Consider the following 57,671-nt stretch of genomic DNA (forward strand, 5'->3'; position numbering starts at 1 on the left):
CCAGAATCGAGCAAAAAATTGCCCAGCGGGCAAGATTTTGCCCGGTGTAGGCTCCCTCTGTTCAAGTTCCAGCGCTATGGCGTGTTAAAACGATGCAGCTTGTCCGGGGTGACGATAAAGGGCAGCGGGATATCCCAGGGGGCGAGGGGCAGGGAGTCCACCAGCTGCAGGGTATGGGCAAAGCCGACTGCCAGCAATGGCACAGTTCGGTCGCCTTGCTGCGCCGCGGCCAGTGTTCTGTCGTAGAAGCCGCCGCCCATGCCCATACGGTTGCCCTGGGCGTCGAAGGCCACTAATGGCGTGAGGATGAGATCCAGTTCAGCCAAAGGCACCAGACTGCGGATATCCAGCCTGGGCTCGGGGATACCAAAGCTGTTTGCGTGCAGTTGACTGGCGAGTTGATAGCGCAGAAACAGTAAACGCCCCGGGGCAAAGGGATGAATGATCGGCAGACAGGTGGTGATTCCCCGTTGCCATAGCGCTTCGATAAGGGGAGCGGTGTCCAGCTCGCCGTCACAGCTAAAGTAGAGGGCGACTGTCTTGATGGCTCTGCCCTGGGCGCTCAGTTCATCGAGCAAGGTTAGAAACTGCTCACAGCCCTTGAGGGCGGCAACATGCTGCTCGGCTTCGGGAATGGCCCTGCGGGCATGGCGAATAGCCTGCCTGAGCGTCTTGCAACACCCATCACGGTTTTGGCTGCTTGAGTCTGTGTGGGTCATAAAGAGGATGCTCCCCAGAATGTCGATGCCGGTGTAGCCCTTGAACCGTAGGTTCAAGGCGGGTAAATGATTACCTCCTAAGGCTTCTCGGTTCGCGCCGAGCATGCACAATGTCAGTAAAACATTCACCCTGAGATTAAAAATATCGGCACAGGGACATTACCAGCTGTCGCACACCCCAGGGAGCAAATTCTGGGTCGAACCTGAGGGTTCGTGCTATTTCAGTTTAATCCTCTCTTGCGCTTCGCTCAACCAATGCGTGCTCAAGAGTGGATTGCAGCAAACGGATTCTGTCATCCATTTGGCTCATATAATCTTGATTCTTCCGCTGCTCTTCATAGAGCTCATAGCCTATGTTGAGTGCGGCCATCAAAGCCATTTCCTCACGGCTGATGGCGTTGGTGCGGGCCTTTATCTTGCCCAGTTGCAGCTCCAATTTCTGCGCCACCGCTTGCAGTGCCTGTTCCTGACCCGGGGGACAGGCGATGGAGTAGGTGCGCCCCAACAGGGTGATATCTATGGCACTGTTACTCATCTTCCGCACGGGATCCTTTTCTTTGGCTCTGTGGCGGAATATATCTAGCTCAGCGTTAAAGTGCAAGACAAGCGCCACTTTGTTGCGTCGGCTGCTGGTTCTATGAGCTTCCCTGGCGCAAAATCCCGGCAGTAGCTAAACGGCGAAGCCTGGATGCATTGCAAATGCACGACCTGGCTCGCAGCTTGGGTAAGATTCGAGTCTTGGTCGCCACCCCTAACTCTGCTAGCATGACGGGGGTAAATTCAATACTTGGACAGCTTTATGGCAACCCCACCCTCATTACGTATCGAAAGCCTGCGCAGTGCGCTCGACAACGCCGACATAGGTCAGCATCCGGTTGAAGTGCATGGCGCTTTGGTGGGCCTGATTTGTGGCGGCGTGCCACAACAGGAGCAGGCCTGGTATCAGCCACTGCTCGAGCTGATGAACGACGGCCAGCGCCTGCCCGACGAACTGACACAACTGATAACCGAACTTTTTGGCGATACCGTCAATCGACTGCAGGATCCAGACTTTGGCTTCACCCTGCTGCTGCCGGAAGAGGAAGAACCTCTGACAGTGCGGGTCGAGGCGCTCTCGCTCTGGACCCAGAGCTTCCTCACCGGTATCGCCATTATTCAACCCGGTTTGAATCAGGCATCGGAAGATGTCCGTGAAGTGATCAAAGATCTGGCGGAAATTGCCCAGGTAGAGTTCGATGTTGCCGACGATGATGAATCCGAAAGTGCATATCTCGAGCTGCTGGAGTTTGTTCGCATGGCCGCCATTCTCTGCTATTCAGAGTTCGGCCCAGAGTTGCCGGATCTCGACGCCGAAACACAAGACAATAATACGCTGCATTGACAGGGCGCCCGTTCGCCCTGTCATTTTCTGTGACGGCACCCATTGAGCGTGCCTGAGTAGAGGAAAGATGAACCCGCAAGTTGACGCCCAAGCTGTGAGTCAGGAATGCACTGAGCTGGATATCGCCATTGTCGGCGGCGCCATGGCCGGTGCCACCTTGGCATTGGGGCTGGCCGACCTGGCCAGGAAACTCTCCCGTCCGCTGAAAATAGCCGTTATCGAGGCCTTCGATCCCGCCAGGCAACATCCTGGTTTCGATGCCCGCTCCATCGCCATAGCCAATGGCTCAGTGTTTGAACTCAAGCGCCTCGGTATCTGGCCTTTGCTTGCAGACCTGGGCACGGCGATAACCGATATTCATGTCTCGGATCGCGGCCATTTCGGCATGACAGAACTCAACTCCGAGCAGTTTGCGCTGGACTCCCTCGGCCAGGTGGTGGAACTCGAGCGGGTCGGCCAGCGGCTGTTTGGCGCCATCGGCAAGAGTGATATCCAGCTTTATTGCCCGGCGCGTCTCGAGAAGCTGCAAACCTCGGCTGCGGGCCATAGTTTGACCCTCAGTAACGGTCAGCGGCTTTCCTGCCGCTTATTGCTGGCGGCAGATGGGGTTAACTCCTCGGTGCGTGCCCAGCAGCAACAGGCGTTGCAGCAGTTTGAGTTTGGTCAGAGCGCGGTTATCGCCAATGTTGCTACCGACAAGCCCCATAATGGCATGGCCTGGGAGCGCTTCACCGAGCACGGCCCGCTGGCTTTGCTGCCTATGGGCGACAGCGACGGCCAGGCCCGGCTCTCTCTGGTGTGGGCCTTGCCCCATGAAGAGGCCGAGCGGGTGCAAGCTTTGCCGCAGGCCGAGTTTTTGCAGCAGCTGCAACAGGCCTTCGGTTATCGGGCCGGGCGTTTTGTGGCCGTGGGGGAGCGTCACCGTTACCCACTGAGTCTCTCTTACATGCCAAGACCCATCTATCACCGCACGCTTTATTTGGGCAATGCCGCCCAGACTCTGCACCCGATAGCCGGGCAGGGCTTTAATCTGGGGCTCAGGGATCTGGTCACTGTACTGGAAACGCTGGAGCCGGTATTGGCCAAAGGCACTGACCCAGGCGCAGCCCAGGTGCTGCATGCCTATCATGCCGCCCGTGAGCAGGACAGACGCCAGACCATCAACAATATTGAGTTTCTGGTGCGCGGTTTTTCCAACAACTACTGGCCGCTGGTGGCCGGACGTAATTTGGGACTCAGGATCCTCTCCTGGTGTCCACCTCTCAAGACCCCGGTGGCCCACAGAGCCATGGGGTGGCACAGGCAATCGGCTGCTTGTTTCTTTTCCAGGAGTCAGTGACGATGAATTTCCAAAGCTATGATGTGGCCGTGGTGGGCGGCGGTATGGTGGGACTGGCAACGGCCTGCGGTTTGGAGCAGGCCGGGCTCAAGGTGGTGGTGATAGATGCCGCCGGTGCCGCGCCGGTCGAGGGCGCGCCGCGCCTGAGGGTCAGTGCCATCAATAAGGCCAGCCAGGCGCTGCTCGAACACTTGGGGGCCTGGGCCTATCTGGATAAGTCCCGCCTCGGGCCATACAGCAAGATGGATGTCTGGGAAAAAGACGGCATGGGGCGCATTCAGTTTGATGCCCAGAGCCAGTGTGAGACTTCCCTTGGCACCATAATCGAAAACGATGCCATTCACTATGCCCTGGCCCAACGGGCCGCAGAGCTGGAACAGCTGACACTGCTGGAACACACCCGGCTCGAACGTATCGCCTTTGGTGAGCGTGAAGCCTGGCTGACGCTGGATAACGGCGATAACCTCAGTGCCGCCCTGGTGGTGGCTGCCGATGGCGCCAACTCCTGGGTTCGTCAGCAGTGCCAGATCCCACTGACTTTTTGGGATTACGGCCATCACGCCATAGTCGCCAGCATTCGCACTCAGTTGCCCCATGGTGACTGTGCCCGTCAGGTGTTCAGTGCCGATGGCCCGCTGGCGTTTCTGCCGCTTTATGAGAGCGACCTCTGTTCCATCGTCTGGTCGGTGCCGCCGCAAAAGGCCGAAGCCTTGCAGGCGCTGGATGATGAGGCCTTCTCCCGGGCGCTGACCGCCGCCTTCGATGGCCGCCTGGGCCTGTGTCAGCTGGAGAGTGAACGCCGGAGTGTTCCGCTGCGGATGCGTTATGCGCGCCATTTCGCCCGCCATCGTTTGTTGTTGGCCGGCGATGCGGCGCACACCATACATCCGTTGGCGGGGCAGGGGGTTAACCTGGGATTCCTCGATGCCGGCGCCATAGTGGAAACCGTGGCGGCATTGCACGGTGAAGGCAAGGATATCGGCGCTTATGACGAGCTGCGCGCCCTTGAGCGCTGGCGCAAGGCCGAGGCGATGGAGATGATAGCCGCCATGGAGGGGTTCAAGCGGTTGTTTGCCGGCAGTAATCCTTTGAAGAAGGCGATTCGCGATCTCGGTCTCAACCTGGTGGACAATGTCGCTGGGCTGAAAACTGTGTTCATGCAACAGGCCATGGGACACAAATTCAAGCTGCCGCGTCTGTGCCGTCCTGAATAATCTTCATCCCCGGTTAGCCGTATGTGAAGGAAAACGCCCAAAAACAGTCGCCTTTGGGCGTTTTTTATACATACGCTGTGATTTACTGTAAAAAAATTACAGGCAAACCATGAGAAAAATTAATCCATAATAGTTCGGATTAGAAAAATCACTTGTATACAAATTTGTGACGCAGGGTATAATTTCGCTGCATTTTAACTCAGTGTTGCCCCTGGGTGACACTGTAAAGCCCCGACTAGAAGGGATAACAATGGCTAATAAAACTGTACTCTTTAACAAGCACTTGGAAGCCAATGCCAAGATGGTTGATTTTCATGGTTGGGAGATGCCACTCAACTATGGTTCGCAGATAGAAGAACATCACGCAGTGCGTCAGGACGCCGGTATGTTCGACGTCTCCCATATGACGGTTGTTGATGTCAGCGGCAGCGACGCCAAAGCCTTCCTGCGTAAACTGCTGGCCAACGATATCGCCAAACTCAAGGTTTCCGGCAAGGCGCTGTACAGCGGCATGCTGAACCATGAAGCCGGGGTGATTGACGATCTGATCACTTATTATCTCGATGACACCCATTACCGGGTTGTCGTCAACTCAGCCACCCGCGACAAAGATCTCGCCTGGATTGCCGAGCAGTCCAAGCCCTATGATGTCACAGTGACAGAGCGTCCTGAGCTGGCGATGATTGCCGTGCAGGGCCCTAACGCCAAGGCCAAAGCCGCCACTGTGTTCACTGCCGAGCAAAACGCGGCCGTTGAAGGCATGAAGCCTTTCTTCGGTGTGCAGGCGGGCAACCTGTTTGTGGCTACCACAGGTTACACAGGTGAAGAAGGTTACGAAATTACCGTGCCAGCCGAAGAAGCCGAAGCTCTGTGGCAAGCGCTGTTCGATGCCGGTGTTAAGCCATGTGGTCTGGGCGCCCGCGATACGCTGCGCCTGGAAGCCGGGATGAACCTCTACGGTCAGGACATGGACGAAACCATTAACCCATTGGCCGCCAATATGGGCTGGACCATTGCCTGGGAGCCGAGCGATCGTGACTTTATCGGTCGTGAAGCCCTGACCGCCATCAAAGCGGCCGGAGCCGACAAGTTTATTGGCCTGGTGATGGAGCAAAAAGGCGTGCTGCGCCACGGCATGCCGGTATTCTTTACCGATGCCAACGGCCAAGAGCAGGAAGGCGTGATCACCAGCGGTACATTCTCACCGACATTGGGCTATTCTATTGCGATGGCCCGGGTACCGAACTCCATTGGGGATACGGCCGAAGTCGAAATGCGCAAGAAGCGCGTCGCTGTTAAAGTAGTGGCGCCAGGCTTTGTGCGTAACGGTAAACAAGCATTCTAAAACACGGGAAAGGAACAAGAATAATGAGCAATATTCCAAGCGAACTGAAGTACGCTTCTTCTCACGAATGGATCCGCAAGGAAGAAGACGGTAGCTACACAGTCGGTATCACTGAACATGCGCAGGAGCTGCTGGGTGATATGGTTTTCGTTGAATTGCCGGAAGTAGGCGACACTGTCAGCGCCTCTGAGGATTGCGCTGTGGCCGAGTCTGTTAAGGCCGCTTCAGATATCTATGCCCCTCTGTCCGGTGAAGTGATTGCCATCAACGAAGCGCTGGAAGACAGCCCTGAGCTGGTCAACAGCGATGCATTCGGTGACGGCTGGTTCTTCCGTATCATGCCTTCTGACCTGTCTGAGCTGGATAACCTGCTGGATGCCGAAGGATATCAGGCTGTCATCGACGAAGAATAAGCGTCGCTGAAAAACGAAGCCCTCCGGGGCTTCGTTTGTTTTACCACTAAATAAAGAGACTGGTACACCGCCTCCCTACGGCTGGATACCGGCGAACATGGAACAAGGTTAATCATGACCAAGCAAACCCTCACTCAGTTAGAGCAGCACGAACTCTTTATCCGTCGTCATATCGGCTCCGACGCCCTGCAGCAGCAAGAGATGCTGAATTATGTTGGCGCCGAGTCACTGGAAGATCTGACGGCGCAGATAGTACCGGAGTCGATTCGTCTGAACCGGGATCTGGCCGTGGGCGAAGCCTGTGGCGAAGCCGAAGGTCTGGCCTATATCAAGAGTCTGGCCAAGCAGAACAAGGTATTCAAGAGCTACATAGGCATGGGCTACTACGGCACTGAAGTGCCTAACGTCATTTTGCGCAATGTGCTGGAAAACCCGGGTTGGTACACGGCTTATACCCCATACCAGCCGGAAATCGCCCAGGGTCGTCTGGAAGCGGTACTGAATTTCCAGCAGATGTCTATGGACCTCTCAGGCCTGGATCTGGCCTCCGCCTCGCTGCTGGACGAAGCCACTGCCGCCGCCGAAGCCATGGCGCTGGCCAAGCGGGTATCCAAGGCCAAGAAAGCCAATATCTTCTTCGTTGCCGATGACGTGTTCCCGCAGACGCTGGATGTGGTCAAGACCCGCGCCGAATGCTTTGGTTTTGAAGTCGTCGTAGGCCCCGCCGAGGAAGCGCTCAATCATGAACTCTTTGGTGCCCTGTTCCAGTACAGCGGCAAGACAGGCGAGCTGAACGATCAGCGTGAACTCTTTGCCAAGCTGCGTGAGCAGAAAGCGATTGTGGCTGTTGCCGCAGATATCATGTCGCTGGTATTGCTCAAGTCTCCCGGTAGCCTGGGCGCCGACGTGGTCTTTGGCAGCGCGCAGCGTTTCGGCGTGCCTATGGGGTATGGTGGCCCGCACGCCGCTTTCTTTGTGACCCGTGACGAGCACAAGCGTTCCATGCCTGGCCGTATCATAGGCGTTTCCAAAGATAGCCGCGGCAACACAGCGCTGCGGATGGCGATGCAAACCCGTGAGCAGCATATCCGCCGCGAAAAGGCTAACTCGAATATCTGTACCGCGCAGATCCTGCTGGCCAACATGGCCTCTTTCTACGCTGTATACCATGGCCCACAAGGGCTGAAGACCATAGCCGAGCGTATCCACCGCCTGACCGATATTCTCGCCGCCGGCCTCAAGGCCAAGGGCGTTGAGCTGGTCAACGCTAGCTGGTTCGACACTCTGACCTTCAAAGTGGCCGACAAAGACGCCGTGCTGGCCCGCGCCATTGCCGCCGAGAGCAACCTGCGTATCGATGTCGAAGGCACTTTGGGTGTCAGCCTGGATGAAACCACGACTGCTGATGATCTGGCGGCCCTGTTCGATATCATTCTGGGCGCCGGTCATGGCCTGGATGTGGCGGCTCTGGATGCTGAAATCCTTGCCAAGGGCAGTGAGTCCATCCCTGCGGCGCTGCTGCGTGATGAGGCTATTCTGACGCATCCAACCTTCAACAGCTTCCACAGCGAAACCGAGATGCTGCGCTACATCAAGCGTCTTGAAAACAAAGACCTGGCGCTGAACCACTCGATGATCTCTCTGGGTTCATGCACCATGAAGCTGAACGCTACCGCCGAGATGCTGCCAATCAGCTGGCCGGAATTTGCCAACCTGCATCCTTTCTGCCCGCTGGATCAAGCCAAGGGCTATGAAAAGCTGCTCAATGAGCTGTCAGACTATCTGGTGGAAATCACCGGCTATGACGCCATGTGCCTGCAGCCCAACTCGGGTGCATCCGGCGAATACGCCGGTCTGTTGGCCATCAAGAAGTACCATGAATCCCGCGGCGAGGGGCACCGCAATGTTTGTCTGATCCCTCAGTCGGCTCACGGTACCAACCCGGCTTCGGCGCAGATGGCCGGTATGAAGATAGTGGTTGTGGCCTGTGACAAGCGCGGCAACGTGGACATGGAAGATCTGCGCGCCAAGGCGGCCGAAGTGGCGGGCAACCTATCCTGCATCATGATCACTTATCCTTCCACCCACGGCGTGTATGAAGAAACCGTCTCGGAGATCTGTGAGGTTATTCATCAACACGGTGGCCAGGTGTATCTGGACGGTGCCAACATGAATGCCCAGGTGGGTGTGACCACTCCCGGCTTTATCGGCGCGGACGTTTCCCACCTCAACCTGCACAAGACCTTCGCCATTCCTCATGGCGGCGGTGGTCCAGGCATGGGCCCTATCGGCGTAAAAGCGCATTTGGCTCCTTTCGTTGCCGGTCATACTCTGGTTAAGCCGGGCCGCGAAAGCGACAACAACGGTGCCGTTTCTGCCGCGCCATACGGCAGCGCCAGCATACTGCCAATCAGCTGGATGTACATTAAGCTGCTGGGCGCCAAGGGCCTGCGTGAATCAACCCAGAACGCCATGCTCAACGCCAACTATGTGATGAAGAAGCTGTCAGAGCACTATCCAGTGCTGTACCGCGGCCGTAACGACCGTGTGGCTCACGAGTGCATTATCGATCTGCGCCCGCTGAAAGAAGCCTCCGGCGTCACCGAAATGGATGTTGCCAAGCGTCTCAACGACTACGGCTTCCACGCTCCGACCATGAGCTTCCCGGTTGCCGGAACCCTGATGATCGAGCCGACCGAGTCTGAGTCCAAGGCCGAACTGGACAGATTTATCGAAGCCATGGTGGCCATCCGCAGCGAAATCGCCCGGGTCGAAGCCGGTGAGTGGCCTGCGGACAATAATCCGCTGCACAATGCGCCACACACGCTAGCCGACATCATGGATCCCGCCTTCGACAGCCGTCCATACGATCGCGAACTGGCGGTATTCCCTAATGCCACAGTCAAGGCCAACAAGTTCTGGCCGACCGTGAATCGTATTGATGATGTGTATGGGGATAGGAATTTGTTTTGTGCCTGTGTGCCCATGTCTGAGTACGAATAACATGGCTACTTGGCCTCGATAATACGGCTTCATCCAATCATTTTCGCTGCTCATTTACTCAAGTAAACTGCGCGGCGAAAATGATCGGCTTCATTGTCTTCTCTTCGGCAGTGACGCCATGGTTGCGGCTTGGACTCGCTACTGCGGCGTTAAATCTTGGCGCCAGTGCTCATTGACATTAGTCAACTGCGCGCTGGCGCCATCGATTTGCCTAGCATTAGCTTCGTCAGCAATGCAATTATGGTTTAGTGGAGCACATTAGTTAGGGCTTCATCCAATCATTTTCGCTGCTCATTTACTTAAGTAAACTGCGCGGCGAAAATGATCGGCTTCATTGTCTTCTCTTCGGCAGTGACGCCATGGTTGCGGCTTGGACTCGCTACTGCGGCGCTGAACCGTATCTGAAATTCCCCCTCTAGTCCTGCGAAAAATACGATGCATTGACCACACTGCAACATCTCTAGTTACGGAATTATCTGGGGATTCCCTAGCCAAAGGTGTTATGTACTTTGGAGAACATATGGAAGTAGTTACTATTGAACAGCATGTCTCAGAATATCCAAATCCGTTTTATTTGAAGCAAGGTGATAAAGTCGAACAGGGTGAAATAGATGACGAATTTCCCAATTGGATTTTTATAACCAATGACGCAGGTGAGCAGGGTTGGGCTCCAGTTCAATATATAGAAAAGGTTGAGGGCAGCTCCGTGGGTATCATGCTTCAAGATTATGACAATGTTGAGCTCAATACTGCCATCGGTGAAAAACTGTCAGTGCTGTTTGAACTCAATTCGTGGTATCGAGTCTCTAGGTCAATGGGCGAGATAGGGTGGGTACCAGTACGCTCAGTACAGCGTACGAAATAAGGTGTCATACGTCACTTGTCCCTACGCTGGTACGGCCTCTTTACACGGTGTTATGCCTTTTTAAGATATAAGTATATGGAGATAAAATTATGCCAAAGCTAGAGAAAATAGATCACATCCATATTTATGCGCCAGATCGTTTGAGTGCGGAGCAATGGTACAAAGAAGTATTGGGGTTCAATCGAGTTGAGTCACTTGAACGTTGGTTTTTAGAAGGTGGACCATTAACAATTGAAAATGGTGGTGTTCACATTGCACTCTTTGAATCAGACACCTTGGTAAATACGACCGTGGCGTTTTCTGTGGATTCTACAAACTACGAAGAGTGGAAAGCGCAGCTTGGTAATCATGGTGTTGATTTCAAAGAAAGTGATCATGCTCTGTCATGGTCTATTTATTTTAGCGATCCATATGGTAATCCGTATGAAATTACTAGTTATGAATACGAAGAAATCAAAAAACAAAGGCACCCATCGTTAGCTGAATAAAGGCTCTAGTTGCCGGTGTTGCTGATAGCATGGTGTTTCTAGAGAGAACATCATTCTTCAATCCCTTTGTGGACCATTCGGCATGAAGTGAATACAAAGAGGATGTTCAAAAGCTAAAAGTGGTTCCAAAATCGAACTAGAAGTACAATTTCAAACCTATCTCGCAAAACAACCATTCCGGTTCATCTTATAGTTAATGAACCATTGAGTCATCCAATATCTAACTGTATATTTGTAGCGTTTATAATTATGGGTTTTTAATATGAAAACAAAAATTTTTATTTTTCTGTTATTTTTTAATTTGGCAGGGTGTGTATCAACAGAATCCGGACGAGTTTTCACTATGAGTGATAATGTACATCCGGAAGAAGTTCATAGTATATCACTGCAAAAAGAAAAGGTTTTCAAATTTAAAATAGCAAATTTAAGTAGAGAAGAAGTAGAAGATAGGATACTTATTGAGTTAAGGAATAATCTATCAAAATCCTTCTCTTCAAAGTCAATTCCAGTAGTTGAAAAAACTGACACTTTTGAAAGTACAATCAAGATGCTATCGAAAAACAGTAAAATTAGACTAAATTCAGAACTCAACTGGAATGTATCAAAAGTTGGTTTGGCAATGTCATTCAAGACTATTCAGAGTTATGAATCCAGAAAGGCTATTGCATATCAAGACTATATTTTTAAATTTAAGTTTAACTACAGTGAGGATAATGACCTATTAACTTTAAAGGTAGAGTACCCTGATGAGTACCGACAGCGTTCAGGTAATATGGGAAGTATGCCAATTATTGTTCCCCCATTCTCCACAGAACAGCTTCAGCAACAAATAGAAGATTCATTTAATGATATAAACATTACAAGAATTGGTTACTTTAAAGAAAAAATTATCAAAGGTAGTTTTATAGCAGACTATCAAGATGATTCTGTCTATGCCAATTTCATTCAATTAAGAGTCAACAATACGACAGAACATAAAATAGAAAAAACAGCAACCATTCATCTGAGCAAAGGTGACATGCATTATGTAACTAATGTAAGTGTGTATCCTTATCGTGATATTAAAAGTAAAGTTGTCTATGAAAGCTATTTGAAAAGCGTGCATTGGCTAAACAGTGATGGCACAACAGATTTTGATGATTTCCCCTCACAGAATGACATTCAAAAAATGTTAAAGGATATTGTTAATAGTTAAATACTTCGATATCAAAAATTATTAAAACACCTATTGGCGAAAGGCTAGCTAACTCTATAGTCTTTCGCTAACTTACTAGCAAGCCAGGGCGGGTAAATATAGTCATAGAATGTCGTTATACTGGAGTAAATGGAAAACTGAATCCTGTTAGGGTCGCCACGGCTCTGGCTTTACAAAGCGCTGTAAGTGGCTTCAGCGTATCATCTGGCTCTTTGAATACATGGCTAAAGTCGGTCGTCAGCTTGAGCCTGTTATCGATGGGTAAGCGGTTCAATATGGCTGCGCTTGTTGTGACGGAGAATGTATCCGGTATCATCGACCAGTTATTAAATAATCCCTGGCTTCAAAGTGCAATCCTTGTGGCATGTTCCGCCATTCATTGTCGCCAAAGGGTAATAGTTCAGGTGTTTTTACTCAGTATCCCCGCCCGTATCTGCCGTTCAATACTGCTATAGTCTGAGTCCTCCAGGGGTTTGCTTATTCCAGCGCGAATAGGGTTCAGGTCAACATAAACCATGCAGGCCAACAGGTTACATCACCCAGCAGTAAAAAGGTGATTGAAGAACAATGACCGGGGTGGTTGACTGGTGGGTTACAAGCTGGTAGTGCTGGTGTTAACAAGGAGGTGTAAAGTGAAAAAAATATTTCTTTTACTGATGGCGGTTTTACCATTTTCATCAATGGCTACTCAGAACTATTTGTGCTCAAGTTGTACAAATGATGCTAGTGCGCGACAGTTTGCTGTTAAAAATTTTACGCCACGTCTGAATTGTTACCCGGAAGACAGAACTCAACCCATGACACCAGATAACATGATTTGTGGCTCAACGAGCAATAAAATAGCCCTGGTCAATCCAAATACCGGTGTTGTTTATAGTTTCAGTGTAGGGCATGGGTTTGATGGGATATCTTATGAAGCGACAACTTGGCCTTTTGCTATAACATCAGAAAAAAAGTCTCTTTTGTCAGATGCCGGGCTAGCCTATGGAGCCTTAAAAAAATCAGTTGTAGAACAAAATAAAATTCGTCGAGACGAGATTGGTATTATCTCAGCAGGAATTAATCAAGTTGGATTATATGATAGTAATCAGGATAGCAGTTCTGGTGTTTCAAGCGGTTGTCCAACCGATACTGCACTTGCTGCTATAGTTGATCCAAATAAATTAACGGATATAGAAAATAAATTAAAGTCAGATATAGTTAACGGTACTCCCCTTTTGAAAAATGTTCACGCTGTATTGAGTAAGAATGGATCGTCAGTCGATATAAATGATGTACAAGTAAATCTCAGTAATCGGCTGGGAACAGTAGGTCTTAAATATACAAGTAAAGATCCATCCTTATCACTTCAGTTCGGCTTTAGGCAGTCTGAGGGTGGTGAGTTTATGACAGATTACCTTTTATTTGACTTAAGGATTATGAAAAATGACAACATTGCAGCTACACCAATAATTGATTTAACATTGAATGATCTTTCGGTAGTCGCTGGAGGCTATACTTTAGCACAGTTGAAGGGGAAAAATGGTCCTCTCGCTTTTACTGACCCCTGCATTCTTAGCAAGTTAAAAACATTACGTGAAAGTGGTGACTTTAGGAATTCATCAGGTGGTCCCTCCAACTTCAGCAATATTGGTGAAAATACCGGCGGACCTAGTGGCGGCGGATACCAAACTTGTACGGTTTATTTCTATCAGGGTGGGGCTCTAAAATACGTATTTAGAGTACCAGTTAATGAATGTTAAATCTGATATTTTTATTTAGGCTGGCTTTTATTTTTCATAAGAGCCAGCTATCCCTATCATATTGCTTTAAAAGCTTGGGCTGTTTCTTGTCCGTTGAAATAGGTGATGTTTTACGGAAACCCTCCTTCTCTCGCTAACCTCTTCCAATGTAGCACCTTGCCCCTTGAACAAACGACTAAGGCCCTCTCATCATCAATGGGGCGTTTAAGCTGTTCAATATGCCTCCTGTGCTCACGGTAATGTGGCCGCACTTGTCATGGCTGGCACCCGGTAGAACCTGTAGAACGCAGGGGCAGGATTGATGATGTCGTTAGAGTTCAAATTTCCGCTAAGAAAGCATTGCAGAAGGCTGCTTGTAGCATTTATCCTGAACCTTACTCAAATGATATCAATACTTTACATAGCTAAGTATTGAGCACGGTTTTATACAAGGAACAGGACTAATGGAAACAGATGTGCTGGAGATTTTGCAGAACTTCCACTCTGATGGGCTTTTTGTTGCTCCCAACATACCCAGCAAGAAAGCTAAAAATGCCAGTGCGTGTTATGGCATGCCTGCGTCAGTCAATATTTATGCCATAGTCGATTCAACGGTTTTTGGTTCTGCGAAAAATGGTCTGGCATTTACATCTGAAGGGTTGTTTTGGAAAAATGACTGGACAACAACATCTGCAAAAAACCACATGTCGTGGGAAGAGTTGATAAATACCAGTCAAGAGCATGCCGTTGACGGTTCCGAGCTGTGGTTGGGGCAAGACTGTGCTTTTGGTATGGCGGGTTCCGGGATGAAGCCTGCGGTTTTATTGAAACTATTGGAAAAACTGGCCCAAAAGATACAAGGCAATACAGGGACGACAGAAACTGCTGAAGTTTCGAATGTGGCACAAGCCAAGGTTACTCCGGTAGCAGATGCAAATGGTGAAGCTTCTGTCGGCAACACTGCTTCGGCGAGCGTTACTGCTGAAAATCTTCCCCCTGAAGGCGTTACAACCGAGAGTGTTACTCCGGCAGCAGATGCAAATGGTGACGTATCTATCACCAATACAGCTCCGGCGGGCGGCAAAGCTGAAAGCGCTGCCCCCGCGAGCCTTACGCCTGAAAAGCCGCTGCAGGAATCCAGTCCCAAGCCTGCTTTTGAAGGTAGCTATCAGCGGGAATACTTGGATATAGTTAACGCTGTGGCCAAGAGGCATCGTCTATCCCAGCAAATCCAAATCGCGCCGGCTATCAAAGTCCACAAAGTCAGAAAAGTCATCGAGATATCAGAGGGTAAAATCGAACCTTACGATATCCTGATGATTGTGGATAACACCTTTATGCAAACAACCAAAGATTTTCTGGTTGTGACTCCTCATGCCATTTGGGCTAAAGGTACGCTAAGAAAGGTAGAGAGCTTTTCCTTAAGTGAAATTCGTAGTATTCGCTGTGATAAAAAAACGCTCTTTATCAATGATTATGACTTCCAGTACTTGGATCAGTTTTCTGAAAACGAAGTTTTGATACTGACGAATATGCTCGAAGAGCTAGTGGTCGCATTGCGTAAGTCTGACTCCGTATCGGATACTGACGAGCAGCTTGAATTACCCGCTGCTTTGGATACTTTGTTATCCAACATATACGAAGTGGTATTGGATGATGTTGTTTCCGGCTTGAGGGACAAGGGATACCCCGAAAACAAACAGTTGGTTACTTCGATGGCGGAATGTTGTTTTAGTACCTTTTTCATTGTTGACTCCCACTTAAAATATCGGCATCAGGATACAGCTGAATTGGTGGGGCAATACTTACTCGCTCAAACATTGTCTGGCTTATTTGCGTTAATGAGCGTAGAGCGGTTATGGCGCCGTACAGAGGTGAAATCCACCTATGTGATGATGCAATGCTCTGTGATCATTCGGACATGTCAGTACTTTGAAAGACAAGGAATAGCGTTACGACCGAACCAAAACTGGTATTTGCAGCTTTTTCAAACTGTGATGGACGCCAATACCCTGGAACAAGGTGCAGAGTTAATTGACCGGGAGATGGGTAACCTCAGTGCCGATAGACAATTAGCCATTGATTGTGCCTTCAAGAGTGGTAAGGGGGTTAGGGAAATGTTGTGTGATGCTCTTTGACCGGTTCCAGTTGTTCTCAATAGGTGTGAGTCAAGCCTACATTAACGTATGAAACAGCGCATTTCAGTCTTGTCCTAATGCGAAAAAGTGGTTACCAGTTAGGCGGTGGATTATTCGCCTCTTAACTGGTAGTACAGTAGAAATAGACATGCCTATGTATAAGCGTTGAGTTAAAGATGGCATCACTGCCAACATTAAAACGACGCAACCACTACTTAAATGAGTCATGGTTCTAGCTGCCAAGGTACTTAAAGGTAAGCACTTTTAATGATGAGTCATTGGCATCTAAGCCGGTTTGGGCTCGTTCAGGTGATAAATGAATACAAAAGTCAAATTTTCAGGCAGGGTAGGGTTATAAAAATGATAAATGTCTATGTGGTATTTCTATTTGCCTGTTTTTCAAAAGTTTTTATGCTTTAGTTTCCCCATTCCAAGGATTTAGTCTGCTAAGCCCTCCTTCTGGAAATATTTGCTATTTCTCTCACAACAACTTGAATCCCATGCCAAAGCTGACTAGCTTTGTGTGATGCAATGGAAGGCGGGATAGTCTGGCTCGCCGGTATGCGGTAACAGATAGGGAGAGGCTGTTTATGTTTAATCGAGTGTTGAGTCGGGTGTGGTTGGGTACAAGATCCTTTGGCAATAAGGCGGCCGTCAGTGCCAAGCGCTTTTGGGCTTATCTGCCTATCCATGTGTCTATCTTGGTCTCTGTGAGTGTGCTGAGCGCCTGTAATTCGGATTCACAAGAGGTGGTGCTCAATCCTGTCGACACGGCCAAGATGCAGCAGACGGTGGAACAACTGGCCAAGGAGATGCTGGTGCCCGGCGCAGTGGTGATTCTGCGAACGCCAAGGGGCGATTTTAAAACCGCCTATGGGGTAACCCGTTATGGCGGCAATGAAGCGACCGATTTTGACCAGCATGTCAGGGTGGGATCCAATACCAAGACCTGGGTCGGTACCGTGATTTTGCAGATGGTGCAACAAGGGCGATTGCAACTGAATGACACTGTCTCCATGTTTCTCAACAATGTGCCAAACGGTGAGTTGATCACCATAGAGCATTTGCTTACGATGCGCAGTGGCCTTTTCAACTACACCACCACACTTGAGTTGAATCAGACGCTTGATGAGCAGCCAACCAAGGTGTGGACTCAGAATGAGCTACTGGCAATGAGTTTTGCCCATAGGCCTGGTTTTGCCCCCGGCAGCGCATTTGAATACTCCAATACCAATACCGTCTTGCTGGGACTGATTGCCGAGCAAATCGATGCCAAGCCGCTGGCGACTGTGATGCAGCAGAGGTTGTTTGCTCCCTTGGGGCTTGAGCGGACTCTGTTTCCCGATATCCATTCGAATACTCTTCCCACGCCCTTGGCGCGGGGTTATATGTATGGCACCAATGTGTTGACTATGGATCCACCCTATATGCTGCCCGAAAAGATGCAGCGAGAAGCCCGAGAGGGCATTCTGGCACCCATAGATCAAACCGAGGCCAATCCTTCCTGGGGCTGGGCGGCCGGCGCCGGGATTTCCAGCGCCAATGAGTTGGCAACCTGGGTAGAAGCTTTGGTTGCCGGAGAACTGCTGAATGCCGATTGGCAGCGAAGGCGTCTGGATAGTGTCAGGCCGATAGATCCCGAGAATCCCAACACTGCCTATTACGGCTTGGGGATCGCCAAGTTTGGCAACCTCTATGGGCATACAGGTGAGCTGCCCGGCTATAACTCTTTTATGGGGCATGATCCTGTTAACAAGGTGACTCTGGTGGTTTGGACTAACCTGGCACCGGCTGTGGATGGCAAAGATCCGGCTACCAGCATAGCGGCGGCCCTAATTAATATGCTCTATATTCCCTGAATATTGCTTATCTGCATAATGCACTGATAAACAACCTGTAGCAGCATAGTGATTATGGTTACCTATGTGTCGGCATTGACTGAGGAAATTCTTATACCTTTTAAGGGGAATCGAGTCTGGCAATATATTTCAAAAGGATTCGAAAATGTCTCTTGTGTATTCTTCTTTTTATTTTTCGGTGACTAATATCGTTCCTGGTAAATTGTGTTGAGTTTTTAAAAATATGCACGAAGTCAGCATTGGCTGTAATTATCCGCTGAAGCTGGATGATTTTTGCTGATCTTAACTTTATATTTTATCAATACTTTGAATTTAAAGACATTTTTCGTAAAGATACTGTGTGTTGTTGTTTTTCGCCAACTCAAGCGTGCTATGATTTTTAATTAATTAAATCAGTAGGTTAAGTTTGTTTGCTAGCTTTGTGTGCAGTGTATAGGTTGTTCATTCAATGGGAACGTTGAATTTTCTGGTTGAAGCACGCTGAACTATTGTTTGCTTTTCAAACTTAAGTTCCATTTTCCTCGTTAAATCTTTATTCGGTTAATAAATATTTAATTTAAAATTAAGTTTAAATTAATGTTCGTGTGTTGGTGGGTTGTTTTTAATGTTGATTGTATTTACCTTATTTGTCTGAATTGTGATCTTATTTACAAAGTAAATTTTTTTATTTTCCTATTCTAATATTTGGTACTCATTTCGTAGTACCTCTTACGCATTAGGGGAAAATAATGAGAAAAATAAAGAAATACCAGATGGTGATGATAATTGCTGCAGCATTAGGCGTGTCGGCCTGTGGCAGTGACGGTAAGGATGGAAAACCGGGTGATCCCGGAACCCCAGGTATTCCCGGTACGCCTGGAGAGCCGCCAGTAGTGACTACATCTGCGGTTGCCAAGGTGCTGGACTGGCACTTTGGTGATGGTCTGGTCAATGTCGAGTTTACCGTTGAAAACCAAGATGGTGTACCCGTTGAAGATTTAGATAAGGTCGAATTGTTGTCTACTGTAACCAATGCGCAGGGCCTCCTTGCCGATACAGTAACAATGACTTATTTTGCCGGAGAGTCTAACTCCAAGGGGACTTTGACTCACCAAGGTGACGGGGTTTATACCTTGTCTATGCCCCGTGAAGGCGTGACATCTGAATCAGTGGGAATAGGCTATATTCGTCCGGGGAATGGTAACAATGGTATGCCGCGTACTAAGCGGGTAATGCTGACTCAAACAGATCAATATGCCCAGGTCAGTACTACAGAAGATGCCAAATGTGTGGCATGTCATGGTGAATTTACTGCAGCGACAGGTAATTCCACTTGGGGATGGCACCAACACCATCACGCCTTAAATAATGATCAAGAAGTAGTAATTGTTGAAGCTTGTTTGAGTTGCCATACCCAGACCGAGAAAAAAGATGGTGGCTATGCGTTAAATACTTTGGCAATGATAGGTCACGGGAAAATGTCTGATGGCGAGGGAGGTAAGGTTTCCAAAGGTCATGCGGCTTTATGGGGGAATTACTCCATGGACATGAAGCGTTGCTCTACCTGTCATGCCGATGATGTTCAGTTCACAGCTTCGATTAATGGTTGCGTGACTTGTCACATTCGCCTATTTGATGCTGATCGAGTTGGTAATGTTGATCATACCGGCTTTACTGATGCCTCATGCCAGACCTGTCATGGACCCGATGGTTATATGTATGCTCATAAAAATGGTGCGGTGCGGGATGAAGCCCTTAACCGTTACCACTTTGAGCTAATCTCAGTACAGCGCTCCGCCGATAAGAGTCAAATTGAAGTCACGGTAAAAGCGACCGATGCCGATGGTAAATCCGTGGATATTGCTGCTATCAGTGATGCGACTCCCCGTGGTTGGGCAACCATTGTCAAACATGGTGAAGCTGTACTGCCTGGTCGTGATGAAGGCCATGTGGCTCGTTCTACCGGAGGCGTTACCAACGAGGATGGTTCGTATACCTATACCATTGAACATGCCGCGCCATACCAAGATGGTGAAGTTTTGCTAGGGGGCGTGGATGGCCGAATCTCCTATGCCGATGGTAATGCACCTATTACCGTATCCAATATCAAAGAGGTGCGCCGTACCAGCTCTGATGGTATGAAGTGTCTCAACTGTCATACCGAGGGCTTGCAAGGTCATGGTGGGCAGCGCGGTGGCTTCGACCTGGGCGGTGATGCCTGTACCCAATGTCACAGTGCTTACAACTGGGCACCGGGTAAACAGGGCGAAGACTATCCTATGGCTTGGGGGCCTTTGGTGCACAACATGCACTTTGGTGATTACAAGGTTAAACGTGGCGTGAATGATATGCCTACTACAGACAAGAACAAGAAGGTGGAATGTGTGGCTTGTCATACTGGTGAAATCAATCTGGATAAGGTCGCGCCGGCAGTAGTGCTTAACGGGCTTGATGAAAACAGTGTCTATGGTATTACCGCCATTTCTGCGAATTGTGTGGCATGTCATAGCACTCCGGCCGCCAAGGCTCACATGAGTACCCAAGGTGGTGACTTTAATGTGGCCATCACGCCTTCTGGTGTTCACCAAGGCGAAAAGGTTGAGTTCAAGGTATTCGATCCGGCTCCGATCGTTGAATCTTGCTCTGTGTGTCATACCCCTGCGAGGATGGCTGAGGCCCATCAGTATTAACTGGTAGGATAGAGGCTAATAGGCCCGGGACAGCATCCGGAATTTCCCACTTTCCGATGACGCTGAACCGGGTCTTTTATTACTGTGACTTTTTGATAAATGTTTGAACTATTGAAGTAATCTTGACCGTTAGAGTCAGCTACAGGTGTTTGCAGTGTATGCTGAAACAAGATAACACCGGACTTAAGCATTTTGGCGGTGTTATCTAAGTAGTTAAAGCATTGGCCGGGATGACAGTATCGGCAATCATCTGCCTGAGCCACTTGTGGGCTGAATCCTGGTTGAAATGCTTGTGCCACAACAACACGTAAGCGCCTGGCACCAGATCTATTGGCACTTCCAACGTTGCCAACTCAACATGTTGCAGTGCTTGGGCTGCATATTTGGCCGGGGCGCATAGTAGCAATTCGCTATGGCGGCACAGCTCAATTGCTGTAGGAAAGTCAGTGATATTGGCGCGGATCCGTCGGGTCTTGTGATTGAGTGCCAGTACATCATCCAGCAGCCAATGTTCGATACCGCCAAAGGCGACCTGCAGATGCTCGAAGCTGAGAAAACGCTCCAGGTTCCAGTCGCCCTCAAGCGCAGGATGATCCGGCGACAGCAGACAGATGGGCTTGTCGCGGGTCAGCTCCAGATACTCGAGTTCATCCGGTAGGCTATTGATATGCATTAGCGAGCGCGGATCCCACTCGCGGCAGCCTATGGCAAAGTCCAGCTCGCAGCGCAGCAGCTGCTCCATGGTGCCCGGGTGCCAGGTCTTGCAGTTGATATCCAGCCCGGGAGCCTGGCGCAGCATAGAAGGCATAAAGTGTGGCAGAGTCAGCGAGTAGGCAGTTTCTACCAGGTGCATGCGAAATTGGCGTTTGCTGGCCGCGGGGTCAAACTCATCCGGTAGTGTCAGTCGTTCGGTCTGTCTGAGCCATTGTTGGAGTTCGGGCCCCAGAGCCAGAGCCCTTGGGGTGGGCTTGAGGCCGAAGGCGCTGCGTTCAAACAAGGGGTCATTGAACAACTCCCGCAGGCGGTTGAGTTGTTTGCTGACGGCCGATTGACTCAGGTGCAACCGTCTGGCAGCTGCAGTAACGCTCTGTTCTTCCAGCAGAACTTCCAATACCGGTAGCAGATTGAGATCGACTTTCATTATTATCCCGGGCGCAGGGGTGGATAGAGCAGTTTAGCAGCTTGCTTTGCCAGGCCAAAGTCCGAATAGGCGCAATTCCTGACTGAAAAAATGCCTCACAGAATTAGCAACTGGCGTAGAGTCCTGCTTGCAGCTATGCTAATCGCGAACTTTTTATCAGGGAAAGATAATGAAACCTTTAAATCTATTATTTGTTGTCTCATTGGCATTGGCGGCGCCGCTGCAGGCAGCCGAAGATCCTGCCGTAGCCGAAGCCATTGAGGCCGGGTTACAGCATTACCGTAAGGGTGAATTGAGCCAGGCCAGTTCCCAGCTGGATTATGCTTCAGCCCTTATCCGACAACAGCGGGCCGGGGAAGTGGTCGGGGTATTTCCAGAGCCATTACCTGGCTGGCAAGCAGATGAACCTTCAAGTGAAAGTGGTGGCATGATGTTGGGGGGCGGCATCAATGCCAGCCGCCACTATTATAAAGAAGAAAGTGCGCAGTTGGAGATAGAGTTGGTGCTTGATTCTCCCTTGTTACAGTCTGTTATGGCCATGCTGACCAATCCTTCAATGATTGCCATGAGCGGAGGCAAACTGATCAAGGTTCAGGGACATAATGCCATGCTAAGCACAGAGTCCGGTGAGCCTGAGCTGACTGTGATAGTCAATGGCAATGCCATGTTTACCCTCTCGGGTGAAGGGGTTAAAGCCAGTGAATTACAGGAGTTTGCCAATGCTTTGCAGCTGGATAAGCTCTAAGCTTTGGTGTTTTTGAATGCTGAAGCATCAGCTTGATAGAGCTCCGGCTAAGTAACACGGAGCTCTTGTTTTCCTGGGAGATATCCGGGGGCGTTTGGGAGCGAGTGATCCTCAGCGCAGTAACTGCTGATAGAGCCAAGATTTGAGTTCGGCACGGCGCAATGTCAATTGGCTGAAACGTTCTTCTGCCGTGGGCACACAGTTTTCTTCCAGACCGCGGATCTCAAGGTCGAGAGCCTGATACTCTGCCGCCAATTCACTAAAGTGCGGATCGTTTTCCCCGAGTTGTTGAATTTTTTGTTTGTACTCCGGAAACTCCAGGATCAGCGCATGATTTTCGCCCAACATAAGCTCTCTCCTCCAATGGTGTCTGGTCGACGTAGGCTTAAGCCTTGATTCCTACTCTACCCAGTGGCGCTTTGTCTGTCATCCAGAGAAAGCCGACAACTGATTATAATCCCTGTTTTGCTATGTCAATTAATCACAATGCCGGATACGGCAAAACTGAGCAGGCGAAGATGTACTTGGATTGGAGTCCTGTATAACTGCCGCTTCAGCTTGCTTGGTTTGTAGCGGAAAGTCTGTTGTTGCACAAAGCTCCTGCTATGTTTCAGGAAAGCCTATACAAGACTTTGTCTTTGAATATCTATGAGTGGCCGTTAATCATTGTGGCATTTCCCGATAGCATAGACGACAGCAAGGTGTTGGTAACTTAAGTGGGGGACCTGTATAAAAGGTGTCATTTGGGCTGGCTTCAATACGGCAAGAGGGGGAGTCTCTCTAAAAACTCAGCCAATATCGCTACTAAGCAGGTTATACCCGGTAAACACAATTTAACAAGTGCTAATACTTAGGTATTGGTTTTTCCTACTTTTGCAGAATATGCCACAGATCTTTCTTTAATCTCTGTAAGATATCTCTTACTTCTGGTATTTGAAACTAGCTTTTGAATAGTGTTGGATTTTTATAAAAAAGTGGTTTTGATTGTCTAATATTCTTAAATTTAGTCTTTATGGGGAATATATGCCCCACTAAAGAATTATACACTTTAAGTTTGTTGTTTCTTTTGTTAATCAAATGTGGTTGCACCTATTATACTAAGGTCTTGAACGCCGATTGACTATGACTTGTTTGGCTTGTAAGTTAGGCCTGCTTTTGAAATGGACTTACCAGTCGTAAAAGATCTTATATGGAGATAATCTCATGGCGAAAGATGGTTCAGTCGCTCCGAAGGAACGTATTAATATCAAATATGTCCCCTCTACTGGCGAGCAGCAGGGTGAAATGGAACTTCCTCTTAAGTTGTTGGTTTTAGGTGACTATAAGGGTCATCCTGAAGACTCTCAATTGGAAGAGCGTAAGACGGTTCAAATTGATAAATCTAATTTTGAATCCGTTATGAAAGAAGCCAACTTGTCAATTTCTGCGACAGTTGACAATAAATTGACAGATGAAGATGGTGCTGAATTGTCTGTTGATCTTAAATTCGATTCCCTCAAAGATTTTTCACCTGATTCTATCGGTGATCAGGTTCCTGAAATTCAAAAGTTAATCGAGCTTCGTGAAGCTTTGGTTGCACTTAAGGGACCATTGGGGAATATTCCTGCTTTCAGGGCCAAGTTGCAGGAATTAATTGCAACGGAAGAGTCTAGAGAAAAGCTGCTGAGTGAATTGCAGCAGATGGAACAATAATTCAAGCCAATATAAGCCGTTATGGAGATAGGCTGTGGATTATGTCTCGGATATAGACACAAGTGTAATTGAGGAATCAAAATTCATGGATGTTCAAAATCAAACATCAGGCGCTTCCCAAAGTGCCAATGCAACTCTGCTCGATCAGATAATGGCACAAACCCGGATGGCGCCTGTAGATGAAGGCTATGATATTGCTCGCCGTGGTGTTGCTGCTTTCATCGGTAACATTCTGGAGACAGACAACACTGCCGAGCCGGTCAACAAGGCTCTGGTCGATAAGATGTTGGTTGAGCTGGACAAGAAGATCAGCCAGCAGATGGATGCCATTCTGCACAATGAAAAGGTGCAGCAGATAGAATCAGCCTGGCGCAGCCTCAAGCTGTTGGTCGACAGAACCGATTTCCGTGAGAATATCAAAATTGAATTGCTGCACGTCACCAAAGACGAGCTGCTGGATGATTTTGAATTTTCACCGGAAACTGCTCAGTCCGGTCTGTACAAGCATGTTTATTCTGCCGGTTACGGCCAATTCGGTGGTGAGCCTGTCGGCGCTATCGTCGGTAACTATGCCTTTACCCCTTCGACTCAGGATATGAAGCTGCTGCAGTACGTTGGTGCTGTTGGGGCCATGGCTCATGCGCCATTCCTGTCTTCAGTTGCGCCTGAATTCTTCGGTGTCGACTCGTTTGAAGAACTGCCGAATCTCAAGGATCTCAAGTCTACTTTCGAAAGCCCCAAGTACAGCAAGTGGCGTGGGCTGCGTGAGTCTGAAGATGCGCGCTACATAGGCCTGACGGCGCCTCGCTTCCTGCTGCGTGTGCCTTATGACCCAATCGATAACCCGGTTCGCAGTTTTAACTATCGCGAAAATGTCAGCGCCAGCCACGAAGATTACCTCTGGGGTAATACAGCGTTTGCGCTGGCTACCCGTTTGACCGAGAGCTTCGCCAAGTATCGCTGGTGTCCTAACATCATTGGCCCACAGAGTGGTGGTGCGGTGGAAGATCTGCCGGTACACGTGTTTGAATCCATGGGCGCTTTGCAGTCCAAGATCCCGACCGAAGTCTTGATCACCGACCGTAAGGAATTTGAACTGGCCGATGAAGGCTTTATCAGCCTGACCATGCGTAAGGGCAGTGACAATGCGGCCTTCTTCTCTGCCAACTCGATTCAAAAGCCCAAGGTGTTCCCCAACACCAAGGAAGGCAAGGAAGCCGAGACCAACTACAAGTTGGGTACCCAGATCCCTTACATGATGATCATCAACCGCCTGGCACACTACATCAAGGTGTTGCAGCGTGAGCAGATAGGTTCCTGGAAAGAGCGTCAGGATCTGGAGCGCGAGCTGAACAACTGGATCAAACAGTATGTCGCCGATCAGGAAAACCCACCGGCAGATGTTCGTAGCCGTCGTCCTTTGCGTGCCGCCAAGGTTGAGGTGATGAATGTTCAGGGCGATCCCGGTTGGTATCAGGTTTCCATGGCTGTGCGTCCGCACTTCAAGTACATGGGTGCCAACTTTGAACTGTCGCTGGTAGGACGTTTGGATCAGGAGTAATCACGTTGTTGAACGATGATTTCTCCGGAACTTTTGGTGTCGGCTTCTTTGAACGCTTGGGAGCCGAACGCCAAAGTGGATATGGCGACAGCAGCTTGGATGCTGTCGTCGATTCCATCAAACGTAATGTTTCACATATTCTCAATACCCGCATTGGAGAAAGCCAGAGCTGTCCTGAACTGGGACTGTTCGATTTCAATGATGCCAGTTCCGCCAGTGTGGATCTTGGCCTGAGGATGCGTAACGGAATCAAGGCTTGCCTGAGTCGCTTTGAACCCAGGCTGACAGATATTGATGTCAGCGTGTTGTTCGATGAGGGCAATCCGATGAACCTCAGGTTCCACATCTATGGCAGCATCAAAGTGGCTTCCAACAAGGATAAGTTGAAGATCGATTTGTTATTGGATAACAGTCGCAGATACAGAGTGGTTTAGCAGTGTCTCAGGATAAATACTTCAGGGATGAACTTGCTTTCTTGAGAGAGCAGGGGCGGGAATTTTCGGATATCCATCCGCAGTTGGCGCGTTATCTTCACGGTAACCACACTGATCCCGATATCGAGCGTTTGCTCGAGGGCTTTGCTTTTCTGACCGGTCGACTCAGGGAAAAGATTGACGATGAATTCCCCGAGTTTACTCACTCGATGATCAGCATGCTGTGGCCCAACTATCTCAGGCCGATTCCCAGTCATACCATCATGCGCTTCTATCCGCATGAGAAGGGGATCACCCACAGGCAGGAGATTGCGGCCGGTTGTATGCTGGACAGTCATCCGGTCGAAGGGCAGATCTGTCACTTTCGTACCTGTCGTCCTGTTGATGTTTATCCGGTGCAAATCCGTCATATAGATGCTTCCCATTCCCGGGAAGCCTCTATTATTCAATTGGATTTTGATAACAGCAGCGACCTTTCCCTGCTTGAAATGGGGCTGGAAAGCCTCAGGTTTTATCTGGGAGGCCAAAGCTACAGTGCCCAGATGCTGTATCTTTGGTTGAATCATTATCTGGACTCTATCGAAATTGTCGGTGCCCATGGCAGCTATCGCTTGCCGCGCAGCAGCTTTGCGTCAGTAGGATTTGAAGCCGGCAGCGGTATCTTGCCCTATCCGAAAAACGTCTACGAAGGCTACCGCATTCTGCAGGAGTACCTGACATTCCCCGAGGCGTTTCATTTCTTCGATATCAAGGGAATCGCCAAGTGTATCCCCGAATATCTCAAGGGTGACTTCAGCCTCAAACTCACTTTTTCCAAGACGCTGCCTGCCGACGTGCATGTGCGTCAGGATACTTTCCTGCTTTACTGTGTCCCGGCTATCAACCTATTTGAGCACGACGCCGATCCTATCGATCTCAACGGCAAGCGGGTCGAATACCCGATTGTACCCTCCAGTCGCCATCCAGCTCACTTTGAAATTTTCAGTGTCGACAAGGTGCAGGGTTGGCTGGACTCCAATGAGGGCAGAATGCGCGGCCAGCAGCGAGTCTATTCGCCGTTTGAGAGCTTCCAACATCAAGTGGAGCGCGCCCGTAATCGCACCGCGCTGTATTACCGGATGCGGGTGCGCGACAGCATGCGCAACGACGGCCTGGATCATTGCCTCTCGTTCGTACGCAGCGATGAAACCCAGTGCCTGGAGATGACAGAAGCCGTGTCGGTGACACTGACCTGCTCCAACCGGCAACTGCCGACCAAGTTGGGCAAGGGCGACATCTGCGTCGCCACAGATACATCGCCAAGCTTTGCCCGTTTCAGCAATATCACCGAGCCCAGCCACCCTTTGCGACCTGTGCTCGATGGCAGTTTGCTGTGGACCCTGATCTCCAACTTGTCGCTCAACTATCTGTCACTGCTGTCCCGTGATGCCATCTGCTCCATCATCCGCGCCTATGACTTCAAGGCGTTGGTCGACAGACAAGCCGAGCGGGTCACCCGGATGCGACTCGACGGCATCAGCAGTATTCAGTCCGGGCCGACCGAAAGAATTGTCAGGGGATTGCCGGTTCGCGGCCTCAAGACAGAACTGGTGCTCGACCAACAGTATTTCGGCTCCGAGGGCGACCTTTATCTGTTCGGCACTGTGCTGAACCACTTTTTTGCCCTCTACGCCAGCATCAACTCGTTTCATGAGTTGGTGGTTATCAATGCTCACAACAAGGAAAGGTACACATGGGATATCCAGAGCGGTCAACAACCGCTGATATAACCTTTCCGGAGCCGGGGGGCAGCAGGCTGCCACAGGACTACCGTGAGTACAGCTTTTTTCAGTTGGTGGAGTTATTGCACCAACTGGAAGGCAGAGATCCGGAAGATGCCCAGTGGGAACTGGCCGGTGAGTTGCAGTTCAGCGCCAATCCAAGCCTTGGATTTGCGCCGGCGGATATCTCCATGCTTGAGTCTCTGGGGGATGGGCGCCTGCGGCTGGAGACCTGTTTTCTCGGTCTCAATGGTGCCCAGTCGCCGCTGCCCAGTTACCTGCTGGATATGCTGCTCGAAGATGAAGACGGCATTCGGCGCAACTTTCTGGATTTCTTTAATAACAGATTGATTTCCTTGTTTTATCGCCTGTGGCGCAAATACCGCTACTACGTGCGTTTTCAGGACGATGCCAGCGACAGCTTTTCGGCCCAGGTTTACGCCCTGGTGGGGCTGGCCAACGAGGATATTCGCGGCGACACGCCGATCAACTGGTGCAAGATGCTGGCCTACGCCGGCATGCTCGCCGGTCGCAGCCGCTCGCCCCAGGCGGTTGCCGGTATAGTGGCGCACTGTTTTGACCTGCCCCAGGTGAGTATTCGCCAATGGCAACTGCGACAGGTGGAGATCCCCGAGTCCCAGCGTTGCCGTTTGGGGATGGCCAATTCCAGGCTGGGGGAAGACACCATGCTTGGAGAGCGGGTCGGCGATCTTTGCGGCAAGTTTGTGCTCTGTATGGAAGATCTGTCACCAGAGCGTTTTCGCGATTTTCTGCCCTCCGGGCGGGAGTTCCAGCCACTTTGTAAGGTGATGGAAGTGATCCTGCGGGAACAGATGGCCTACGACCTTGAGCTGACGCTCAGGGAAGATGAAGCCCCGCTGCTGCAACTGGGGGAAGAAAAGGGCGGCCAATTGGGATGGTCCTCTTTCCTCGGCAAGGGCGATAGCACGCGCAAGAGCGTATTGATTCAAATCAGGCAATAAAGGGAGGTTGGCCTCTTGAGTAATTTGATTGCGTTGAATGTGGTGAACTCCCAGCTGTTGGAGTCAGGCCTGGTGCCCCACACGAGAATGAACAAGGACGGTGGCCTGATAGGCGCCGGCCCAGGTTGCGAATGGGTGCTCAGGGACAGGGAGCGCACCATAGGCGACTACTTCTGTCGCATCCTCTGGTTGGACGGTCATTTCTGTATTGAAGATCTCTCTGGCCGGGTGTTTCTCAACGGCTCCACCGTGGAGCTTGGGCGGGATCGCAAGGCCAGGCTGAATGAGAACGATCATATCGCCATTGGCCCCTACAAAGTACGGGTGACGCTGCTGGGCAGCGAGCAGGCCGATGACCCGGTAACCGGCCAGCTTTCTGAATGGTTCAAGTCTGAGAACGGTTCACTTATTCAGGCGGAAACCGCCGAAGAAGAGGAAGAAACCGATGCCAGCCTGGATGACCCTTTACTGGCACTGGACAGGCAACAACAGGCCGCGGTCAAAAGCGTTGAATTTGACCAGGAATCTGTGACCAAAGAGCAGGAAAACGCCGAATCCCTGCTGGCCAAGGAACTCTACTGGCAAGGCAAGAATTTTACCGCCCAGGCCGATACGGACTTCGATACCGGTTCGGCTATTCATCTGAACAAACGAGCGAAAATGGACAATATTATGGACGAGAATGCACTGGACTTACTGGAATCTGAAGTCAAAAACGGCCTGGGCAATGATTGGCCCGCCGATGAAGGCACCCATATCGCCACCGGCCCTATGCTGCGCGGCTTAGGAGTACAGCTGGGTGATATGAACGACACAGGCACCCAGCAGGCACTGGCCATTGAAATGGGCGCTGCTTTGCAGGCCGCCATTAAAGGCCTGCTGTCACTGCATCAGGACGCGCAAAGCAGCCGTTATGATCTTATCAACAAGAACCTGCAGCCCATCGAAGATAACCCGCTGCGTCTGGGACTGGATTATCAGGAAACCGTCCGCACCCTGTTTGATGACAACAAGAGCCCGGTGCATCTGTCTCCGGCGGCCGCCATCAGCGAGAGCCTGAATTCCATTGAGCACCACAATGAAGCGGTACAGCATGCCATCACAGAGGCGCTCAACTACATCCTCAAGTCTTTCTCACCCGACACCCTGCTGAGGCGCTTCAGCCAATACCGCAAGGTGAGCGAGTCGGCGCTCAACCCAGGTGATAACTGGGCCTGGGAAATGTATGAGAACTACTACCAGGAGCTGACGTCATCCCGTCAACAGGGCTTCCGTAAACTCTTCTGGGAAGTGTTTGAACAGGCCTATGACAAGAAACTCAGGGAACTGCAAAGGGAATTCTGATGGGACTGATAAGGCTGGGTTTAATCGGGCTTTGTTTGCTTCAGCTGGCCGCTTGCAGCTCGGCATGGAATGCCACCAAGAAAACGGCGCAAGTACTGTGGGATCCTTCCATTCCAGTGGGAGAGGCCAAAGACCTGCCGACACAACTGACCTACAGCATGTATGCGCTCGATAAGGTCAACCCCAATGCGGCCGGCGATGCCACGCCGCTGGAGCTGGTGGTGTACGAGCTGGAAGATGACTCCAAGTTTCTGGCCGCCGACTTTGACTCGCTCAAGGCGGATTACAAAGAGGCGCTCGGCTCCAATTATATCGACCACAGTGACTACACCCTGCTGCCGGGACAGTTCAAGTTTGTCGACCATTTCGCTGTCGATGAGGACACCAGATACATAGGCATCATGGCGCATTTCAGTGATCCCGAGGTCGCCCAATGGAAGAAGGTCGTCAAGATCAAACCCATGGGCCGTGAATATCACCTGCTGATGTTTTTCAGTGAGCAGGACATAGTACTGGATAAAGTGGAATAACAATGTCTTCAAGAAACAGAGTGATATGGAGTGAAGGGCTGTTTATCAAGCCTCAGCACTTCCAACAGCAGCAGCGTTATCAGGAATACCTCACTGACGCCAGGCTTAATGCGGTCAGCGGTTACCTCTATGGGATCACCGAGCTTGAACTCAACCCCGAGTATCTCAGCTTTGGTCGCATTGCGATTCAGCGTGCCCGTGGCGTAATGCCGGATGGCACTGTGTTCAACATCCCTCAGGAAGATGTATTGCCGGACGCACTGGAAGTGGCCGACAGCTCACTGGCCAACCAGATTGTTTACCTGGCGCTGTCGCTGCGCAGTGATTCAATTACCGAAGTGGCCCAGGACGAGCAGGGCGCCGGACGTTATCTCAATCGGCGTCACGAGGTGCGGGACATTCACACCCATCAGGGCGACTTTACCGCCATTGATGTCAGCCCGGTCAGGCTCAGATTGATGCTGGAGAAGGAAGATCGCAGCGCCTACAGCTCGCTGGCCATCGCCCGCATTCTGGAAAAGCGTCCCGACGGCAGTGTGGTGCTGGATCCCAACTTTATTCCCTGCCATTACAATGTCAGCGCCGTGCCGATTTTGCACCGTTTCCTCGGCGAGATGGCCGGTCTGATGCGCGAGCGGGCACGCAATATCGCCCAGCGCCTGGGCTCGCCGAGCCAGGGCGGGGTGGCAGATGTGGCCGATTTCATGTTGCTGCAATCTCTCAACCGCATGCAGCCTGTGTTGCAGCACCAGTCACTGTCGCGGACCCTGCATCCGGAAACCCTGTATCAGGCTCTGGTCAGTGTTTGTGGCGAGCTGTTCACCTTTACCGATGACAGCCGCATGGCACCGGCGTTTGCTGCCTATGACCACGATATGCCGGTATCGGCCTTCACTCAGGTGATGTCGACTCTGCGCCAGTCTCTCAGCATAGTGCTCGAGCCCAAGGCGGTATCGCTGCAGCTGCACAAACGCAAGTATGGCCTCATGGTGGCGCCGGTGCAGGATCCGGATCTGTTGAAACAGGCCGACTTCATTCTGGCGGTGCGCGCCAGAATGCCGCTGGACGAACTCAAGAAGCTGTTTATCCAGCAGACCAAAATCGCCTCGGTGGAGAAGATCCGCGAGCTCATTTCGCTGCAGCTGCCGGGTGTGCCTCTGTCTCCGCTGCCGGTGGCCCCAAGGCAGTTGCCTTACCACGCGGGTTACACCTACTTCCAGCTGGAGCGTTCCAGCCGGGCCTGGGAGATGCTGGTGAATTCCAGCGGTTTTGCCTTCCACGTGGCGGGGGACTTCCCGGAACTCGAACTGCAATTCTGGGCTATCAGGAGCTAAGAAATGGATATCAAAGCAGAAAAACAGCCTATATCGCCTGAGCAGGTCGAAGAGCTGCTCTATGACGAAGCGCAGAACATGAATGCCGATAAAGAGTATTGGTTTCAACTGCGTGGTGACAGCCTCAATGCACTTATCGATGCGGCATCTCCTCTTATCGGCATGGTGTTGCGGGTACGCAAGCTGGCCATCTTGGATGATGTGGAAAAGCTCTATCACAACACTGTGGATGACATCATGGCCATCGAGGCCGAGCTCACCGAGGCGGGCTATGATCGCGCCGAAGTGCTGGCCTATCGCTATGTGCTTTGTTCCTTTATCGATGAAGCCGTGATGAATACCCCCTGGGGCGCCGACAGTGCCTGGGCCGAACATTCACTGCTGACCCGTTTTCACAATGAAACCTGGGGCGGTGAGAAGGTGTTTGGCATCCTGCAGCGTCTGGAAACCGAACCGAGCAAATATCGGGAACTGCTGGAGTTTATCTACCTGTGTTTCTGCCTGGGTTTCGAAGGGCGCTACAAGGTGGTGGCCAACGGCCGTGAGGAGTTCGACAAGATAGTCAATCGCCTCTATGAAACCCTGCGCCACCTCCGGGAAGAAGAACCGGAACTGCTGACCGGGGCCACAGAGCATGTGGTCAACACCCGTTATCGCCTTGGGCGCCAGATGCCTATTTGGACAGTCTTTGCCGGTTTCGGCCTGATGCTGACCATAGTCTTTCTGTTTTATTCCCTGTCGCTGGCGAACAAGTCCTCGGGCGTGCTCAAGCAACTGTATCAGATCCTGAATTGAGGAAGCTGTGATGATCCGAATTGAACTCACTACCTTGATCGGCAAGCTCAATGCCGTGACCAAACTCGCCATGGAAGAGGCGGCATCACTCTGTATTGCCCGTCAGAACCCGGAAGTGACCTTTATGCACCTGCTGACTTGTCTGCTGGACAATCCGTTGGGTGATGTGCGTCTGCTGCTCAAGGCCGCCGAAGTCGATGCCGAGCAGGTAAGGCAAATTGCCGGTGAAACCCTGCCAAGGGAAGAGAGCCTGGAAACCTATCCGGCATTTTCACCGCTGCTGGTCGAGCTGCTGCAGGATGCCTGGCTGCTTTCAAGCACCGAACTTGGCCAGACGGAACTGAGATCCGGCGCCATCTTCGCCGCCGCACTGATGCAGGCCGAGCGTTACCTGCCAAGGGATCTCGCCACTCTGCTTGGCAGCATTAATCGCGAAACCCTGAGACGGGAATTCAATACCCTGACTCAGGCTTCATCCGAATCGCAAACGGTCAAGGCCGAACGCGGCGCACCGGTACTGAATGAGGCCCAATCGTCGCTGGCCAAATACACCAGCAACTTTACCGAGTTGGCCCGCAAAGGCGAGCTGGATCCTGTATTGTGCCGGGATGATGAGATCAACCTGATGATCGACATCTTAAGCCGCCGCCGCAAGAACAACCCGATAGTGGTTGGTGATGCCGGTGTGGGCAAGAGTGCCGTGGTGGAAGGTTTGGCGCTGCGAATTTGTGACGGCCGGGTGCCGGATGCGCTCAAGGGGGTGCAGCTGTTGTCGCTGGATCTAGGTCTGTTGCAGGCCGGCGCCGCGGTCAAGGGCGAGTTTGAAAAGCGCCTGAAGTCGATTATTGAAGAGGTCAAACAGTCGGCCGAACCCATCATACTCTTTATCGATGAAGCCCATACCATGATAGGCGCCGGTAATCAGGAAGGCGGCGGTGATGCGGCCAACCTGCTCAAACCGGCTCTGGCCCGTGGTGAGCTGCGCACCATAGGCGCCACCACCTGGAAAGAGTACAAGAAGTATTTCGAGAAAGACCCGGCGCTGAGCCGCCGTTTCCAACTGGTGAAGCTCGATGAGCCCAGTGTCGAACAGGCGGTGAATATTCTCCGTGGCCTGCACGGGGTCTATGAGTCTTCCCACAATGTATTGATCCAGGACTGCGCCCTGCGCTCAGCGGCTTATCTGTCGGCGCGCTATATCTCCGGCCGTCAGTTGCCCGATAAGGCCATCGATGTGCTGGATACCGCCTGTGCCCGTATCGCCATTAACCTCAGCAGTACCCCCAAGCGTTTGGCGGCATTGGATAACTTGCGCCATCAGCGCCATATGGAAACCGAACTGCTGGAGCGCCAGAAAAAACTCGGTCATCCGGTTGATGAAGAACGCCTGAATCATCTGCACCAAGCCCAGGAAGAAGCCGACAATGAGTATGCCGAGCTGGAATCCCTGTGGCAGCAGCAACAGGCGGGAGTCACTCAAGTAGTGGCCCTGAGACGCGCCATTCTTGATTGTGACGATGAAGCCGAGCTCGAAGGGCTGCGATTGGAGCTGCAACAGGCCGAAGAATCACTCGAAGCCATCAGTGGCGATCAACGCCTTATTTACCCTCAGGTGGATGAGGCCCAGATAGCGGCAGTCATCTCCGACTGGACCGGCGTGCCGGTATCGCAAATGAGTGGCGATGAGCTGCACAAGATAACCCATCTGCCTGAACTCTTGGGGCATAGCCTCAAAGGGCAGGATGTGGCCATTGCCCGCCTGCACAAGAATATGCTCACCGCCAGGGCAGACCTGCGCCGAGCCGGACGTCCCAAGGGCGCCTTCCTGCTGGTGGGCCCAAGTGGCGTCGGCAAGACAGAAACCGTGGTACAGATTGCCGAGCAGCTGTATGGCGGCAAGCAATTCCTGACCACTATCAATATGTCCGAATATCAGGAGAAACACACTGTCTCCCGGCTGATAGGCTCGCCTCCCGGGTATGTCGGTTTCGGTGAGGGCGGTATTCTGACCGAGTCCATCCGCAAGATGCCTTACTCCATAGTGCTGCTCGATGAGGTGGAAAAGGCGCATCCGGATGTGCTGAACCTCTTTTATCAGGCGTTCGACAAGGGCGAATTGGCCGATGGCGAAGGCCGGTTGATTGACTGCCAGAATGTGCTGTTTTTCCTGACCTCCAACCTGGGCTATCAGACGATAGTGGACTACAGCGCCCAGCCAGAGCTGCTGGACGACAAGCTCTACCCTGAGCTGGCGGCCTTCTTCAAGCCTGCGCTGCTGGCGCGAATGGAGATAGTGCCCTATCTGCCGCTGGGTGAAGAGGTGCTCAAGGAGATCATTCACTACAAGCTGGCGTCGCTGGAGCAGCGTTTGCTGGAGCGTTACAAGGCCAAGGTGCATTGTGACGAGGCTCTGGTAGATGAAATCATGCGCCGCGCGACCCGCAGTGAAAACGGCGCCCGGATGCTGGAAGCCATCATAGACGGCCAGGTACTGCCGCCCTTATCGCTGTCGCTGCTCAACAAGCTGGCGGCCAAAGAGGAGGTCAGTGAGATCCATCTGGGCTGCCGTGACGGTGAGTTCTTCGGAGAGGCGCGATAGTGGTGACTGAGCAGTGGTTGGAACAGGCGGCAAAATTGCTGGAATGCCAGCAGTTTGATGGGCTGTTGCAGCAGTTTCTCGATACTTTGGCATTGGAGCTGGGGCTGGATAACCATCTGTTTCTGGCGCCGGGCTTCGATGGTCGGGAACTCAAGCCACTGTCCTGCCTTGGCCTGTGCGAAGGGATCTCATTGCAGGCGCTTTGTTTGGCGGTTACCGACTTTCGTCATCCGTTTGCCCATGTGTTGCAGACAGGCGAAGCCATGCTGCTGAACAAGGCCCGGCTCGCCTACTGGCAGGAGCACAGCGGCTTTGTCAGCCTGTGCGATCGGGTCGGCAAGGAGCAGGCACTGCTGCTTTTCCCGCTGAGCCATGAGGGCCATGTGCGGGCTATCCTCTGCCTGCGTCTGGCTGAGCAACAGGGCAGTGGTCTGCTTGTCCGTCAGGACTGGCAGCAATATGCCGCCGTGTTTATGCGCCACTGGCAGTTGCTGGATAAGTTGTTGCGGCAGAATTCAGATCAGTCTCAGCTGTCGAGCTCGCTCGATGAACTGCGTCGCCAGCAGCAACAACATGATGCCATGCAACAACTTGGCAAGAACCTGGTGGGCGACAGCCAGGCCATGAGTCAGCTCAGGCAGGAGATAGTGCGCGGCGCGGCCTCACTGTTGTCTGTGTTGGTGCAGGGCGAAACGGGGACGGGCAAAGAACTGGTGGCCCGGGCGATACACGACTTTTCCGAACGCAGCGGCAAACCTTTCGTGGCGATCAACTGCGCCGCAATACCGGAAAACCTGCTGGAGTCCGAGCTGTTCGGTTACGCCAAGGGGGCCTTTTCCGGTGCCGACAAGGATAAGCAGGGGCTGATAGCCCAGGCGCACCAAGGCACGCTTTTTTTAGATGAAATCGGTGATATGCCTTTGAATCTGCAGTCCAAGTTACTGCGGGTACTGGAGACGGGGCACTACCGGGCACTGGGAGGCAACAAGGAGATCTACGCCGATTTTCGCTTGGTGGCCGCTACCCATGTGAACCTCAAGGAGCAGATCCACAGTGGCGAGTTCCGTCGCGATCTCTTCTACCGCTTGTGCCAGTTTCCACTGCAGGTACCGGCGCTCAGGGAGCGGCTCGAGGATATCCCCGATTTGGCGGCGCACTTTATTGCACTGTTCAATCAGAGTCAGCAGCGACAGATCCCCGGCATCCGCTTCAGTGCCCTCAATCGGCTGAAGAACCACGGCTACCCGGGCAATGTCCGCGAGCTGCGCAATATGCTGGATTATGCCTGCGCCCTCACAGCCGACGGTGTCGAGATAGATACCGCGTCTTTGCCGGCGACGGATTCGGAAATGCCCAAGCCGCAATTGCCTACCGAAGAGGGGCAGGAGTTTGAGGCCATTTCCGATCTCAGGCTGGCGGTAGCTCAGTTTGAGCGGGCGGTGATCAGCGCCAGATTGAAGGCCTGCAACGGTGACAGAGCCAAGGCGGCTGTCAGTCTGGGAATGCCGAAACGCACCTTTTCCCACAAATGCCAGAAGTTGGAGATTAACGAATAATGTCAAGGATTCAAGGCGTTATATTTTTATGCCTGTGGGGGCTGGCCGCTTCGGCTCAGGCCTCGGACGACACAGTGGCCAAGGCAGAGGCTTGTACCCAAATCCCCTCCAGACTGGAGCGACTGGCTTGTTTCGATGAGCTGTTCAACACTCCGGTGGTAACCGTGGTGCCGCAGCAAACCACTGACAGCAGCCCTTATCCCGAGGCGTTTCAGGTCGCCATGGCGTCCGAGAAAAATCGTCAGCAGGGCATGGCCTTTATTGCCGGGCATCAAGCGGATGCCGTAGAAGATCTCTGGTTGACCGCACCCGCCATAGGCGCCTTGCCACCGCGTCCGGTACTTATGCTCAGCTGCATCGACGATATCAGCCGGGTCGAGCTGATGTTGCCCACGGCGCTGGAAGATGGCTGGGCCCAGGTAGGGCTACAGATCAACGGCATCGAGCAGCAATCGCAGCGCTGGCTCAGTGATGATACCGGCTATATCTTCCGCACCGGCCGCGGCCTGCCGGCCATTCAGGTGATGAAAACCCTGATCCGCGGCGACGATGTGCGCCTGCGTTCGGCCAACAAGGCGATAGACGGCTTGCAGTTTGATACCCGAGAACTTGGCAGTGCGCTCAAGCCACTGCGTCAATCTTGCAGGTGGTGATAGATGGATCTGAATCAATACCTGGATAAAGTCAGCCGCCCCATCAGTGAGGCCAATCCCATAGGAGAGCGCCTCAGCGATGATGTGCTGTTTGACTATGTGGAAGGCCAGATGATGAAGGTGGGGTCGCTTTCGCATTCCGAAGTGCAATGGCACGAGGTGGAGAGTGCGGCCTTAAAGTTGCTGGAAACCAAGAGCAAGGATTTAAAACTGCTCACCTATTTGCTGCAATGCCTGCAGCATCAGTGCAGTTTGGAGCGTTTCTCCTGTTCGCTGGCACTGCTGGAGCGTTTTATGGCCTCCTTCTGGGAGACTTGCCATCCGGCGCCGGGCCCCAGAGGCGTGTTGCCCAGGCGCAAGTTTTTCGCCCAAATAGTGCAGCGAACCCTGAAAGCAGCCGAAGGGCTGGATACCGATTTTTGCGATCCCGACACCAAGTCGGTATTGCTGCAGTCTTTCAAGGCTCTGTGTGATACTGCGGCCGCCAAAGAGTTGCCTGTGGATGAACTGCAGGCCCTGGAGGCCAAGCTCAAGCGCCGTTTCAGCAGTGAGCCTGCCAACAAGCCCAAACCCGCGCAGGAATCCAGCGCCGGTGAAAGCCGCAGTAGCAGTGAAAGCAGGGATATGCCTAGGCTGGAGATAGACAACAGCAGTGACAAGGCGACCAAGCAAGCTCTGCTCAAGGTGGCAGACTTTATCGCCGAAAATCCGGCGGGCATGGCGCTTGGCCTCAGGCTCAGACGCTTTGCCATCTGGTTCAGTGTGACCTCGGCGCCGGAAAATGCCAATGCCAAGGGCGAAACCAGCCTGATGCCGATCTCTGCCGACAGAGTGGCCGAGTATCGCAGCCAGTTGGCCAAGAGTCCGGATCTGGCGCTGCTCAGACGCATAGAGCAGAGCCTTAGCCTGAGTCCTTTCTGGATTGACGGTCACTGTCTTAGTGCCCAATTGGCACAGACCTTGGGGCAGCCGGCCTGGGCTCAGGCGATTCTGGAGGAGACGGCAGCCTTTGTTGAACGTCTGCCTGCGCTTTTGGATATGTCGTTCAAAGGCGGCGTGCCTTTTGTTTCCAAAGAAACCCGCAGTTGGCTCAACGGCAGCGAACAGCAGGGTTCAGGCTCGGCCGAAGGCAACAGTTACGAGCAGGAAATTTGGGAACTGGCCGCCAGTGGCGGGTTGTCGCTGGCATTTGCGGCGCTCAACGAAAAACTGCACAAGGCCACTGAGCCGAGGGACAAGTTCTATCTGCGGCTGCTGGGGGCCGACTTGAAAGACAAACATCAGTTAGGGGCTATGGCAGAGGTGGAGTACCAAGTGCTGCTTGGCCAGGCCACGGACACCAGTCTGGCGGATTGGGAGCCGGGTCTGATGTCTCGTTTACAACAAAAAGTCAATCTGAGTTAGGTACAGGGAAATGTATATGTGGTCGATGATCAAATCCTTTTTGAGGAAACTGTTGCCGGAACTGAAGTCGGCGCTGCCCATTTTGCTGGTGGCTATCTTCGTTCTGGTCAATGTGGCGATTTGGTGGGCGGGCCCCTGGCTGGAGCTGGACGGTGAGAAACCGTTGGCATCGACAACGGCCCGAATTATAGCCAGCACCATCTTCTCCCTGTCCTGCTTTACTATTTGGGGCTGGGTGCAGTGGCGTCGTTTGCTGCGTATCGGCGCCTTGAAGGTCAGGGAGCAGCAGCTCAAGGAAGACCCGGTGAAGATCCTGGTGGAACGCCAGGAGCAGGAACTCAACGAGGTGATGGTGGGCATGAAAGAAAGCCTCAACACCCGTAATTACCTGTACGCCTTGCCTTGGTTCCTGGTGCTTGGGGTGGAAAACGCCGGTAAGACCAGCCTGATTAACCGCTCCGGGCAGAAGTTTGTTTTCTCTTCCGTTATGCGCGCCTCGGGCAAGAAGTCTGAAAACCCTTTCTCTTTTGACTGGTGGATAGGTGACGATGCCGTACTGATTGACCCGGACGGTGAGCTGTTGACCCAGAAGCCTTCGGTAACCAGCCCGGATGGCGAGACAGAGCGCCGCCTGTGGTTGCACTTTGTCGAGTGGCTGGAGCGCACCCGCAGTCGCCGCCCCCTGAACGGCGTGGTGTTGGCGCTGGATATGGCCAGCCTGGTCAGCGATCCTGTGGCTGAACGCAAGGCCTACGCCCACTTGTTGCGTGCCAGATTGCGCGAGCTGATGGAAACCCTGTCAACTCGTCTGCCCGTGTATATCACCCTGACCAAACTGGATCTGCTGCTGGGATTCGAGCCCTTCTTCCGCCATTTCACCCAGGCGCAGCGAGATGAGATCCTAGGTTTCACCTTCTCCCTGAACTCGGTCAACGATCTCGACAGCTGGCTCAATGAGTTTGACCGGGATTGGCAAGGCTTTATTCAGCGCATCAATGCCGGCTTGCCAAGGGCGCTGCTGCAGTGCCGCGACAAGGAAGAACGCTCGGCCATCTACAGCTTCTCACGCCAGATTGCCGGTGCCCACAAGGTGCTGCGTGAGTTTTTCGTCGATGCGTTGGCAAGCGATCAGTTCTCGACCTCGGCACTGGTGCGCGGGGTTTATATGACCTCTGTTTACCAGCAAGGGGTGCCGACAGATGCCTATGTGGATGGTGCTTCCCGCCGTTATGGCCTGAGTGAGTCGGTCAACAGTGCCCAGCGCAGTGAAAACTCTACTCCCTATTTCACCCGTTCGCTTTTTACCCGCATTATATATCCGGAAGCGGGTCTGGCTTCGGACAACTTCAAGGTGGCCAAGCAAAAACGCCGCATCATGGCGCTGTCCTTTGTGGCTTGCTCTATCGCCTCAGTGCTCTTGATTGGCAGCTGGCACAGATACTACCTGCTCAACAGCGCTCAGGCCGATGCCGTGCTGAGTAAGGTGAATGAATACAACGAGCTTATCGATAACACCAATTTCGATCCGCTGGCTCGCAATGTGATCCCGCCACTGAACACCATTCGGGCGGCTACCCTGGAGTTTGGTTTCTTCCGTGACAAGCCGAGGTTAATCTCAGATCTCGGCCTCTACCAGGGTCACACCATAGGACCCAAGGTGGAAGAGACCTATCTGAACCTGCTGTCCTATCGTTATCTGCCGATACTGCTCCGGCAAGTGGCACGGGATCTGGCCGATGCGCCAGAAGGCAGTGATGAAAAGCTGGCGGTATTGCGGGTATTCAGAATGCTGGCCGACAAGAGTGGCCGCCGCGACAGCTTTGTTCGCGAATACTTTGCCGATGTTTGGCAGAAGGCCTATGAAGGCAATCGTGAGCTGCAGACCCAACTGATGGAGCATCTGGATTATGCCTTGTTGCATACAGACTTGCAGCATGCACGGCTGGAGTCCAATCCGGACGCCGAGACTGTGCTCAAGCCATTCGATACCATGGTGGCCCAGGCCCAGAATGAGCTGAGCCTGCTGCCGATAGAACAGCGGGTATACAGATACCTCAAGTCCTCTTCCGTATCTCAGTTGGGGGCGCCGCTGGATCTGCGTTTGACCGTTGGCCCGGCCAATGAATTGGTGTTTGACTCCCAGATAGCGGCGCAGGATCCTGAGATCTTCAAGATCCCGAAAATACTCACCAAACAAGGTTTTGAGCGCTTCTTTATCCCGAGATCTGATTCAGTCGCCGAACTGGCGTTGATTGACAGCTGGGTACTCGGCCAGGCTCACAGCACAGACTTCAGCGATGCCGACAAGACGGCGCTGCGCAGCAAGATAGTGGCTCAATATCTGGCCGACTATAATGCCAGCTGGCGCCGGGCGCTGAATGGTTTTGAACTGAAGAATTTCGAAGACATCAACCAGGCGGTATTGGTACTGGATAACGTGGCCATGAGCAACAAGCCGCTATCGCGCCTGCTGGAAACGCTGGGCAGCAATACCCAGCTGTTTCCGGATATGCCGGAAGATGAGCAGGCCCGTCAGGCGCTGCTCAAATCGCCTCAGTATCGTATCGCCTCGACCATAGACGGTGACTTTGTTGAACTGAACCAGATGCTCAAGTCCCAGGACGGTAAGCCGGCTTATCTGGATGAAGTGATGCAAGCCGTGGTGCGCCTGCACGCCTATCTGCGCGGGATCCAAAACTCCCCGGATGTGGGCAAGGCGGCACTGAAGGCGGCTCAGGAAAGGCTCAAGCTCAACGACGCCGACCCTGTTTACGCGCTGGAACGTATTTCCGATGGCCTGCCCAAGCCGCTGGACTCCATGGTGTCCAAGTTGGCCAAGGAGAGCTGGAAGGTGGTGCTGCAGAGTGCTATCAAGCATCTTGAGGTGCGTTGGTATAACGAAGTGTATATGGAGTTCCAGCAGGATCTGGCATCCCGTTATCCCTTCAATCCCAAGGCCACTAAACAGGTGTCGATTGCCGATTTTGAACGTTTCTTCGGCCCGCAAGGTACGCTGAATAGCTTCTATGATCAGCAGATGCGGATGTTCCTGGAAGAAAATATGGATCAGCTCAACCAGCTGGCAGGCAGTGAAACAGGCCTGATCCGTAAAGAGGTCTTGCAGGCGATAGAGCAGGCGAAACAGATCCAGACTGCCTTCTTCAACCTCAAGGGCAACCTGGACGTACAGTTCACCCTGGAGCCACTGCAGATGAGCCCCAACAAGCGTCGTAGTGTGATCAACGTCGATGGCCAGTATGTGGAATACACCCATGGCCCACGTCGCGCCATCGAATTGGTATGGCCCAACACCCTGCGGGAAACGGCCGAGAGTAAGCTGACTTTGGTGCCAAGCGAAGTGAATATGTCACCGCGTTCCTTGAGCTACGAAGGCCCATGGGCATTCTTCAGGCTGCTCGACAGCGCCAGGATCACCGGCTCCAGTTCGACCAGTGTGGATTACCGGTTCAATGTGGATAAGGGCGATATCTCCTATCGGATCCACACGGCAGACAACAGTAATCCCTTTACCTCAAATCTGCTCAGCAACTATCAGTTGCCTAAAACACTCTACTGAGCCGCCGGGCTTCCACAGCGTGGAAGCCCAATTCCCCTGTGGGACTCAACTTAATGGAATTTGAGGTGTACCAAGTTGATACAGCAAACAACAGTGAATGCCGGATGGTTCAGAATGACCGCAGCACCGGCTCAGCTTCGGGAAGATAACCGCTATCAGCAGATGCGTAGTGAGATCAACCGGCGCCAATCTCCCTTCAGTGGTGGGACGGATTGGGAAAAGGTCTATGATCTCGCAGCCACCCTGGCGATGACAGATGGGGTGGATCTATTGGCGGCCAGCTACTTTTCGGTAGCTGCGGCCAAGACCCGCGGCATTGCCGGTTTGGCATCCGGACTGGAGTTACTGTTAACCGTGTTGGCGCACTCGAAAGAGATGGGCACTATCAGCCCGGAAAAGTGCGCCGAAATACTGAACTGGGCCATAGGTAAGTTGTTGCCGGAGCTCAAGGATATGCAGGCTACTGAAGGCAATATCCGTGAGTGGTATCGTTGTGAATATGCCTGTCAGCAGCTGTTTGAGCTGATGCAGGTGCGTCAACCCAAGCAGATGCCAAACCTGGATGCGCTCGGCTTTCAAATCTTCGACAAGATTGATGGCGTTAAACAACCGGCCAAGCGACCCGCTGTTGCCACAAGTGCTCAGCAGCAGGCTAATTCCAAGGGGCTGAGTTGGCCGCTGGGACTAATCCTCTTGTTGCTGGCATTGACGGCGGGACACTTTGCCGAACCTTTGGGGCTGGTCATAGGGCAGAAGTTCTGGCCGGAGCGATTTGCGCCCAAGCCACCCGAGCAGGTGACCCAGTTGCCGACTGAAACGGCATTGCCGCTGTGGCAGAAGATAGACCAGCTATTTGGCGCCGCACCTTTGGCCAACGATGAGCCATATGTTTATCCCGAGCAGGTAGATTATCTGTTGGAGCTGGACAAGTATTTCCAGCGTTTTGCCGCCAGTCGCACCCGAGCGGCCAACTTAAGCAAAGAGTTACAGCAATGGCAGGGGCTTGATGCCAACAAACTCAGTGCGCTGCAGCGTCAGTCACGGGATATGGCCGAGTATGCCAGCAGCCTGTCCCCCGTGTTGGCCAGAGCCTACTTCATCGATGAGCTGCTCAAGCAACAGCAAAATGAGCGGGCAGCTCAGGAGCTGACACTGCTGGACAGGCAACTGAAATCCCTGCTGATCAAGCGCACTTTGTTGGCCCAGAGTTTGGGGCTCACTCAGGCTTCTGGCGTTACAAATGACCCGGCAGTCCAAACCGCCTCAGGTTCAGATAAGGCGCCAATGGCGGCGGGCTCAGATAGGGCTAATGTCCAAGAAGCGGCCGACGTTCAAGATGTTGTTATGTAATACAAGAATTCACCCGGTTGGCCCTTGTATTCGCTCTTGAGCTCTGGCCTTTGGCGGCTTTTGGCAACTCTTTTGGGCCACTCAATTTGGGCAAAAACTGGCCTGGAGAGAGGAGGTGGGTTTGGATGTTTTTGTAAAACAGTATGTTACGATTTGGCATGCTTCTGGCGTTGGGTGATGGGGTTTTATCACTCATTCAACAGTAAAAGGAACTAACCATGCCAACACCATGTTATATCTCTATCGAAGGTCAAACCCAGGGCAACATCACCGCAGGCGCCTCAGGGCGACTCATTGCTTCCTTACGACAAGCCCAAACATCCGCCGCACCCTCGTACCATTGCCACGGGTTCGGGCAGTGTTTTTATCTATGGTAAACCCGCTGCCTGAATCGGCGATGTAGTTAACTGCAGTGGTAATCTGGTGGGCGTGGTAATGTGAATATCGGTTGAGAACAGAGAGGTAAAAAAGGCCCTTGGGGCTGGTTCGTTCCATTGCCCTTCTGTATGATGTCGGCCTTAAAAAACCATTCAGTTTCATAGAGGTATTGAAATGGAAGTCAATCAAGAACCAAGTCAGCGTCGGGGTGCAAAAAAAATCAGATTCGATAATCAGGAGTTGGTGAAAACCAGCTTTTGGGTCAGCCAGATTTTTATGATTATCGCTACGGTTGCCGGGGTTTATTTGGCAGCGCAGGAAGGTCTGTCACAGGCGATTAAGTTTGATAGCCTGACCAATATGCAAAACAATTATCATCTGCAGCATTCTCTCTATGAGGAGCTGAAAGACAATGTCGCGGTGATGACTGCGTACACTGAGCTTATTGAGAAAGAAAAACCCTATAATATTAAAGAATATCATCCGGTTATGGCTGACTTTATCTGGGAAAATATGAAGTACTCGGCCTATACCTTGGAAACCCCAAGCGATATTCTCTCAGGCGCCCGCCGTTTTTATATGGGGTCTGCTGATATTGTCGGTAAGATTGAACGTAAGTTCTATGGCCCCAGCTTTGGTTCCAAACAGCTGCGATCCCTGATTGAAGAAGTGGAAACCCACACCTTACCCAAGTTGGAACAGAGTTATAAGAAGATGGCCGATGAGCTAAAGCGCGCCGGGATCGACGTTAACTGACAACTCAGGTTGTTACTTGGGAATTGGCCGACGGATAACCAGGTTTTTCTGACTCACAATGACAGGTTAAATACCATCATTGGGAGTTGCTATGGAAAGGAAATCTGAGCCGGTATCAAACGGTCGTAAAATTCATTTTGACAATAGTGAGCTGGTGAAAACCAGCTTCTGGGTGAGTCAGCTGTTGATGGTGCTGGCAACGGTTTTGGGGGTTTATCTGGCTGCGCAGCAGGGGCTGTCACAGGCGATTAAGTTTGACTCTCTGGTTAATACCCAGAATAACTATCATCTGCAGCGTGCCTTGTATGATGAAGTGCGGGATAACTTGCATGAACTGGAAGCCTATATGGCGGACATAGATAAACAGAGACCACTGGACTTGAGGTCATTGCATCCCCAGCTCAGTGATTTTGTTTGGCAAAACATGTATTACTCGGCCAATGCGCTGGAAACACCGGCTGAGATCCTGACCGCTATCCGCAGGTTCAGAATTGAATCTGCCCAGCTGATTGAAAAAATGGAAAAGCAAGAGTTGAGTCGTGGTGTCGGTACAACCAGGTTAAGAGCCTTGGTAGGGAAGATTTCGGCCGACACTTTGCCTAAGCTGCAACTGAATTTTCAGCGTATGGAGCTTGAGTTGCAGCGTAGTGGCATGGATGTGAATATCACAGAGGAATAATCCATGAGTTTAAAATGTCCCGGATGTTACAGCGAATCGATGCGCACCTTCGAACTTTATGGTGAGCAGGTGGACAGCTGCAATCACTGTGAAGGTATCTGGTTTGATAATGGCGAGCTTAATGGCGCGCTGTCAACAGCCGACAATGGCAATGATCATGTGCGCATTGAAGAGTCGCTCGGGCCTCATCTTGGGCTTTCCAAGCGGCACTGCATGCACTGTGAAGAACAGATGCACAGATACCATCTGATGGACGGCTATCAGATAGAGCTGGATGTCTGCCACAGTTGCAATGGCGTCTGGGTCGATAAAGACGAAAGGAATAAAGTGGTGCAGTCCCCAAGGTTGCAGGGGCTGTTGGCGGAGTTGAATGGCAAGATCAGTGTCAAAACCTGGCTGTTTCAGTTTCTGTCGCAAATGCCGGTGGAGTTCAATCTCAAAACCCGCTCACAACCTGCAATCACCTACCTGCTGCTGGCACTCAATATCATGATCTTTGCCGCTTATGGCACAGACTTGGACATAGCTGATACCGTGTTTGCCAACTTTGCCCTGCGGGCCGATGAGGTGTTGCACGGCAGCCATGTATGGACCCTGTTCAGCCATATGTTCCTTCACGGTGATTTGATCCACCTGGCGGGCAATATGTATTTCCTCTATGTGGTTGGCGACAATCTGGAAGACGCCTTGGGACGCATGAGGTTCCTCGGGCTTTATCTGCTTTGTGGCCTGGCGGCTGCGGCGGTGCAGATTATTGCCGATCCCGGCTCCAATATCCCCATGGTGGGTGCCAGTGGCGCCATTGCCGGCCTGTTCGGTATGTATCTATTGTGGTTCCGTCATGCCAGCCTGACCTTTATGTTTGTTGTCTACCAGAAGAAGCTGTCGCCTATGGCTTTCTTTGCCATCTGGCTGGTATTCAACGTGGTTGGTTTGATGATGGCCGGTGAAGGCGTGGCTTACTGGGCTCATATCGGTGGCTTTGTTATGGGACTTATCCTTGGGGTTGGCCTCAAATCCAGAGTGATGCAGCAAAATCCCTTGCTGGCGATGCTTAATGAGCCAGAGGTGAAGATCCGTCGCTGAGTTTCAGTTAGGTTCGTAGGTAAGGTGCGAATAAGTCCTCGTGGCACTCTCTTATGTAGAGAGTGGCTTGCACAGCAATTAGCGTTCAAGGCATCCGACTGAAGGCATGCCGGGGCCTGTCGAAGTCGGCCTTCTTCAATAAACCCCGGTCAGTTCTCTGAGCGGGGTTTATTTTATGCCTCTGAAAAATATTGCGCTTTTTTCCAAGGCAGTGTTATTGTCGACAAATGGGTGTTTTGAGATCTGGATCACAAATGAGCCGAATCGAGAGGTGGTTTGCATTATTGCTGGTCAGTATTTTGCTGACGGGCACTCTTGCAGCTATCCCCAAGGCCCATTCTCAGCAGGTTTCTCTGGTACCGGTTTCAGCCTCAATACCTCTGGCGGTGCAGGGAGATAGTTCCCAAGGCCTGTTCCTCAAGACGCTGATAGATTCTCAGGAGCCGACGCTTCCGAAACAGAAATCTACTCATCTGGCGCCTTCGGCCGAGTTGGTATTGCGTCTGCCTTCGCTGGCGTCACTGCAGTCCCATGCACTGCATGTATTTCCTCAGGCACAGACCCGCGCACCGCCATTTGCCCTCATTTGAAAACCGTCTTTCGGGTTCGCACTAATGCGAAGCCCGGCAACCCAGTTTCCAAGTGAGGTAATAACATGAAAACACTTCATCCTTTTGCGATTGCCAGCAACGACAGGCTGCAAGCCTCTGCTTTAGCCAATCAACTCAACCCTTATGACAATGCCTTAGAGGCCATGATGGACTTCAGCCACAGTGCGCGTATGGTCATCAGTGCCGATATGCCGGCGCCTGATGCCTCAGCCCTGATGCAGAGTGAACACAGCGCATTGCACTTTGTCATTAATGCACGTCATGAGATGCTGGGCATTATCACCCAGGAATTGTTGGCGCCGGACAATCTGCTCAAGCTTGTCGACAAGGCCCACCAACCTTCCTCCTGGACGGTATTTGATTTGATGCTGCCAAGAGAGCAACTGCAGGCACTGGCCTATGATGAGGTTGCCAACGCCAGTGTCGCCGATGTGCTGCAGAGCCTGCGTCACAGCCGCGATAACTATTTTGCTGTGGTCGATACCCAGACCCATCAGATCCGCGGATTGTTGAGCCTGGCCGATATCAGCCATCGTTTGAATGTCGGCCAGTTGAGGGAAGACAAGGGCGGCAATCTGCTGAATATTCTGCGGCAGATAAACACCAGTCATGGCCTGGTTCAGCAGATAGCCTGATTTCGGCCCTGTTGCCAATAATGTGTTTGATAGAGGTCCGGCAGCCTCGGCGCGCCGGGCCTATTATTGCAGTTCCCACCACTCCCAGCTTTCCAGCTGATAGGTTTCGGCCAGTTCCAGCGCCTTGGCATGAGCTGCTTTTGCCCCAAGGCTGTCGCCTTCAGCCGCCAGTTCCAGCGCCTTGGCATGAGCTGCTTTTGCCCCAAGGCTGTCGCCTTCAGCCGCCAGTGCCAGGCTCAGTTGTTGCTGCCAATCGGCCTGGGTTGCGCCCACTCTTGAGGTCATCAGCAAGAGTTCCTTGGCCTAATGCGGTTCACAATAAGTGAACGGCATTAGGCCCAGAGTGGCCTTTAACTTGTTGGCGAATATAGTGTTTTGTCTATGGTGTCTGATTTCAGCGGCGGCGTCTGCTGACGGCGGCGACACCGGCAAAGGCCAGGAACAACCAACCCAGGCTGCCTCCTTCATCTTGCTTGGCATCTTTTTCGGTAGCCAGGAAATTGATCAGATCGGTCAGCTCACCCAGAGTGCGAATTTCTCCCAGGTTAACCAGATATTTGTCGTTTACCACGAAGCTTGGCACGCTCTGGATGGCAAATTCATTCTGCTGCTTACGCCACAGGGCGATGACATCATTGATTTTCTTGCTGTCGGCCAAGGCATCATACTGGCTGACATCGACGCCGTTGGCGGCGAACAATTGTTTGATATCGTCGCGGCTATTGATAGCAGAGGTGTGCTTGTGTCCAGGGGCGGAATGGTCATGACCATGGGCTCCTTCCTCGCCCTGAATGGCGGCAAACATAGGATGAACCAGCTTATCAGTCGCGCCCAGTTCCTGCATGATGGCCAGAGACTTCATCACCTCAGTGCCCAGATCGCTGTTCATAAAGTCGACATGCTTGCTGTCAAAGCTGACTTCTTTATTGAGACCGGCCTTGATGTCCGGCAGATACTGGGTTTCCATGCTGAAGCAGTTGTGACAGTAGAAAGAGTAGAACTCGGTGAGTTTGGGTTCTTCACTGCCTTTCTTGGCTATCTGGGTATAGTGTTTACCTTCGATAAAGTCGGCGGCGTTGGCGGCCAGCGGGATCAGGGTAAGTGCCATTGCGGCAACCAGTGGCTTGAGCAAAATAATCTCCTCAGAATTGACCGGGCGCAGCGCCCTTTGCTGTCAGGTTAGTGTGACTGGCTTAATTATGACTTAAGCGTTGGTGCCTTTGGCGGTCATTTCTGTGAGCGAGGCTAAGCTTTGGCGCTTTGCCTGGTTATTCAACCTCGCAGGGCTTGCCAGGCTTCGCAGATCTGCCTGAACTTGGCGGTATCACCGCCTTGCCTGTCAGGGTGCCACTTCAGCGCCAGTTTACGCCACTGGCGACGGATTTCCTTGTCGCTGGCATCGTCTTCCAGTTCCAATACCCGCAGCGCCTCTCGCTGGGCAAAACGGCCGGGACGCACGCCAATATAATCCTGATAACTGTTCCAGAAGGACTCCAGCATCTCACGAACGACATTGACGCAGGTGTCGTAGTTGTTCCAGTCGAGGTAGTAGTCTCTAAGCGCTGAGTCATCCTGTTGTAGTTGCAGCACATTGGCCGGTGGGATCCGCAGCAGTATGATATCCATGGCCTGTACTTGCAGCCATTGGCCCGGCAGCAGCATGTGTTGCAGTTCATAGAGGGCATTCATCAGCAGAAAGTTTCGTTTGAACAGATCTTTCTCGGGCAGAGGATCCAAGTTGTGCATCAGTCCCTGCTGCTGTAACTCAGTGGCGAGGTGATGCACCTTCCAGGAGCGGTTGCTGCGTTTGAGTAAACCGAGAATGGGCCAGGTAAGCGGGTTATCGCCTTTGAGTCGGGTCGGTTTGACTTCAGTGGCGTCGGCCTGGTTCAGCGCGGGTTTGGCAAGCAGCATGGTAGCAATCATTCATCCTGAACTGACGATAAAATCTACTATGCCACAGGTGTCCGCGGGTGCAAGGTGAAATTAATGGAACCCGGCATGGAGCCGGGTTCTGGAATAGAAGGTGAGAATGAGCTCTTCCTTAGATCTTGGTAAACAGCTCTTCTTGAGGCAGGCGAGACTTGGGCAGCTTGGCGTTGAAGTCAGACTCGTCATGGTAGCCAAGAGCCACCACTACGCTGGCGGTCAGGCCCTGTTCTCTTAGACCCAAAACCTGATTGAGTTTGCTGGCATCGAAGCCTTCAATAGGGGTTGCATCTATGTCCAATACGCTGGCGCCCAGCAGCAAAGTACCCAGCGCCAGATAGGTTTGTTTCTCCATCCAGTGCTGCAGGTCCTTAAGTTCGAACTTGTGCATATTGGTGAAGAAAGAGCGGCCGTTGTGTTGGCCCTGTTTGGCGTTTTCGTCGGCGAAGCGGCCATCGGCATCTTCCTGCTCAAGCAGACGCAGCAGATGGGCTTCGTCCATGTTGTTGCGGGTACAGAGTACTACCACGTGGGAAGCGTTGAGGATCTTTGGCGTGTTGAAGCTATAGTCTGCGGTAGACTCGGCAATTTTGGCTTTGCCTTCATCTGTCGCGGCCAGTACAAAGTGCCATGGCTGGGAGTTCACCGAGGAGGGGCTGAACTGCAGCAGGCTCTGCAGATCTTCAATTTTATCCTGGGGGATCTTCTTGTTGGGATCAAAAGCCTTGGTGGTATAGCGCTTTTTGGCAAGGTATGTCAGATCTGTCATGTCACTACTCCGGACAAATGAGGCTGAAATTGTTTTGGCATTCTACGATCTCTGTTGCGCTTTACAACAGTGTTTCTGCTGCAAGCTATATCAAAAATAAATTGAAAGTACGCGGTGGGGAACCACCTCTCGGTGCCAACAGGATTGCTTTTGCATGTTTGTTGGGTGCTAAATTGCGTTTGCTGTATATATTGGTTAATATATGGACAGGTTTATGGCGGAGCAGCAAAGATGAATACCCTAGAGAAAGCCAATGCAGCCGAGGTATTATTCAAGGCGTTTTCCAATGCTTGCAGCGAGTTACAACTTACCCAGGCCGAGGCCAGCCGTATCATAGGCGTAAATCCCAGCACCTTGAGCCGTAACAGCGGCAAGGGGTTTAAACCCGATTCCAAGCAGGGGGAGCTGCAGTTGCAGCTTATCCGTCTATATCGCTCGCTGTATGCTATAGCGGGTGGTGAAAAAGCTTTTATGCGTCACTGGCTCAACAGTCCCAACAAGGCGCTGAATGGAACCCCCAAGACTTTATTGCAAACCGTGGTTGGTCTGGTGAGTGTTAACCAATATCTGGATGCGATGCGAGGCAAGGTCTGACAGCCATAGCCGGTGACAGGAGACAAATAACTGAAAATGGATTTTAGCGCGTTAGAGCCGCAGGACTTTTTTCCTCGCCACTACTTTGGTCGCGGTTATCGCCTGGTCGAGTCCCAGGAAGAAGCCGCCACCCTGAGCCTGGTGGATGATTTTGATGAACAGATGCTGCTTGAGTCTCTGCTCGATGAGGTTAAACCGCCATACCGAAGCGGGACAGAGCACTTGCATTATCTGCTCAAGACCCCGTTTCGTTATCCGCCGCTGCGCCATGGCTCGCGCTTTGGCAGTATCACAATGGAAAGCTTCTTTTATGCCAGTGAATCCTGGCAGACCTGTTTGGCTGAAGTTGCCTATTATCGCTTTGTCTTTATGGCCGACATGCTGGAGCCTTATCTGGAGCCGCTGCGCTCTGAGCATATGTTGTACTCTGTGGATATCAATGCCCGCGATTGTGCCGACCTGACGCTATTGCAGGGGCAGGGAGTGCAGCAGCAACTGACTCACAAGTCGAGCTATGCCTATACCCAGGCTTTGGGTGCTTGGTTGCTGCAACAGCAGGCGCAGATGATCCGTTACACTTCGGCCAGAGCAGAAAAGGGCGTCAACCTGGCGCTGCACGATCCTTTGGTGTTGCTATCAACCGAGCCGCAGGAGTGTGAATACTGGCTCTGTCAAAGCTCCGCCGACAAGGTGGCTTTCAGTCGTCGTAACAGCCGCAGCATGCCATTGACCTGGTTTTTAAAAGACTTTTTGCGGGACGGGCAGTTGCCGCGTCCCGCCTGAGAACAGAAATTACCTCAGGATTGGGTGGTGATAAACAGCGGGTTGGAATAGAACCAGAGATCGCCGTAATTACGCTCATTGATGTCGTTGTACCATTGCTGCACCTGCTCCCCTTCGGCCTGTGGCAATACCTCTGAACGCAGTGGCGTGCCCTTGTTGGTCAAGCCACTGACGTTGTAATCCAGGTTGGTGCCCCGCAGGCGGAAATACTGCTTGCCATCGGCGATAAAGCTGAAGCTCATGCGGTAGAAACCATCGCTGTCTTTTTGCCAGTCGGCCTGGGTGAATGACTTGATCACCCGGGTACTGTCGTTGGTTTCCTTTTGCCAGGCAGCTGTTCCCGGCTTGGCCCGCTCACTGATATCGCCGGCAATCAAATCGATATGATGTACTCCCGGATTAATGCCGGCGTAGTGTTCATTGCCGATATCGCTTTCCTTGTTATTCAGCTCAGGGCTGCGGAACCTGATATTGATAGTGACCTTGTCGCCGGCCTTGGCACTCAGGGTTTGTCCCATAGTGATGGTTTGATCACCGCTATTGATCTTGAAATCCAGTCCATCAATGAGATCGCCAAATACCGCAAAGCTGTTCCCCGAGCGTAGCCCTTCAAGCAGCGCTTTGGTGCCTTCGCCCTCAACCCAGGTGTAATTCTTGGCGTATTCGCCGGGATAATAACTGCTGGCGTAAGGGGGGCGGGTCTTGAAGTGAATATCCGAGTTGCCCATGTTCCAAATCCTGCGCCCTTCGCCCAGTAGCGCATCCCACCAACCGCCGACTTCGGCCACGACGGGATCGACACCGCCGTAAACACCGCTCGATCTGTCGCCATAGTCACCGCGGTTGCCACTGAACTGGCCGCCAACCATGCCTTCCACCAGGAAGAAGACCTCAGGCGCGGCATCGTGAAGCTCCCTGACTTCGGCTATGGTGTAGCTGTCGAGATAGCGTCTGGGGTGATTGAGCATGCCGTAGCTCTGTTTGGGAAAGTGTTGCTGCAGCCAGGCGAGCGCCGCTACGGCGTCTGCGTGGTTTTGATTCTGACGCTTGACGCCGGCGGCCTCCCAGGCGGCGAGATCTTCGGCTGCGAAATCCTCCGGCTCATTCTTGGCGCTGAAGCGATACTCGAAGGTTTTAATCGCATCCAGAGTCTGCTGTTCATCGGCCAAGATGGCGATATTGAAGTGTTCGTGAGTCGGCATATCCCACTCAAAGCCCGAGTAAACCAACTTGCCCGGGTAGTTGGGCATTTGGCTGGTGAGTCCGGGTTTTTCGTAGCGGGTGAGGGCATCATAGAAGAGAATGCCACCTAGGTCGTTATCTTCATTGTCCTGGCTGTTGTTGCGCATATGGTTGGTCAGGCTCATATAATCCAGGCCAAAGTCCTCTAAGCCCCACTTGAGAATATCGGCCTGGGTCTCTCTGGCATCTTGGGAAACCGCAGTGTGAACATGAAGATCGCCTTTGAGCCAGCGACCCGTTACCGGCTCGGGAGTTTGAGTGTCGTTATCTGAGTTACAGCCGGCCAGCAGGGCCAGAGACAGCAGTGACAAGGCTGCGACTTGATGGGATTGACGCACGAATAACCTCTCTATATTGGGCGTTTGGGAAAGCACCCAACATAGAGAACAAAGATGGCAGATTTATGGCTCTTTTGTACTAAAAAGTTACCCTATGATCAGCGCAGCACCTTGGCAAGGAAACCTTGAGTACGAGGGTTTTGCGGCGCATTGAAAATCTGCTCCGGCGTGCCCGCTTCCTGGATCACCCCTTCATCCATGAAGATCACCCTGTCAGACACCTCGCGGGCAAACCCCATTTCGTGAGTGACTATCACCATGGTCATGCCGTCGCGAGCCAGGGATTGCATCACATCCAGTACATCGCCGACCATTTCCGGATCCAGCGCCGAGGTGGGTTCGTCAAACAGCATCAGCTCCGGAGACATGGTCAGGGCTCTGGCAATGGCCACCCTCTGTTTCTGGCCGCCGGACAGACTGGATGGATAGGCATCTTTCTTATCTGCCAGGCCAACCTTAGCCAGCAATCCCAAAGCCTTGGCTTCGGCCTCGGCCGAACTCATCAACCCCAGCTTGACCGGTGCCAGCGTCAGGTTGGCCAACACTGTCTTGTGGGGAAACAGGTTAAAGTGCTGGAATACCATGCCCACTTTCTGTCTGAGCTTGTCGACACAGGCCCCCGGCGCCGTTATCGATTCACCGGCTATCCGTATTTCGCCTTCAGTCGGTTGCTCCAACAGGTTGATACAGCGAAGAAAGGTACTCTTGCCACTACCACTTGGGCCTATAATACTGACCACTTCTCCCTTGGCGATATGCTGATCTATGCCCTTGAGTACTTCCAGTTTGCCGTAGGACTTATGCAGGTTGGTTATCTCAATCACTTTGTTTCAGCCTCGCTTCAAACTTACCCAACAGCCAGGTGAAGCTGTAGGTCAATAACAGATAGATCAGGGCACAAGTCAGCAGTGGCACCACATCTTCGAAGGTCCGGCTGCGGATGATTTCACCGGCGCGCATAAGATCCACACCACCTATAAAGCCGATGACGGCGGTTTCCTTTAATAGCACGATAAATTCATTGCCGAGCGCCGGTAGGATATTCTTGATAGCCTGCGGTAACACCACCTCACGCATGGTCAGTGAATGGCTCATCCCTAAAGAGCGGGCGGCCTCGGCCTGGCCCTTGTCGACCGCCTGGATACCGGCACGGATAATCTCACTGATATAAGCGCCGCTGTTGAGACCGAAGGCGATGATGGCGGCGGTCACCTTGTCGACATCCATGGCGGCCAACACGATAAAGTAGAGGATTACCAGTTGCACCACCACAGGGGTGCCGCGGATCACCCCGACATACAGCTTGGCCGGCCAGCGAAGATACCAACGTTCGGACATGCCCATCAGGGTGGTCAGTACCCCGAGGATGGCGCCGAGGATCATGGCGAAGAAGGTCACTGTCAGGGTGACCTTGAGGCCGCTTAGGATCAGCAAGATGCCGACCATGCCGTCTTCCCCTATGGGGGTGAACAGCGAAGAGATTATTGCATCCATCTAAGATTACTTCTGATATTTTTCAAGGATTTGTTGGTATTCACCTGAGCTTTGCAGCCGTGACAGGGTGGCATTGATCTGGCCGAGCAGTTCGGGTTGATTCTTGGAGACTGCAATACCGTAAAACTCGGGTGAGAAGTCGATATCCAGCTGTTTGAGAGTGGGGTTCTTGGCCAGATAAGTGGCCGCCGGTTGGCTGTCGAACAGTACCAGGTCTACCTTGTGGTTTTTCAGCTCCATAAAAGCCTCAAAACCTGTGTTGAAAGCCACGACTTCGGCCTTGAGCTCCTTGGCCATAATGTCGCCGGTCGAACCCAACTGCACCGCAATTTTCTTGCCGGCAAGATCAGCCGGAGTGTTGAATACCTGGCTGTCCTGATTGACTATCACCACTTGGGTAGCTTCGTAGTAAGGCGTGGAGAAGTCGACGCTCTTTTGCCGCTCATCCGTGATTGTCATACCGGAGGCGATAAAGTCGATTTTGCCTGAGTTCAGCGCCACTATCAAAGAGTCGAACTTGAGGTTTTCTACCTTGAGGGTTTTACCGGCATCGGCGGCAATCGCCTTGGCAATGTCGATATCCAGCCCTTTTACCTCATCACCATTGGCGCCTCCCATGTATTCAAATGGGGGGAAGGCGGCATTGGTGCCGACGACCAGTACATCTTGATCTTTACCGCAGCCGGTCAACAGCAAGGCCGTGATCGTGGCCAGAAGCAGGGATTTTTTCATCTTGGAGATACTCTTGAGGAACCGTATGACTGGCACTATAGCCAGTTCCCATACCTCAATCAATAACTAATCACAAAAAATGACTAATTATTCACTGCCCGCACATGTTTCGTTAAAAAAACATTATTAATTAGTTTGTTATTTATTAACCAAATGTGTTTGAGTGAATGAAGTAGAGATTGCTCAACTAAGGCTGAGCGACGAGTGAAGATTTTTTGTCGCCTGAGACACAAGAATGTGCATTTGGCACAGCACCGAGGAAAAATTTGTTATAAAATGCGCGCCCAAAATCCTCTGCCTGCCTACAATGGTGGAAGCCCACTCCGGATTTTGGAACAGGCCTCCAATTCAGCACCTGCCAAAGCAGACAGCGAAGCACACAAAATAGAACAAGATGGGGTCGTATACCTATGATAGAAAAACGCTTTATTACCGCTCAGGAATTGCTGGAGGATTCATTTCGTCTGGCTGCACAGGTCTATGAGAGTGGCTTTCGGCCGCAGTTTATTGTTGGGATCTGGCGTGGCGGCGCCCCAATAGGGATCGCGGTACAGGAGTTTTTCGACTTCAAGAAAGTGGAAACCGATCATATTGCGGTGCGTACTTCATCTTATTACGGCATAGGCACAGATAAGCAGAGCAAGGAGATCAAGGTTCATGGTCTGCATTACATTGTTGAAAATGCCAATGCTGATGATGGTTTGTTGATTGTTGATGATGTCTTCGATTCCGGGCGCAGCGTTTTTGCGCTTAAGGAAAAGCTCAGTCAATCCATGCGTCTGAATATGCCCAAGGATATCCGCATCGCTTGTCCTTACTACAAGCCGCAAAATACTGCGGTGCCATTGAAACCCGATTACTATATCCACGCCTCGGATGAATGGCTGGTATTCCCCCATGAAGTTTCCGGCCTGAGTGCGCAAGAGCTGGCCGAAGGTAAGGGCGATCTTAAAAATATCAAAGAGCTGTTTCTCTGATAAAAAATCCAATGCAAAGAGGGCGCCGATAGGCGCCCTCTTTGTTGTTGGCAATGGCTAGATATCCATGCAGTTGGCGTAGTAAGTCACGGTCGCCGGCCAATCGGAGAATACCCCCAGGACACCTATTTCTTTGGCCAGTACATCCAGTAGTTGATAGACATCGCCATCGTTATTAATGCTGCCGCTGATGCTTTGGTAGTACCAACCACCGCCTTGTGCCAGGGGGCCAGAACGCTCCAGTGACCAAGTGATTATTTTAAGCCCGGCTTCCTTGGCCGCCAGAGCATAGGCCGAGGGAACTATTTTGCCGCTGTCATCCAGACCGACCAATACCCACAAGGGCGGCGCAATGATTTCGACTCCCAGGGCCTTGAGCCTTTGCATATCGGCCTGCCATTGGCTCATATCATTGGGGTTAAAGCTGCTGTCCGAGTCATACCTGTCATCCAGATAGACGGCCTGCCTGCCAAAATCGGTATTATTGGCCAACCAGTATTGCACATCTTCCAGATTAAACGACTGGGGATAGACATTTTTTGCAGGTACTCCGGCCGCCTGATATTCGTCGATCATCTTCTGAGCATAGTCCTGCTGGCTAAAGCCATCGAAGGGCATGGGCACACTGGCGGCCTTGAGCTCAGGCGTCATCTTGACCCTGGCTTCTTTAAACAGAGCTATACTCTCGGCATGGGTCATCAATGTGCCGCAACTGGCGTAGAGATCCGTGCGCCAGTCAGGAGTACCCTTCATAAATGTTTCCGCCGTGGTGGCCTTGGGATTAAAACCATCCATCTTGCCGCAAAGCTGTTTGAATTCATCCAAGGTTATATCGCTGGTACAGCACTCGGCGCTGGCGTT

The 57,671-nt window shown here is 52.0% G+C and carries 50 protein-coding genes, 1 other RNA gene and 1 pseudogene (1 of these 52 running past the window's edge); 38 read left to right on the top strand and 14 right to left on the bottom strand.

The window, feature by feature from the left end; all coding sequences use genetic code 11:
- Positions 1–74: 74 nt before the first annotated feature.
- The 3 genes from WKR14_RS04020 to zapA form a co-directional block, all read right to left on the bottom strand.
- Positions 75–719: a 5-formyltetrahydrofolate cyclo-ligase gene (locus WKR14_RS04020; protein ID WP_339087411.1), complete on the bottom strand. Its 645-nt coding sequence runs from the start codon at positions 717–719 to the stop codon at positions 75–77.
- Positions 720–726: 7 nt separating this feature from the next.
- Positions 727–907: non-coding RNA, 6S RNA (ssrS, locus tag WKR14_RS04025), on the bottom strand.
- Positions 908–945: 38 nt separating this feature from the next.
- A complete protein-coding gene (gene zapA, locus WKR14_RS04030) occupies positions 946–1,254 on the bottom strand; it encodes a cell division protein ZapA (protein ID WP_039034557.1) in 309 nt (102 codons plus the stop codon).
- Between the two features lie 264 nt (positions 1,255–1,518).
- On the opposite strand from zapA, the gene WKR14_RS04035 reads away from it, so the two are divergent.
- From WKR14_RS04035 to WKR14_RS04095, 13 genes are all read left to right on the top strand, one after another.
- Positions 1,519–2,100, top strand: coding sequence for a UPF0149 family protein (locus WKR14_RS04035; protein ID WP_028779383.1), 582 nt, complete (start codon positions 1,519–1,521; stop codon positions 2,098–2,100).
- 67 nt (positions 2,101–2,167) lie between these two features.
- Positions 2,168–3,439, top strand: a complete 1,272-nt coding sequence (gene ubiH, locus WKR14_RS04040) for a 2-octaprenyl-6-methoxyphenyl hydroxylase (protein ID WP_224867518.1) — start codon at positions 2,168–2,170, stop codon at positions 3,437–3,439.
- Positions 3,440–3,441: 2 nt separating this feature from the next.
- Positions 3,442–4,653: an FAD-dependent monooxygenase gene (locus WKR14_RS04045; protein ID WP_144167801.1), complete on the top strand. Its 1,212-nt coding sequence runs from the start codon at positions 3,442–3,444 to the stop codon at positions 4,651–4,653.
- Between the two features lie 250 nt (positions 4,654–4,903).
- Positions 4,904–5,998, top strand: coding sequence for a glycine cleavage system aminomethyltransferase GcvT (gcvT, locus tag WKR14_RS04050; RefSeq protein ID WP_234554548.1), 1,095 nt, complete (start codon positions 4,904–4,906; stop codon positions 5,996–5,998).
- Positions 5,999–6,021: 23 nt separating this feature from the next.
- Positions 6,022–6,411, top strand: coding sequence for a glycine cleavage system protein GcvH (gene gcvH / locus WKR14_RS04055; RefSeq protein WP_025009008.1), 390 nt, complete (start codon positions 6,022–6,024; stop codon positions 6,409–6,411).
- Positions 6,412–6,525: 114 nt separating this feature from the next.
- A complete protein-coding gene (gcvP, locus tag WKR14_RS04060) occupies positions 6,526–9,414 on the top strand; it encodes an aminomethyl-transferring glycine dehydrogenase (RefSeq protein ID WP_234554550.1) in 2,889 nt (962 codons plus the stop codon).
- Positions 9,415–9,934: 520 nt separating this feature from the next.
- On the top strand, positions 9,935–10,279 hold the full coding sequence (locus WKR14_RS04065) for a hypothetical protein (protein WP_159352871.1): 345 nt from the start codon (positions 9,935–9,937) through the stop codon (positions 10,277–10,279).
- Between the two features lie 89 nt (positions 10,280–10,368).
- The gene (locus tag WKR14_RS04070) at positions 10,369–10,767 is read left to right on the top strand and encodes a VOC family protein (RefSeq protein WP_144167660.1); all 399 of its coding nucleotides are present in this window, start codon (positions 10,369–10,371) and stop codon (positions 10,765–10,767) included.
- A gap of 262 nt (positions 10,768–11,029) precedes the next feature.
- Positions 11,030–11,962 carry a hypothetical protein gene (locus WKR14_RS04075; RefSeq protein ID WP_144167659.1) on the top strand — a complete coding sequence of 311 codons (933 nt, stop codon included), beginning with the start codon at positions 11,030–11,032 and terminating at the stop codon, positions 11,960–11,962.
- Positions 11,963–12,594: 632 nt separating this feature from the next.
- On the top strand, positions 12,595–13,704 hold the full coding sequence (locus tag WKR14_RS04080; protein WP_339087412.1) for a hypothetical protein: 1,110 nt from the start codon (positions 12,595–12,597) through the stop codon (positions 13,702–13,704).
- 443 nt (positions 13,705–14,147) lie between these two features.
- Positions 14,148–15,821, top strand: a complete 1,674-nt coding sequence (locus WKR14_RS04085) for a hypothetical protein (RefSeq protein ID WP_226563788.1) — start codon at positions 14,148–14,150, stop codon at positions 15,819–15,821.
- A gap of 590 nt (positions 15,822–16,411) precedes the next feature.
- Positions 16,412–17,680 (top strand): serine hydrolase domain-containing protein, encoded by a 1,269-nt coding sequence (locus WKR14_RS04090; RefSeq protein WP_226563790.1) that lies wholly within the window; start codon positions 16,412–16,414, stop codon positions 17,678–17,680.
- A gap of 728 nt (positions 17,681–18,408) precedes the next feature.
- Positions 18,409–20,349 carry a multiheme c-type cytochrome gene (locus tag WKR14_RS04095; RefSeq protein ID WP_339087413.1) on the top strand — a complete coding sequence of 647 codons (1,941 nt, stop codon included), beginning with the start codon at positions 18,409–18,411 and terminating at the stop codon, positions 20,347–20,349.
- A 205-nt stretch (positions 20,350–20,554) separates the two neighbouring features.
- Here WKR14_RS04095 and WKR14_RS04100 read toward each other — a convergent pair whose 3' ends face one another.
- Entirely contained in the window at positions 20,555–21,496 is a 942-nt protein-coding gene (locus WKR14_RS04100) for a LysR family transcriptional regulator (RefSeq protein WP_339087730.1), read from the bottom strand.
- Between the two features lie 163 nt (positions 21,497–21,659).
- On the opposite strand from WKR14_RS04100, the gene WKR14_RS04105 reads away from it, so the two are divergent.
- Positions 21,660–22,235, top strand: a complete 576-nt coding sequence (locus WKR14_RS04105; RefSeq protein ID WP_101052563.1) for a hypothetical protein — start codon at positions 21,660–21,662, stop codon at positions 22,233–22,235.
- 111 nt (positions 22,236–22,346) lie between these two features.
- Here WKR14_RS04105 and WKR14_RS04110 read toward each other — a convergent pair whose 3' ends face one another.
- Complete coding sequence (locus WKR14_RS04110; RefSeq protein ID WP_101052561.1) at positions 22,347–22,583, bottom strand: YdcH family protein; 237 nt, start codon at positions 22,581–22,583, stop codon at positions 22,347–22,349.
- Positions 22,584–23,438: 855 nt separating this feature from the next.
- Between WKR14_RS04110 and tssB the strand changes: the two genes are divergently transcribed.
- The 21 genes and pseudogenes from tssB to WKR14_RS04215 all read left to right on the top strand — a co-directional run bounded on the left by tssB (position 23,439) and on the right by WKR14_RS04215 (position 47,952).
- A complete protein-coding gene (gene tssB / locus WKR14_RS04115; protein WP_165564513.1) occupies positions 23,439–23,927 on the top strand; it encodes a type VI secretion system contractile sheath small subunit in 489 nt (162 codons plus the stop codon).
- A gap of 85 nt (positions 23,928–24,012) precedes the next feature.
- A complete protein-coding gene (tssC, locus tag WKR14_RS04120) occupies positions 24,013–25,488 on the top strand; it encodes a type VI secretion system contractile sheath large subunit (protein WP_071476943.1) in 1,476 nt (491 codons plus the stop codon).
- Between the two features lie 5 nt (positions 25,489–25,493).
- On the top strand, positions 25,494–25,922 hold the full coding sequence (gene tssE / locus WKR14_RS04125) for a type VI secretion system baseplate subunit TssE (protein ID WP_101052557.1): 429 nt from the start codon (positions 25,494–25,496) through the stop codon (positions 25,920–25,922).
- Positions 25,923–25,924: 2 nt separating this feature from the next.
- Positions 25,925–27,691 (top strand): type VI secretion system baseplate subunit TssF, encoded by a 1,767-nt coding sequence (gene tssF / locus WKR14_RS04130; RefSeq protein WP_339087414.1) that lies wholly within the window; start codon positions 25,925–25,927, stop codon positions 27,689–27,691.
- Positions 27,655–28,665 carry a type VI secretion system baseplate subunit TssG gene (gene tssG / locus WKR14_RS04135; protein ID WP_165564516.1) on the top strand — a complete coding sequence of 337 codons (1,011 nt, stop codon included), beginning with the start codon at positions 27,655–27,657 and terminating at the stop codon, positions 28,663–28,665. Before tssF ends, tssG begins: the two co-directional genes overlap by 37 nt.
- 15 nt (positions 28,666–28,680) lie before the next feature.
- Entirely contained in the window at positions 28,681–30,009 is a 1,329-nt protein-coding gene (gene tagH / locus WKR14_RS04140) for a type VI secretion system-associated FHA domain protein TagH (protein WP_101052551.1), read from the top strand.
- Complete coding sequence (gene tssJ / locus WKR14_RS04145) at positions 30,009–30,539, top strand: type VI secretion system lipoprotein TssJ (RefSeq protein ID WP_339087415.1); 531 nt, start codon at positions 30,009–30,011, stop codon at positions 30,537–30,539. Before tagH ends, tssJ begins: the two co-directional genes overlap by 1 nt.
- Before the next feature lie 2 nt (positions 30,540–30,541).
- The gene (gene tssK, locus WKR14_RS04150) at positions 30,542–31,873 is read left to right on the top strand and encodes a type VI secretion system baseplate subunit TssK (RefSeq protein WP_025889987.1); all 1,332 of its coding nucleotides are present in this window, start codon (positions 30,542–30,544) and stop codon (positions 31,871–31,873) included.
- Between the two features lie 3 nt (positions 31,874–31,876).
- A complete protein-coding gene (gene icmH, locus WKR14_RS04155) occupies positions 31,877–32,668 on the top strand; it encodes a type IVB secretion system protein IcmH/DotU (RefSeq protein WP_028781258.1) in 792 nt (263 codons plus the stop codon).
- A 10-nt stretch (positions 32,669–32,678) separates the two neighbouring features.
- Positions 32,679–35,267 carry a type VI secretion system ATPase TssH gene (gene tssH, locus WKR14_RS04160; RefSeq protein WP_167716167.1) on the top strand — a complete coding sequence of 863 codons (2,589 nt, stop codon included), beginning with the start codon at positions 32,679–32,681 and terminating at the stop codon, positions 35,265–35,267.
- Positions 35,267–36,823, top strand: coding sequence for a sigma-54 interaction domain-containing protein (locus tag WKR14_RS04165; RefSeq protein ID WP_339087417.1), 1,557 nt, complete (start codon positions 35,267–35,269; stop codon positions 36,821–36,823). The genes tssH and WKR14_RS04165 overlap by 1 nt, the downstream gene beginning before the upstream one ends.
- Positions 36,823–37,476, top strand: coding sequence for a type VI secretion system-associated protein VasI (vasI, locus tag WKR14_RS04170; RefSeq protein WP_339087418.1), 654 nt, complete (start codon positions 36,823–36,825; stop codon positions 37,474–37,476). Before WKR14_RS04165 ends, vasI begins: the two co-directional genes overlap by 1 nt.
- A gap of 3 nt (positions 37,477–37,479) precedes the next feature.
- A complete protein-coding gene (tssA, locus tag WKR14_RS04175; RefSeq protein WP_339087419.1) occupies positions 37,480–38,880 on the top strand; it encodes a type VI secretion system protein TssA in 1,401 nt (466 codons plus the stop codon).
- Positions 38,881–38,896: 16 nt separating this feature from the next.
- A complete protein-coding gene (tssM, locus tag WKR14_RS04180) occupies positions 38,897–42,457 on the top strand; it encodes a type VI secretion system membrane subunit TssM (protein ID WP_339087420.1) in 3,561 nt (1,186 codons plus the stop codon).
- Between the two features lie 114 nt (positions 42,458–42,571).
- A complete protein-coding gene (locus WKR14_RS04185; protein WP_339087421.1) occupies positions 42,572–43,807 on the top strand; it encodes a type VI secretion system ImpA family N-terminal domain-containing protein in 1,236 nt (411 codons plus the stop codon).
- Between the two features lie 218 nt (positions 43,808–44,025).
- A pseudogene (locus tag WKR14_RS04190) lies at positions 44,026–44,088 on the top strand (type VI secretion system tube protein Hcp); the annotation flags it as partial.
- Between the two features lie 271 nt (positions 44,089–44,359).
- Positions 44,360–44,941 (top strand): hypothetical protein, encoded by a 582-nt coding sequence (locus tag WKR14_RS04195; RefSeq protein ID WP_101052539.1) that lies wholly within the window; start codon positions 44,360–44,362, stop codon positions 44,939–44,941.
- Positions 44,942–45,032: 91 nt separating this feature from the next.
- Positions 45,033–45,620, top strand: coding sequence for a hypothetical protein (locus tag WKR14_RS04200; RefSeq protein WP_101052537.1), 588 nt, complete (start codon positions 45,033–45,035; stop codon positions 45,618–45,620).
- A 3-nt stretch (positions 45,621–45,623) separates the two neighbouring features.
- On the top strand, positions 45,624–46,706 hold the full coding sequence (locus WKR14_RS04205) for a rhomboid family intramembrane serine protease (RefSeq protein ID WP_165564523.1): 1,083 nt from the start codon (positions 45,624–45,626) through the stop codon (positions 46,704–46,706).
- A 254-nt stretch (positions 46,707–46,960) separates the two neighbouring features.
- Positions 46,961–47,296, top strand: a complete 336-nt coding sequence (locus WKR14_RS04210) for a hypothetical protein (protein WP_101052533.1) — start codon at positions 46,961–46,963, stop codon at positions 47,294–47,296.
- Between the two features lie 65 nt (positions 47,297–47,361).
- Positions 47,362–47,952, top strand: coding sequence for a CBS domain-containing protein (locus WKR14_RS04215; protein WP_165564524.1), 591 nt, complete (start codon positions 47,362–47,364; stop codon positions 47,950–47,952).
- Positions 47,953–48,015: 63 nt separating this feature from the next.
- Here the strand turns inward: WKR14_RS04215 and WKR14_RS04220 are convergent, their stop codons facing one another.
- From WKR14_RS04220 to nfsB, 4 genes are all read right to left on the bottom strand, one after another.
- Positions 48,016–48,237: a hypothetical protein gene (locus tag WKR14_RS04220; RefSeq protein ID WP_339087422.1), complete on the bottom strand. Its 222-nt coding sequence runs from the start codon at positions 48,235–48,237 to the stop codon at positions 48,016–48,018.
- A gap of 109 nt (positions 48,238–48,346) precedes the next feature.
- The gene (locus WKR14_RS04225; RefSeq protein WP_165564525.1) at positions 48,347–49,084 is read right to left on the bottom strand and encodes a DsbA family protein; all 738 of its coding nucleotides are present in this window, start codon (positions 49,082–49,084) and stop codon (positions 48,347–48,349) included.
- A 140-nt stretch (positions 49,085–49,224) separates the two neighbouring features.
- The gene (locus WKR14_RS04230; protein WP_101052696.1) at positions 49,225–49,866 is read right to left on the bottom strand and encodes a DNA-J related domain-containing protein; all 642 of its coding nucleotides are present in this window, start codon (positions 49,864–49,866) and stop codon (positions 49,225–49,227) included.
- A gap of 130 nt (positions 49,867–49,996) precedes the next feature.
- Positions 49,997–50,650, bottom strand: a complete 654-nt coding sequence (nfsB, locus tag WKR14_RS04235; protein ID WP_165564526.1) for an oxygen-insensitive NAD(P)H nitroreductase — start codon at positions 50,648–50,650, stop codon at positions 49,997–49,999.
- A 231-nt stretch (positions 50,651–50,881) separates the two neighbouring features.
- Here nfsB and WKR14_RS04240 point away from each other — a divergent pair, with 231 nt between their 5' ends.
- Both WKR14_RS04240 and WKR14_RS04245 read left to right on the top strand, forming a co-directional pair.
- Positions 50,882–51,244: an MbcA/ParS/Xre antitoxin family protein gene (locus tag WKR14_RS04240; RefSeq protein ID WP_025011540.1), complete on the top strand. Its 363-nt coding sequence runs from the start codon at positions 50,882–50,884 to the stop codon at positions 51,242–51,244.
- A gap of 36 nt (positions 51,245–51,280) precedes the next feature.
- Positions 51,281–52,027: an RES family NAD+ phosphorylase gene (locus tag WKR14_RS04245; protein ID WP_165564527.1), complete on the top strand. Its 747-nt coding sequence runs from the start codon at positions 51,281–51,283 to the stop codon at positions 52,025–52,027.
- A gap of 14 nt (positions 52,028–52,041) precedes the next feature.
- Here WKR14_RS04245 and WKR14_RS04250 read toward each other — a convergent pair whose 3' ends face one another.
- From WKR14_RS04250 to WKR14_RS04265, 4 genes are all read right to left on the bottom strand, one after another.
- Positions 52,042–53,607, bottom strand: coding sequence for a hypothetical protein (locus tag WKR14_RS04250; protein ID WP_339087423.1), 1,566 nt, complete (start codon positions 53,605–53,607; stop codon positions 52,042–52,044).
- 98 nt (positions 53,608–53,705) lie between these two features.
- Entirely contained in the window at positions 53,706–54,431 is a 726-nt protein-coding gene (locus WKR14_RS04255) for an amino acid ABC transporter ATP-binding protein (RefSeq protein ID WP_165564529.1), read from the bottom strand.
- Positions 54,424–55,101, bottom strand: a complete 678-nt coding sequence (locus WKR14_RS04260) for an amino acid ABC transporter permease (RefSeq protein WP_101052519.1) — start codon at positions 55,099–55,101, stop codon at positions 54,424–54,426. Before WKR14_RS04260 ends, WKR14_RS04255 begins: the two co-directional genes overlap by 8 nt.
- A gap of 6 nt (positions 55,102–55,107) precedes the next feature.
- Positions 55,108–55,833, bottom strand: coding sequence for a basic amino acid ABC transporter substrate-binding protein (locus tag WKR14_RS04265; RefSeq protein ID WP_224867683.1), 726 nt, complete (start codon positions 55,831–55,833; stop codon positions 55,108–55,110).
- A gap of 410 nt (positions 55,834–56,243) precedes the next feature.
- On the opposite strand from WKR14_RS04265, the gene WKR14_RS04270 reads away from it, so the two are divergent.
- On the top strand, positions 56,244–56,810 hold the full coding sequence (locus tag WKR14_RS04270) for a phosphoribosyltransferase (protein WP_101052515.1): 567 nt from the start codon (positions 56,244–56,246) through the stop codon (positions 56,808–56,810).
- 57 nt (positions 56,811–56,867) lie between these two features.
- Here the strand turns inward: WKR14_RS04270 and WKR14_RS04275 are convergent, their stop codons facing one another.
- Positions 56,868–57,671 carry the 3' portion of a glycerophosphodiester phosphodiesterase family protein gene (locus WKR14_RS04275; RefSeq protein WP_339087424.1) on the bottom strand. The gene runs 486 nt beyond the window's last position, so 804 of the gene's 1,290 nt are visible here — the last part of the coding sequence; the start codon falls outside the window, past its right edge; its stop codon occupies positions 56,868–56,870.

It is taken from the genome of Shewanella chilikensis (genome assembly GCF_037953065.1).
GTDB lineage: Bacteria > Pseudomonadota > Gammaproteobacteria > Enterobacterales > Shewanellaceae > Shewanella > Shewanella chilikensis.

Bases quoted from the DNA above. Each gene is read 5' to 3' on its own strand.
- tssG (WP_165564516.1), top strand. From the start codon at position 27,655: ATGGGATATCCAGAGCGGTCAACAACCGCTGATATAACCTTTCCGGAG.
- WKR14_RS04020 (WP_339087411.1), bottom strand. From the start codon at position 719: ATGACCCACACAGACTCAAGCAGCCAAAACCGTGATGGGTGTTGCAAG.
- gcvP (WP_234554550.1), top strand. From the start codon at position 6,526: ATGACCAAGCAAACCCTCACTCAGTTAGAGCAGCACGAACTCTTTATC.
- WKR14_RS04245 (WP_165564527.1), top strand. From the start codon at position 51,281: ATGGATTTTAGCGCGTTAGAGCCGCAGGACTTTTTTCCTCGCCACTAC.
- tssJ (WP_339087415.1), top strand. From the start codon at position 30,009: ATGGGACTGATAAGGCTGGGTTTAATCGGGCTTTGTTTGCTTCAGCTG.
- WKR14_RS04195 (WP_101052539.1), top strand. From the start codon at position 44,360: ATGGAAGTCAATCAAGAACCAAGTCAGCGTCGGGGTGCAAAAAAAATC.
- vasI (WP_339087418.1), top strand. From the start codon at position 36,823: ATGTCAAGGATTCAAGGCGTTATATTTTTATGCCTGTGGGGGCTGGCC.
- WKR14_RS04065 (WP_159352871.1), top strand. From the start codon at position 9,935: ATGGAAGTAGTTACTATTGAACAGCATGTCTCAGAATATCCAAATCCG.
- WKR14_RS04075 (WP_144167659.1), top strand. From the start codon at position 11,030: ATGAAAACAAAAATTTTTATTTTTCTGTTATTTTTTAATTTGGCAGGG.
- WKR14_RS04105 (WP_101052563.1), top strand. From the start codon at position 21,660: ATGAAACCTTTAAATCTATTATTTGTTGTCTCATTGGCATTGGCGGCG.
- WKR14_RS04270 (WP_101052515.1), top strand. From the start codon at position 56,244: ATGATAGAAAAACGCTTTATTACCGCTCAGGAATTGCTGGAGGATTCA.
- tssB (WP_165564513.1), top strand. From the start codon at position 23,439: ATGGCGAAAGATGGTTCAGTCGCTCCGAAGGAACGTATTAATATCAAA.
- WKR14_RS04110 (WP_101052561.1), bottom strand. From the start codon at position 22,583: ATGTTGGGCGAAAATCATGCGCTGATCCTGGAGTTTCCGGAGTACAAA.
- tssC (WP_071476943.1), top strand. From the start codon at position 24,013: ATGGATGTTCAAAATCAAACATCAGGCGCTTCCCAAAGTGCCAATGCA.
- WKR14_RS04215 (WP_165564524.1), top strand. From the start codon at position 47,362: ATGAAAACACTTCATCCTTTTGCGATTGCCAGCAACGACAGGCTGCAA.
- icmH (WP_028781258.1), top strand. From the start codon at position 31,877: ATGGATATCAAAGCAGAAAAACAGCCTATATCGCCTGAGCAGGTCGAA.
- WKR14_RS04230 (WP_101052696.1), bottom strand. From the start codon at position 49,866: ATGCTGCTTGCCAAACCCGCGCTGAACCAGGCCGACGCCACTGAAGTC.
- tssK (WP_025889987.1), top strand. From the start codon at position 30,542: ATGTCTTCAAGAAACAGAGTGATATGGAGTGAAGGGCTGTTTATCAAG.
- WKR14_RS04260 (WP_101052519.1), bottom strand. From the start codon at position 55,101: ATGGATGCAATAATCTCTTCGCTGTTCACCCCCATAGGGGAAGACGGC.
- tssM (WP_339087420.1), top strand. From the start codon at position 38,897: ATGTGGTCGATGATCAAATCCTTTTTGAGGAAACTGTTGCCGGAACTG.
- WKR14_RS04240 (WP_025011540.1), top strand. From the start codon at position 50,882: ATGAATACCCTAGAGAAAGCCAATGCAGCCGAGGTATTATTCAAGGCG.
- WKR14_RS04070 (WP_144167660.1), top strand. From the start codon at position 10,369: ATGCCAAAGCTAGAGAAAATAGATCACATCCATATTTATGCGCCAGAT.
- WKR14_RS04200 (WP_101052537.1), top strand. From the start codon at position 45,033: ATGGAAAGGAAATCTGAGCCGGTATCAAACGGTCGTAAAATTCATTTT.
- WKR14_RS04045 (WP_144167801.1), top strand. From the start codon at position 3,442: ATGAATTTCCAAAGCTATGATGTGGCCGTGGTGGGCGGCGGTATGGTG.
- WKR14_RS04205 (WP_165564523.1), top strand. From the start codon at position 45,624: ATGAGTTTAAAATGTCCCGGATGTTACAGCGAATCGATGCGCACCTTC.
- zapA (WP_039034557.1), bottom strand. From the start codon at position 1,254: ATGAGTAACAGTGCCATAGATATCACCCTGTTGGGGCGCACCTACTCC.
- ubiH (WP_224867518.1), top strand. From the start codon at position 2,168: ATGAACCCGCAAGTTGACGCCCAAGCTGTGAGTCAGGAATGCACTGAG.
- nfsB (WP_165564526.1), bottom strand. From the start codon at position 50,650: ATGACAGATCTGACATACCTTGCCAAAAAGCGCTATACCACCAAGGCT.
- WKR14_RS04210 (WP_101052533.1), top strand. From the start codon at position 46,961: ATGAGCCGAATCGAGAGGTGGTTTGCATTATTGCTGGTCAGTATTTTG.
- WKR14_RS04085 (WP_226563788.1), top strand. From the start codon at position 14,148: ATGGAAACAGATGTGCTGGAGATTTTGCAGAACTTCCACTCTGATGGG.
- WKR14_RS04090 (WP_226563790.1), top strand. From the start codon at position 16,412: ATGTTTAATCGAGTGTTGAGTCGGGTGTGGTTGGGTACAAGATCCTTT.
- tssA (WP_339087419.1), top strand. From the start codon at position 37,480: ATGGATCTGAATCAATACCTGGATAAAGTCAGCCGCCCCATCAGTGAG.
- WKR14_RS04265 (WP_224867683.1), bottom strand. From the start codon at position 55,833: ATGAAAAAATCCCTGCTTCTGGCCACGATCACGGCCTTGCTGTTGACC.
- gcvH (WP_025009008.1), top strand. From the start codon at position 6,022: ATGAGCAATATTCCAAGCGAACTGAAGTACGCTTCTTCTCACGAATGG.
- WKR14_RS04095 (WP_339087413.1), top strand. From the start codon at position 18,409: ATGAGAAAAATAAAGAAATACCAGATGGTGATGATAATTGCTGCAGCA.
- WKR14_RS04185 (WP_339087421.1), top strand. From the start codon at position 42,572: ATGACCGCAGCACCGGCTCAGCTTCGGGAAGATAACCGCTATCAGCAG.
- gcvT (WP_234554548.1), top strand. From the start codon at position 4,904: ATGGCTAATAAAACTGTACTCTTTAACAAGCACTTGGAAGCCAATGCC.
- WKR14_RS04035 (WP_028779383.1), top strand. From the start codon at position 1,519: ATGGCAACCCCACCCTCATTACGTATCGAAAGCCTGCGCAGTGCGCTC.
- tssH (WP_167716167.1), top strand. From the start codon at position 32,679: ATGATCCGAATTGAACTCACTACCTTGATCGGCAAGCTCAATGCCGTG.
- WKR14_RS04220 (WP_339087422.1), bottom strand. From the start codon at position 48,237: ATGACCTCAAGAGTGGGCGCAACCCAGGCCGATTGGCAGCAACAACTG.